This window comes from Streptomyces sp. NPDC111656 (assembly GCF_055656965.1).
This window is the reverse complement of record NZ_JBVKCA010000009.1, coordinates 228,013-285,683: the sequence shown is the minus strand read 5'-3', so window position 1 is coordinate 285,683 and position 57,671 is coordinate 228,013. Positions and strand designations below refer to the sequence as shown.

The window sequence follows — 57,671 nt, the reverse complement described above, 5'->3', positions numbered from 1 at the left end:
GAGTTCTACGGCGAGCGCGTCAACTTCGCCGCGTTCATAGCCGACCGCGGGCTTGAGGAGATCATCGCGCTCACCGTCGGCGATCTCGTCGGCTACGTCGTGGACTCACTGGCCGTCGCGGAGGTGGGCTGACATGGCGACGATGCGGGTGAACGGCATCGACGTACACGTCCAGCGGCTGGGCCACGAGAGCGGCTCCCCGCGCCCCGTCGTGGTCCTCATCCACGGTCTGCTCATCGACAGCCTCGCCAGCTACTACTTCAGCCTCGCGCCGCGGCTCGCCGAGGAGGGCCTGGACGTCGTCATGTACGACCTGCGCGGGCACGGCAAGACCTCCCGGCCGCCGACCGGCTACCGGATGGAGGACTTCGTCGACGACCTCGACGGACTGCTGGACGCGCTGGCGATCGACCGTCCGGTGCACCTCGTCGGCAACTCCTTCGGCGGCGCCGTCGCGTACGCCATGGCCGCCGCCCGCCCCGAGCGGGTCGCCACCGTGATCGCCATCGAGGCGGAACCGCCGGCCCGGGCGTGGGCGCGGAACATGTACGAGGGCCTGGTCGGCGAACAGGGCGGACTGGTGGTCCAGCAGGTCACCCAGTGGCTGCGGGAGAACCCGGGCGAGCGCAACGCCCGGCCGTTCCGGGCGGCGGGCCGGGTGCTCGACGAGACCGCGCTCGCCCGGGAGATCCCGCTCAGCGCTCTCCTCGACGAGGACCTGTCCGCGATCCGCTGCCCGGTCTTCGCCATCTTCGGCGGCGCGTCCAAGCTGTCGGCGCAGACCGGGATGCTGGAGGCCTCGCTCCCCCACTGCCGTACGGTCGTCCTGCCCGACCTCGGCCACTCGGTGCTGGTGGAGGCCACCCAACAGACGTACGCCCTCGTACGCGACTGGCTGCTGCTCGGCCAGGAGGCGCACGCGCTGCGGGAGGCCCGCTAGATGGGCCGGTACCTGTTCGTGGTGCCGCCGCTGGTCGGGCACGTCAACCCGGCCGTGGGCACCGCGGCGGCACTCGCCGGACGCGGGCACGAGGTCGCGTGGGCGGGCCACCCGGAACTCGTCCGCGCTCTCGTCGGATCCGACGCCGTCGTCTTCCCCTGCGCCCTCCCCGAGGACGGACTCTCCCGGCCCGCCGACCTGAAGGGGCCGGCCGCGTTCCAGTTCCTCTGGGAGAGCTTCCTCGTCCCGCTGGCGGACGCGATGTCGCCCGGGGTACGCGCGGCGATCGAGGCGTACGACCCCGATGTCGTCGTCTGCGACCAGCAGGCGGTGGCGGGTGCGCTGGTCGCCGAGTCCCTCGGGCGCGTCTGGGTGACCTCGGCCACCACCTCCGCCGAACTCGTCGACCCGCTGGCCGGTATGCCGAAGGTCGCGGCGTGGCTGGACGGGCTGCTGGCCGACTTGCGGAACCGGATCTGTGAGGGGGTTGGCTCGGCGGACCCCCGCTTCTCCCCGCACGGCGTCCTGGCGTACACCACCCGCGCGCTGCTCGGCCCGGCCGAACTGCCCGATCAAGTCTGGCTGGTGGGCCCGTCCGTCGCCGCCCGCCCCGCGAGCGGCGACGACTTCCCCTGGGACTGGCTGGACGCGTCGCCTCTGCCCACCGTCCTGGTCAGCCTCGGCACTGCCAACAACGACGCCGGGGCCCGTTTCCTGAACGCGGCCGCGCAGGCGCTCGGCGGACTGGCGGGCCGAGTGCGGGCGGTGCTCGTCGACCCCGGCGGGCTCGTCGAGGGCCCGGTCGCCGACAACGTCCTCCTGCGCGCCCACGTTCCCCAACTCGCCCTCCTCCCACGGCTCGACGCGGTCGTCTGCCACGCCGGGCACAACACCGTGTGCGAGGCGCTGTGGCACGGCGTCCCGCTCGTCGTGGCGCCGATCCGCGACGACCAGCCGATCGTCGCCGGGCAGGTCGTGGACGCGGGCGCCGGGGTACGGCTGCGGTTCGGTCGCGCCGACGCGGCCAGGATCCGCGCGGCGGTCGAGACGGTCCTCGACCCGGCCGGGGGCCACCGGAAGGCGGCCGAGGCCGTCGGGGAGTCCTTCCGCGCCGCGGGCGGCAGCGCCTCCGCCGCCGCCCGCCTCGCAGCACTGCCGACCGGGTCGGCCGTGACGCGCGCACGAGGCGGCGCATGAACGACAGCGGCATGAACGACAACGGCACGACCGAGCACCGGCCGCCGAGCACGGACACGCCCTCCGTCGAGCGGGCGGACACGCCCACCCCAAAACGGCGACCCGGCACCCCGACCGACGCCGCACCAGAACCCGAACCAGCCGCGTCGCCCCCGCCCACCGGCTCGCTCGGCGCCCTCCTCGGCTACGCCCGGCCCCACTGGCGTGTGCTGCTGCTCTCCCTCGTGCTCACTCTGCTGGCCAGCGTGGCGGGGCTGGTGCAGCCGAAGTTCGCGCAGGCGATCCTGGACCGGCTGGACGGCGGCGGCAGCGTGGTCGCTCCGGTCACGCTGCTCGCCGTGTTCCTGGTCGCGGGCGCCCTGCTCACCGGTCTCAACGCCTGGCTCCAGCAACGGACTTCGGAGCGGGTGGTGCGGGAGGTGCGGCGCGGTCTGGTGCACCGCCTGATCCGGCTGCGGGTCGCCGAGCTGGACCGGCGGGCCCCCGGCGACCTGATCGCCCGCGTCACCTCCGACAGCACCCTGCTCAAGAGCGCCGCCACCGAGGGCCTGATCATGACGGTCAACGGCGTCCTGACCTTCGCCGGAGCACTGTTCATGATGGCGACGCTCGACGCGCGTCTACTCGGCGTCACGCTGCTCGTGCTGACGATGGTCGGTGTCGTGATCACCGTCATCCTGCCCCGGATCAAGGCGGCCGTGGCCCGCTCCCAGGCGTCCGTCGGAGCGGTCGGCGCCCTCCTCGACCGCACCCTGGGCGCGGCCCGCACGGTCAAGGCCAACGGTGCCGAGGGCCGCGAGACGCGCACCGCCGAGGACGCGGTCGACGAGGCGTACGCCGCCGGACTGGTCGGCGCCCGCTACGGCGCCCTCGTCACCATGGTCGGCGGCGCCGCCATCCAGACCGCGTTCCTGGTGGTGCTCGGCGTGGGCGGCACCTTCGTCGCCCACCACTCGATGTCGGTCTCCGAACTGATCGCCTTCCTCCTGTACGTCTTCTTCCTGGCGAGCCCGGTGTCCCAGCTGGTCGGCGGCGCGGCCCAACTCCAGCAGGGGCTGGGCGCGGTGGGCAGGATCCAGGAGGCGGGCGCGCTGCCGGTCGAGGACGACATCGACGCGACCGAACCCGCGCACACCCCCGCCCACGCCGCGCCACCGGCCGTCGAACTGACCGGGGTCGAGTTCACCTACCCCGGCCGCACCCCGGCCCTGCGCGGCGTGAGTTTCACCGTCCCCGGCGGCACCCGCACCGCGCTGGTCGGTCTGTCGGGCGCGGGCAAGACCACCCTCTTCTCGCTCCTCCAACGCTTCTACGAGCCGACCGCGGGCACGATCAGGATCGGCGACCAGGACATCGCGGCCCTGCCGCGCGCCGAGGTCCGGCGCCGGATCGCGTACGTCGAGCAGGACTCCCCCGTGATGGCGGGCACCCTCCGCGAGAACCTCCTGTACGCGGCGCCCTCGGCCACCCGGGAGCAGCTGGCCGAGGCCCTGGCCGTCACCCGCCTCGACGGTCTCCTCGCCCGCCTTCCTCAGGGCCTGGACACGCCCGTGGGCCCGCGCGGCGTCACCCTGTCCGGCGGCGAACGCCAGCGCCTCGCGATCGCCCGCGCCCTGCTGCGCCGCCCCCAGGTGCTTCTGCTCGACGAGGCGACGGCCCAGCTCGACGCCCGCAACGAACAGGCCCTCGGTGAACTCGTCGCCCGCACCGCGGGCCGCTGCACGGTCCTGCTGATCGCCCACCGGCTGTCCACGGTCACCGACGCCGACCAGATCGTGGTCCTCGAACACGGCGACGTCCGCGCCGTGGGCACCCACCACTCCCTGGTCGACGACGACGACCTCTACCGCGAACTGGCCGCCACCCAACTCCTGGCCGCCGAACCGGCGGAGCACCGGGTCAGCGCAGCGTCAACCGGTACGTCAGTGGCGAACGCCCCGTGATCAGTACCCGCACCCCGTCCGGGGTCAGGGAGCCGCTCAGCCAGGCGTAGCGTTCGCCCGGGTCCACCACCGCCGGCTGCCGGCCGCCCTTGCCGTTGCCGGGGCCGAAGGTGATCTGGTCGGTGCCGACGGTGTAGGTGGCCTCGCCGGAGACGAGTTGGAAGGTGTCCTGGGAGCCGGGGACGGGTTCGAGGCCGTCCCCGGTCAGGGTGCCGCCGGGGCGGAAGCAGAGTTCGAGGGCGAGCGGGCTCGCGCAGCCCTCGCCGGAGAGGTCGAAGGAGATGTCCCAGGCTCCGCCGCCGACCTCGCGGACCAGGACTTCGGTGCGGAGTGTGCGGTACTCCTTCGGGCGGTGCGGGAAGTCCATCGCGGACCAGAAGCGGCTGTCGTCGGTGAGGGGGTAGGCGCCGTCGGGGCGGCGGTGCTCGGGGGGCAGTGGGTGGTGGAAGGCGCCGCGGACCTCGGCGTGCAGCCGCCAGCCGTCGTCCGTGCGCTCCAGCCCCTCCGCCCGGAAGTGGCCGAGCGCAAAGAACCGCGGGGCCAGCCGGAGCGAGTCGAGGATCGCCGCGCCCTTGCGCATCTTGAAGAAGGTCGGGTTGGTGGACAGGCCGGACGAGATGGCGTGCAGTTCCGGGAAGTCTGTTCCGCCGAAGACGCTCGCCGTGTGCGTGCCGCGGCGGACCCGGACGAGGCGGCAGCTGTCGTCGTGGTGCTCGAAGTCGTCGGGCAGGGAGGTCACTTCGGGCAGGGGGGCGGCCAGCTCCGGCCGGTCCAGGACCTGGGCGAGGCGCTCGCCGATCGGGGTCTCGCCGAAGGTCTGGTCGGTGCCGCGTTCCTGGAGCAGCGCGGCCACCGCCGCGAACCGTCCGTCTCCGTCGCGCAGCGCCATCTCCCGGTACTGGAGCCAGAACTCGGGCAGGTGGTGGACCCTTGTCTGGTCCTGACGGCGCGAATGGACCGTCTCCACCTCGCCGTTGGGCTCGATGACGTACAGGTTGGCGGCCAGGTTGTCGCGTACGTTCGCGTAGAGGTCCGTACGTCCGTAGTGGCGGGCCAGCACGAGCAGCGCCGGATTGGTCACCGCGGCCGAGTAGTTGGGGCTGCGTTCGCTGTACTCGCCGCCGGGCAGCTGGTCGATGCCCTCGGCGAGCCAGGTCTCGATGCGCTCGGGGTAGGCGGGGTCGGGCCAGCGGGCGTGGAGGCGGGCGAGGGCCGCGCAGACCAGCCAGCGATGGTTGGCGGTGTGGACGCCACCGGCGGCGAGGGAGGGGCCCGCCAGGCGCAGGATCCGCTCGACCGTCGCCCGCAGTCCGGTGGTCGCCTCGTGGGCGTCCTCCTCCAGCAGGTGGTGGATCAGGTTGAGGTCGACGATCGAGAAGGCGGTGTCCGCCGGGTTGCCGTCCGCCCCGTGCTCCCACAGCCCGTTGTCGTACTGCTCCTCGGCGAGCGCGTCGGCGAGTTCGGCGGCGGGGCCCAGGAGCGTGGCGGAGTGGTGGTACGCCGAGCCCTCGTGCACGTACACGGAGACGAGGGTGCGCAGCGCCCGGGTGGCCGCGCGGGCCTCGCCGCCGTCACGGAGTTCGACGAGATCGGCGGCGTACCCGTCGAGGACGGCCTTGGCGCTGGTCTCGGCGGTCGCGGTGAGCAACTCGACGAACGCGGTGTCGAGGGGGACACCGGTGTCGGCGAGCGCGGCGAGGAAGGTCTTGCGGGCTGTCACTGGGGCTCCTGGTCTCGTACTTCGATCGCGGTGAGCGCCATTGCCGGTGGCCCTCCCCTCCGGAAAGCGCTTGCACCAGAAGCGACCCTAGGTAATGCGCGGACGTCACTACAAGACCCACACACGGATGAAGGTGCCGACGGGCGAGGGGGGCCACGGCGGCGGGGATGTCCGCATGCTGGCCGATCCGTTCGGGGAGCGGACGGAGGGCGCGGGCGCTGCTGGTGTCCGAGCAGGGGTTTCTCTGGGATCCGAGTGTCACAGGAACCCCTATGAATTCGGTGTATACACCAGGTGTACAGTCTCCGCATGCCTTCGCTGACCATGAAGATGAAAAGACCGGGGACCTGGTTGCGTTCGACGGCCGCCTTTCTGGCGGCCGTTTCGCTTGCTCTGCCGCTGACGGGGTGCACGACCCTCCACACCACCGCGCCGGCCGCCGCCCGCACGCAGGCCGCCGGCGCCCCGGCGAAGTTCGGGACCGTGGACTGCCGCCAGGCCAAGTGCATCGCGCTCACCTTCGACGCCGGGCCGAGCGAGCACTCGGCCAAGCTCCTCGACATCCTCAAGGAGAAGCAGGTCCCGGCGACCTTCTTCCTGCTCGGCAAGCGGCACATCGAGAAGTACCCCGAGCTCGTCAAGCGGATGGCCGCCGAGGGACACGAGGTCGCCAGCCACACCTGGGACCACAAGATCCTGACGGAGATCAAGCCCGCGGAGATACGCGAGGAGCTGGAGAAGCCCGACGACGCGATAGAGAAGCTCACCGGGAAGCGACCGACGCTCATGCGCCCGCCGCAAGGGCGGACCGACGACACCGTGCACAAGATCAGCCGCGAACTCGGCCTCTCGGAGGTCCTGTGGAGCGTGACCGCCAAGGACTACGAGACGTTCGACCCCAAGGTCATACAGCAGCGCGTCCTGAAGCAGTCGAGCCGGGACGGGATCATCCTGCTGCACGACCTCTACCCGGGCACCGTGCCCGCGGTGCCCGGGATCATCGACGCGCTCAAGGAGCGGGGGTACGTGTTCGTGACCGTGCCGCAGCTGCTGGCGCCGGGGAAGGCGAAGCCCGGTACCGTCTACCGCCCCTGACGGCCGCGCGTCAGCCCAGCCGCACCGGCAGCACCCGGTAGCCGTGGCCGATGAAGGACTCGGCGAGGCGGGCCGGGCCGTGGGTGTCGTCGAGGCTCAGGTCGGGGAAGCGGGCGAAGAGCGCGGGGAGCGCGAGGGACGCCTCCAGGCGGGCCAGCGGGGCGCCGATGCAGTAGTGGACGCCGTGGCCGAAGGCGAGGTGCTCCTTGTCCGCGCGGCCGAGGTCGAAGCGGCCCGCGCTCTCGCCGTGCCGCAGGGGATCACGGCCGGCCGCCGCGTACGTCGCCAGGATCGCGTCGCCCCGCGCGATCAGCGTGCCGTCGGGGAGCTTGATGTCCTCGACGGCGTACCGCAGCGGGAGGTTGGCGATGGAGGGGGCCCAGCGGAGGGTCTCCTCGATCACCTCGCTCCAGGGGATCTCGCCGCTGCGCACCCGGAGCAGCTGCTCGGGGTGGGTCAGCAGGGCGTGGACCGCGTTGCCGATCAGGTTGACCGTGGTCTCGTGGCCCGCGCCGATGACGAGGAGGAGGGTGTCGATCAGTTCGCTCTCGGCGAGCTGCGAACCCTCCTCGTCCCGGGCCGCGATCAGGGCGGTCGTCAGGTCGTCGCCCGGCCGCTCACGCTTGGCGGCGACCAGTCCGGCGAGCAGTTCGTGGATCTCCCGGTAGGTGGCCATGGCCTGTTCGGGGGTGATGGTGGTGTCCATGTTGGCCTCGATGAGGCGCGCGGTGTCGGCGCGCCGGTCCTCAGGCAGGCCGAACAACTCGCAGATCACCTGCATCGGGAGCGGGTGCGCGTAGGCGGACCGGAGGTCGACCCGCCCGTCGGGGGCCTCGGCCATCCGGTCGAGCAGCGTGGCGGCGAGTTCCTCGATGCGGGGCCTGAGCGCGTCGGTACGGCGTTTGGTGAACGCGGGCGAGACGAGTTTGCGCAGCCTGCGGTGGTCGGCGCCGTACGCGGTGAACATGTTGGTCACGCCGACCCAGAGGGTGATCCAGCTCTCGCGGTACTCGCCGCCGATCCAGGCGGGCCAGTGCTGGTTGGGGTCCTTGGAGACCCGGTCGTCGGCCAGGAGCCGCTTGAGGATCTCGTACTGGGTGGGCGCCCAGGCCCGTATCCCACCCGGCAGTTCGATGAGGGCCGCGGCGCCGCGCTCGCGCAGCAGATCCGCCTCGCCGTGGAGGTCGGCGCCCGCGGGGTCGATGACGTGGGGCTGGTCCGGCACGTGGACTCCTGTTCTCTGGACCTTCTCCGGACCTTCTCTGGACCGGTTGGTCACGGGGGTGGAGTGCAAACGGGGAGTGCTCCCCGGATAGCCTGATGGGTGGCGGACGATGTGTCAACAGCGCGAGGGCTGGCGGGAGTTGCGTGCGGCCGGGGCGAAATCGACGGGCGGGTGGTCGGGCGGCGCGGTTAGCATCGCGTGCCGTCGGCCTCGTGCCGTGGGGCGGGGCTTTGGTGAGGGAAGCGGGGGCGTATGGGCGGGGAGTCGCTGACGGCGGCGGTGCGGAATGGGGACGTGAAGGCGGTGACGGCGCTGTTGGATGCCGGCGGCGATCCCGACGCTGTCGACGACCGGGGCACGCCCGCGCTCTGCCTGGCGGTGGACGGCTTCGACCTGGCCACTGTCGAGGTCCTGATGCGCTCCGCCCGGCTGGACCGGGTCGTGGACGGCCGGACCCCGCTGCTGCGGGCGGTCGACCGTGGCGCCTCCGACATCGTGACCGCGCTCATCAACCACGGGGCGCAGCTGTGGCACACGGACCGTGAAGGACGTGACGCCCTCGCGCTGGCCCGGTCCTGGCACGAGACGGGTGCCGTGGCCGAGCTGCGCCGCAGGAGCGGTTCGGCGGGAACGGTGCGGCGCGAGACGGTTCGTCACGAGCACGGGGCGAGCGTCGAGGAGCTGACGCTGGCCGGCCTGACGGTCCGTACCGCGCACAGCGCGATCCTGACGGCGCTGGAGCCCCGGTACGGGATCAGGACCTCGTTCACCGAGCTGCTGTCGAGGGCGCTGGCCGAACCGGACGTCGACCACGAGATCTGGTGGGTGACGACGGGCGTCCTCCAGGAGCGCCGAGATCGCGCCACGTGGGACATGGCCGCCGCCCTGCGGGACCGGCCGGACCCGCGGGAGCGGTACTTCGGTGCGGAAGTGCTCCGGCTGTTCAACCTCTTCGACTACAGCGACGAGGCACCGTTCGACGCCCCGCTGGTCGATCTCTTCCTGCCGTGGGCCGCGCGCGAACCGGATCCGCGCGTGCTGCGGCCCCTGACCGCGGGACTGTCCGGCGCCCTGGATCCCCGTGCCGAGCGACCCCTGCACGACCTCGCCCGGCATGCCGACAGCGGGGTTCGGGAGTGGGCGGTCTTCGGTCTGCAGTACGGAGTCGACGCCGGGCGTCGTGACGCCCTGGCCACGGTCCTCGCGTGCACCCGGGACGAGGTGGCCGAGGTCCGCCGGGGGGCCTGCGCCGCACTGGTCTCCGCGCCCGCGGGTTCCGAGGCCTCGGACGCCCTCGCGGCGTGTCTCACCGACGAGACGGAGGACGTACAGGTCACCGCGGCCGTGCAGTTGGCCCTGCGCAACGATCCGCGCGGGGACGAGATCCTGGCCTCTCTCGATGCCAGTGACGATGAGGGGCCGTACTTCTGGCAGCTCTACGACGTGGGGCGGCACCGCCGGAAGACAGACGCGGCCGGGCCGCGCTGACCCGCGAGGTCGTGGGTGGGTCGGGGCCGTGGCGGTACGTCGAGCCCGTCGCCGCCGGATCAGACGTGGGCCGGGCAAGGGAGCCGCTGCTCGATCCGAACGTAAGCGACAGGCTTGCGACGCACCGGGACGGCCCCTCGCGTTGCATCGCGGCTGCGGGCCGTTCGGGCCGCCTACGATCCGTTCGTGGTTCTCTTCCAGCTGGAACGCGTGTCCCCTTCTTCCGTCGAGGAGAGTTGGCTTCGCCTCACCGACTGGCCCCGGCATGCCGCCGTCGTCCCGCTGACCCGGGTCACCGTGCGCACCCCGCCGCCGACCGGCGAGGGCACGGTGTTCGTCGCGCGGTCGGGGGTGAGCCCGTTGGTCTTCGACGATCCCATGGAGGTCGTCACCTGGCGGCCACCCCGGGACGGGGGCGCGGGAAGGTGCCGGCTGGTCAAGCGCGGCACGTTCGTCACGGGGTGGGCCGAGATCGAGGTCCGCCCGGTGGCGGGCGGGGGCTCGCGGGTGCTCTGGCGGGAGGACCTGAACGTACGGTGGCTGCCGCGGTTCCTCGACCGACCCCTGGGGTGGGCGGGGCGGTGGATGTTCGGGCGAGCGGTGAGAGGGCTGCTGCGGCCCGAATCGTGACGCTCCGTGCTCGCGGCGGGTCGCGCGCCCTTGCATGAAACGGGAAAATTGTAGGCTTTGCATCATGAATACACGGCTGGCTCTGCTCAGCGCGGTGGACCCTGGTGTCACGGAAAGTGAGATCTTCCGGCTGGCGCTCCAGCACGCGGTGGGGGAGCTGGGTGCCCTGGGGGGGATGATCCATCTGCGGGGCCCCATGTCCGCGCTGCGTCTGGTGTCGGCCACCGGCCTTCCCGCGGTCCTCACCCGGCCCTGGGAGATCATCGACCAGGATGGCCCGCTGGCCCCGGCCCGGGCCCTGCACCAGGGGCGGGGTGTGTGGATTGCGCCGGGATCCGGCGAACAGCCCGGATCCGGTGCGGTCTCATGGCCCGGGACCGGACTGGCGGCCGTGCCGGTGTTCAGCGGCGACCGGGGGATCGGCGCGCTCACCGTGGTGATGGGCGGCCAGGGGGAGCCGACCGTCGAGCAGTGGGGTTTCCTGCAGGCCGTGATCGCCTGGACCGAGGAGCGCATGCAGCAGGCACCCCCGCCCGCTCGGCCGCCCCGGGAGGAACTGAGCGGTGACCGGCTGCGGCAGGCGCTGGAGGAGGTCCGGGTCGGCTCGTGGGACTGGAACGTCGAGACCGGCGAGCTGGTCTGGGACGAGGCCGCCCTCGAGCTCTACGGCACCAGGCCGGCCGAGTTCACCGGCAGGATCGAGAACTGGATGAGGATCGTCCACCCCGACGACCTGGCGCCGACCCTGGGGGCGGCGCAGAAGGCGCTCCGGGACCGTACGGTGTTCGAGGCCGAGTACCGGGTGCGCCGCCTGGACGGCACGTACGGCTGGACCCAGGCCCGCGCCCGGGCGACCTACAACGCTCAGGGCGAACCCCTACGGATGATCGGCGTGGGATGGGAGAGCAACGAGTCCCGCTCCGCCCGCGACGCGCTCAGCCGGGCCCTTCGCCACATGAGTGACGGCTTCCTCGCCGTGGACGACCGCTGGCGGATCACCTTCCTGAACCTGGCGGCCGAGCGCATGCTGGGCTCCTCCGAGGAGGAGCTGTTCGGCCGCGTCCTGTGGGAGCTTCCCTCCGTCCGGCAGGTCCCCGATCTGGAGAAGCGCTGCCGGGAGGCCGCCGCCGCGCAACAGCCCGCCGGCTTCGACGTGGATACTCCGAACACCGGGCGCCGCCTCCACCTGCGGCTGGTCCCGGGAGCCGACGGCCTCACCCTCTACTTCACCGACGTGACCGAGGTCCGGCGGCACGAGGACGAACGGTCCGCCGCCGAACGGGCCGCCGCCGAGCGCGCCGCCCGGATCGCCGAGCTGACCGAGTCCCTCGCCAAGGCGACGACCTCCCGGGACGTGGTGGACGCGGTCGCGCAGCGTGTGCTGCCGCCGTTCGGCGCCACTGGCCTCCTGGTTCAGGCCATCGAGGGCGACCGGACGTACAACGTCGGCGCCGTCGGCTATCCGCCCGCCTTCCTCGACACGATCAACGGCCGTATGCGGGTGGCCCGCGACCCGGTCTGGGACCCGATCTTGACCGGCACGCCGCTGTTCATCTCCTCAGCTGCCGAGTACACGGCCCGCTACCCCGAACTCGCCGCCCGACCGCGCCAGGCGGGCAAGCAGGCCTGGGCGTTCATGCCGCTGACCGTGTCCGGGCACACGTTCGGGTCGTGCGTGGTCTCCTTCGACCGGCCGCGCCGTCTCAGCGACGAGGAGCGCACCCTGCTGACCACGATCAGCGCCCTCGTCGCACAGGCCCTGGAGCGGGCCCGGCTCTACGACGCCGAGCACACCCGTTCCCAGGAACTCCAGCGCAGTCTGCTCCCCAGCGGCCTGCCCGAACTGCCCGCGTGCACCGCTGCCGCCCGCTATCTCCCCGCCGGACAGGGCATGGACGTCGGCGGCGACTGGTACGACATCATCCCGCTCTCCGGCGGTCGGGTCGCCCTGGTCGTCGGTGACGTGATGGGCCACGGGCTGCCCGAGGCGGCCACCATGGGGCGGCTGCGCACGGCGGTCCACACCCTGGCCGACCTCGAGCTTCCCCCCGACGAGGTCATGAGCCACCTCAACGACATCGTCGGCGGCATGGCGGAGGAGTCCTACGCCACCTGCCTGTACGCGCTCTACGACTCCACCACCCAGATCTGCTCCGTCGCCCGCGCCGGGCACCCCCCGCCCGCCGTGGTCCACCCCGACGGCAGTGTGCATTTCCCCGAGGTCGCCCCCGATCCGCCGCTCGGCGCGGCGGAGCCACCCTTCGAGACCTTCGAGATGACGGTGCCGGACGGGAGCCTGCTCGTCCTCTACACCGACGGCCTGGTCGAGTCGGCCACCCGTGAGATCGACGACGGCATGGCCGAACTCGCCCGGCTGCTGCGGGCCGCGCACGAGGATCCCGGTGAGATGGCCGCCGACCTGGAGCACCTCTGCGACACCGTCACCGCGGGGCTGCTCCCCGCCGAGCACTCCACCGCCGACGACGCGGCCCTCCTCATCGCCCGCCTCCACGCGCTGGCCGACGACGACATGGCTTCCTGGCTGCTCCCCGAGGACCCGCGAGCGGCCGGGCAGGCCCGCTGCCACATCCGCGAGCAGCTCCACACCTGGGGCCTGGACGACCTGACGCCGACGACGGAACTCCTCGCCAGCGAGCTGGTCGGCAACGTCGTGCGCCATGCGAAGGGACCCGTGCGGCTACGCCTCCTGCACGGCCCCGAGCTGGTCTGCGAGGTCTTCGACGGGAGTCTGACCATGCCGCGCATCCGCCGGGCGTCGGAGACCGACGAAGGCGGACGCGGACTGCAACTCGTCACCGCGCTCTCCCGGCGCTGGGGCACCCGCTATACGGCGACCGGAAAGTGCATCTGGACCGAGCAGCCACTGTTCGGCCCGGAGAGCCCGACCGGCCTGCCCACCGACGTCCTGGACCTTCCGTTCCTGGACGCCGAGGAGTTCGCCCGCGACCTCGACGCGCTCACCTCCGGGGACCGGGAACTGCCGGGCCCGGCCCCCCAGTAGCCGACCGGCGGCCGCATCGCCCCCGCACTCCCCCGACACCGACCCGGCTCAGGCCACCGACCCGATCCGCCGCGCCGCGGCCGACGTCACGTCGTGGTGGATCGGCGTGTGTGCCCCGGTGAGCGACACCCCGCTCCCCCCGCGTCGGTTGGCCACGATCTCCGAGGCGATGGACAGGGCCGTCTCCTCCGGGGTGCGGGCGCCCAGGTCGAGGCCGATGGGGGACCTGAGGCGCGCCAACTCCAGCTCGGTGACGCCGACTTCGCGCAGGCGGTCGTTGCGGTCCAGGTGCGTGCGCCGGGAGCCCATCGCGCCGACGTACGCGACCGGCAGTCGCAGCGCGAGCCTCAGCAGCGGTACGTCGAACTTGGCGTCGTGGGTGAGGACGCACAGGACGGTCCGGGCGTCCACCTCCGTGCGCTCCAGGTACGTGTGGGGCCACTCGACGACGATCTCGTCGGCGTCGGGAAAGCGGGTGGCGGTCGCGAAGACCGGGCGGGCGTCGCACACCGTGACGCGGTATCCGAGGAACTTGCCGATGCGGACCAGCGCCGACGCGAAGTCGATCGCGCCGAACACGATCATGCGCGGGGGCGGCACGGACGACTCGACGAGAACCGTGAGCGGCGCTCCGCAACGAGAGCCCTGCTCTCCGATCTCCAGGATGCCGGTGCGACCCGCGTCCAGGAAGGCGCCCGCCTCGCCGACCACCGTGCGGTCCAGCTCGGGATGGGCGCCGAAGCCGCCCTCGTACGAGCCGTCGGGGCGGACGAGCAGCGCCCGGCCCCGCAGTTCGGCGGGACCGCCGACGATCCGCGCGACCGCCGCCGCCTCCCCCCGCGCGGCGGCGGCCAGCGCGGAGCCCAGCACCGGCCGGGCGGGGTCGCACGCCCGGACCGGCGTGACGAGGATGTCGATGACGCCACCGCAGGTCAGACCGACGGCGAAGGCGTCCTCGTCGCTGTATCCGAAGCGCTCCAGGACACTCTCGCCGTCCTCGAGCGCCTGCCGGCACAGTTCGTAGACCGCGCCCTCCACGCACCCGCCGGAGACCGAGCCGATCGCCGTGCCGTCGGCGTCGACGGCGAGTGCGGCGCCGGGCCGGCGGGGCGCGCTGCCGCTGACGGCCACCACGGTGGCCACGGCGAAGTCGCGTCCCCGCTCGACCCACCGGTGCAGCTCTTCGGCGATGTCCAGCATGTCTCGGTCTCCTTGACAGGGGGTGCGTGGAGGGTCGTCGACCGGAAGAGGCGTGTCAGTGCACGCCCATCCAGCTCTCGATCGGATTCAGGGCGAAGAAGACGAGGAAGATCGCCGCCAGGCCCCACATGAACGCCCCGATCTCCCGGGCCTTGCCCTGGGCGATCTTGATGGCGACGTACGACAGCACTCCGGCCGCGACGCCCGCGGTGATGGAGTACGTGAACGGCATGACGACGACGGTCAGGAAGACCGGGATCGCGGTGGCGCGGTCGGCCCAGTCCACATGGCGGGCGTTCATCATCATCATGGCGCCGATGACGACCAGTGCCGCCGCCGCGACCTCGCCGGGGACGATCGCCGTCAGCGGCGTGAAGAAGAGGCAGGCCGCGAAGAACAGGCCCGTGACGACGGAGGACAGGCCCGTACGGGCGCCTTCGCCGACCCCGGTCGCGGACTCGACGAAGACCGTCTGGCCCGACGCGCCCGCGACCCCGCCGACCGCTCCGCCCGCGCCGTCGATGAACAGCGCCTTGGACAGACCCGGCATCCGGCCCTGCGCGTCGGCGAGCCCCGCCTCCGTGCCGACGCCGATGATGGTGGCCATCGCGTCGAAGAACCCGGCGAGGACCAGCGTGAAGACGATCATGCCGACCGTCATCACTCCGACGTCGCCCCAGCCGCCGAACTCGACCTTGCCGAAGAGTGAGAAGTCCGGCATCGAGACCGCGCCGCCGTGCAGTTCGGGGGCGCCGCTCGCCCACTGCTTCGGGGCGATGACGCCAAGAGCGTTGAGGACCACGGCGAGTACGGTGCCGCCGACGATGCCGATCAGGATCGCGCCGGGGATGCCGCGCGCCTGGAGCATGAAGATGGCGAGCAGCGTGGCGGCGAAGAGCAGGACCGGCCAGCCGGCGAGTTCACCGGCCGGGCCCAGGGTGACCGGGGTGGACTTCCCCTGGTGCACGAAACCGGCCTTGTAGAAGCCGATCAGCGCGACGAACAGGCCGATGCCCATGGTGATGGCGTGCTTCAGCGCCAGCGGAATCGCGTTCATGATCATCTCTCGCAGGCCGGTGACGACCAGGAGCATGATGACCACTCCGTAGATCACACACATGCCCATGGCCTGCGGCCAGGTCATCTGCGGGGCGACCTGCGAGGAGAGCACTCCGGAGACGGAGAGTCCGGCGGCGAGGGCCAGGGGCACCTTGCCGAAGAAGCCCATCAGAAGCGTGCTGAGGGCCGCCGCGAACGCGGTCGCGGTGATCAGCGCGTTCTGGCCGAGTGTGTGACCCGCCGCGTCCTTGCCGGACAGGATCAGGGGGTTGAGCAGGAGGATGTACGCCATCGCCATGAAGGTGGTGACGCCGCCGCGCACCTCACGCGCGACCGTGGATCCCCGCTGGGATATGTGGAAGTAACGGTCGAGCCAGGACCGCCCGGCCGGGACGCGGGTTCCCGCACCCGCGTCGTCGGCGACGGTCCTGGGCTCCACTGACTGCTGGGTCATGGTGCCATCTCCCAAGGTTCACAGGGGCACCCGCGTCAGCAACCACGGTGGTTGCTGCGGGATTTGGGATGGTGCACGACCCGGGGGACGGCCCGAGACGAACAGAGGGTTACTTGCCGGTCAGGTGCTCGGGGCGAACCGGCGTCCTGTTGAGCTCCAGACCCGTCGCGTTCCGGATCGCCGCGAGGACGGCCGGCGTGGACGACAGGGTCGGGGCCTCGCCGATGCCACGGAGCCCGTACGGGGCGTGGTCGTCGGCGAGTTCGAGCACGTCGACCGGGATGGTCGGCGTGTCGAGAATCGTGGGGATCAGATAGTCCGTGAAGGAGGGGTTCTTCACCTTCGCGGTCTTGGGGTCGACGATGATCTCCTCCATGACCGCGATGCCCAGGCCCTGGGTGGTGCCACCCTGGATCTGGCCGACGACGGACAGCGGGTTGAGCGCCTTGCCGACGTCCTGGGCGCAGGCCAGCTCGATGACCTTGACCAGCCCGAGTTCGGTGTCGACCTCGACGACCGCGCGGTGCGCGGCGAACGTGTACTGGACGTGGCCGAAGCCCTGTCCGGTGCGCAGGTCGAAGGCCTCGGTCGGGCGGTGCCGCCACTCGGCCTCGATCTCGACGGACTCGTCGCCGAGCACGTCCACCAGGTCGGCGAGGACCTCGCCGCCGTCGGTGACGACCTTGCCGCCCTCCAGGAGCAGCTCCGCGGTCGCCCAAGCGGGGTGGTACGTACCGAACTTGCGGCGGCCCAGCTCCAGGACCTTCTCGCGGACGAGCTCGCAGGAGTTCTTGACGGCGCCACCGGTGACGTACGTCTGCCGCGACGCGGACGTCGAACCGGCGCTGCCCACCTGGGTGTCGGCCGGCTGGATGGTCACCTGGGTGACGCCCAGCTCGGTGCGGGCGATCTGCGCGTGGACGGTGACACCGCCCTGGCCGACCTCCGCCATCGCGGTGTGCACGGTCGCGACCGGCTCGCCGCCGACCACCTCCATGCGCACCTTGGCCGTCGAGTAGTCGTCGAAGCCTTCGGAGAAGCCGACGTTCTTGATGCCGACCGCGTAGCCGACACCGCGTACGACGCCCTCGCCGTGCGTGGTGTTGGAGAGGCCGCCCGGCAGCTGCCGTACGTCGGCCGCCTCGCCTGCGGTGAGCCACTGCTGCTCCGGCGGCATGGGCATCGCCTTGACCCGGCGCAGGAGTTCGGCGACCGGGGCCGGCGAGTCGACGACCTGCCCGGTCGGCATGACGGTCCCCTGCTCCATCGCGTTGAGCTGACGGAAGGCCACCCGGTCCATGCCCACCTTGTCGGCGAGCTTGTCCATCTGGGCCTCGTAGGCGAAGCAGGCCTGGACCGCGCCGAAGCCGCGCATGGCGCCGCAGGGCGGGTTGTTGGTGTAGAGGGCGATGGCCTCGATGTCGACGTCGTCGACGACGTACGGGCCCGCGCCCAGCGAGGAGGCGTTGCCGACGACCGCGGGGGAGGCGGAGGCGTAGGCGCCGCCGTCCAGGACGATCCGGGCCTTCAGGTGGGTGAGCTTGCCGTCCTTGGTCGCCCCGTGCTCGTAGTAAAGCTTCGCGGGGTGGCGGTGGACGTGCCCGAAGAAGGACTCGAAACGGTTGTAGACGATCTTGACGGGCTTGCCGGTGCGCAGCGCGAGCAGGCAGGCGTGGATCTGCATCGACAGGTCCTCGCGTCCGCCGAACGCGCCGCCGACGCCCGAGAGCGTCATCCGGACCTTGTCCTCGGGCAGGCCGAGGACGGGCGCGATCTGGCGCAGGTCGGAGTGCAGCCACTGGGTGGCGATGTAGAGGTCGACGCCACCGTCCTCGGCGGGCACGGCGAGACCGGACTCGGGGCCCAGGAACGCCTGGTCCTGCATGCCGAAGGTGTACTCGCCCTTGACGACGAAGTCGGCCTTCTTGGCGGCCTCTTCGACGTTGCCGCGGACGATCGGCTGGCGGTGCACGATGTTCGGGTGCGGGACATGGCCGATGTGGTGGTCGTCGCGGCCCTCGTGGATCAGGATCGCGTCCGGCGCGGTCGCGGACGCCTCGTCCGTGATGACCGGCAGCTCGCGGTACTCGACCTTGATCTTGGCGGCGGCGCGGCGCGCGGTCTCCGGGTGGTCGGCGGCGACGATCGCGACCGGCTCACCGTGGTGGCGGACCTTGCCGTGCGCGAGGACCGGGGTGTCCTGGATCTCCAGGCCGTAGTTCTTCACCGCGGTCGGCAGGTCGTCGTACGTCATGACGGCGTAGACGCCGGGCGTCGCGAGGGCCTCGCCGGTGTCGATGGAGACGATCTCGGCGTGGGCGACCGTGGAGCGCAGGATCTGGCCCCAGAGCATGTCCTCGTGCCACATGTCGGAGGAGTACGCGAACTCTCCGGTGACCTTGAGGATGCCGTCCGGGCGGAGCGTCGACTCACCGATGCCGCCCCTGGTCTTGGAGCCCTGCGTGAGGTTGGTGGGTGTACCCGTGGTTCCCATGGTCAGACCGCCTCGGACTGCCGGGCGGCCGCGAGGCGGACCGCGTCCATGATCTTCTCGTAGCCGGTGCACCGGCACAGGTTGCCGGAGAGCGCCTCGCGGATGTCCGCGTCGGTCGGCGTGGGGTTGCGCTCCAGCATCTCGTCGGCGGCGACCAGCAGACCCGGGGTGCAGAAGCCGCACTGGACGGCGCCCGCGTCGATGAACGCCTGCTGGATCGGGGAGAGTTGTCCGCCCTCGCCGGTGTGGGAGTCCTGGGGCTTCGACTCCCAGCGCCTGGCCTCGTCCAGCGAGGTGCCGCAGGAGCCGGTCGCGCAACCGCCGTGCTCCGCACGCTGCTTGGCGAACTCCGCGAGGCCCTCGACCGTGACGACCTCGCGGCCCTCGACCTGGCCGGCCGCGACCAGACACGAACACACCGGCACACCGTCCAGGCGGACCGTGCAGGAACCGCACTCGCCCTGCTCGCAGGCGTTCTTGGAGCCGGGCAGGCCCAGGCGCTCGCGCAGCACGTACAGCAGGGACTCGCCCTCCCACACGTCGTCGGCTTCCTGGGGACGGCCGTTGACCGTGAAATTGACACGCATTACGCGACTCCCTCCGTGTGAGCGGCGGTGCCGCGGTACGACTCCCAGGTCCAGGTCAGGGTGCGGCGGGCCATGATGCCGACCGCGTGGCGGCGGTAGCTCGCGGTGCCCCGGACGTCGTCGATCGGGTTGCAGGCGGCGGAGCAGAGGTCCGCGAACTGCTTGGCGACCGACGGGGTGATGATCTTGCCGTTGTCCCAGAAGCCGCCCTCGTCGAGCGCGGCGTTCAGGAACTCCTCGGCGGCCTTGGCGCGGACCGGCGTGGGCGCGGCGGAGCCGATGCCGGTGCGGACCGTACGCGTCTCGGGGTGCAGGGCCAGGCCGAAGGCGCAGACCGCGATCACCATGGCGTTGCGGGTGCCGACCTTTGAGTACTGCTGGGGGCCGTCGGCCTTCTTGATGTGGACGGCGCGGATCAGCTCGTCGGGCGCGAGCGCGTTGCGCTTCACGCCGGTGTAGAACGCGTCGATCGGGATCAGCCGCGTTCCCCGTACGGACTCGGCCTCGACCTCGGCGCCGGCCGCGAGGAGGGCGGGGTGGGCGTCGCCGGCCGGGGAGGCGGTGCCGAGGTTGCCGCCGACGCCGCCGCGGTTGCGGATCTGCGGAGAGGCCACGGTGTGGGAGGCCAGGGCCAGGCCGGGAAGCTCGCCGCGGAGGTTCTCCATGATCCGGGTGTACGGGACGGAGGCGCCCAGGCGCACGCTCTCCTCGCCGACCTCCCACTCGCTCAGCTCGCCGACGCGGTTCAGGTCGAGGAGGTACTCGGGCCGACGGTGATCGAAGTTGATCTCGACCATCACATCGGTGCCACCCGCAATCGGCACAGCGGTGGGGTGCTCGGCCTTCGCGGCGAGCGCCTCCTCCCAGCTGGCGGGGCGAAGGAAGTCCATGAGTGGCTCTCTTCTTCGTATCGTGGGTCGTTCTGATCAAGCCAGATCGTGTGCGGCGGCCCGGGCTCGTTCATGAGTTGTTCACGTGGAGTGAGGTCAGTACACCGCGCTGTCCTCCACCGGGGTCAGTCACCGAAACCATGAAGGAGTTGGCTGGCCAGGGCGGTCATCTTGTAGATTCGTATGAACGGAGGTCATCAGTAACCTCCTCGTTTTCCTATGGAAACGACAGGAAACATCCAGCACACGCTGGGACCAGGGAGTACGGCTCGCGGACCCGCTCGCCCATTGCTCACCTTCAGATCCATCGTAGATTTCGAGACAAGAACGGCGGCGACGAGAATGCGGCTGCGCGCACTGCTGGACACCGACGCGCTGGGCCTGCGGCTGCTCGGCGGCGAGGACGAGCTGGACCGCACCGTACGCGGTGTGATGACCACGGACCTCAAGGACCCCAGCCGCTATCTCTCCGGCGGCGAGCTGGTCCTCACCGGGCTCGCCTGGCGGCACGGCGCCGCGGACTCCGAGCCCTTCGTACGGATCCTGGCGGCCGCCGGGGTCGCGGCCCTCGCCGCCGGTGAGGCGGAGCTCGGCGACATCCCGGAGGACCTCGTCCTGGCCTGCGTGCGGCACCGGCTGCCGCTGTTCGCCGTGCACGAGTCGGTGGCGTTCGCGACGATCACCGAGCATGTCGTACGCCAGGTCTCGGGCGAGCGCGCCGGGGACCTCGCGGCCGTGGTGGACCGGCACCGGCGGATGATGACGTCCGGCCCGGCGGGCGGCGGTCCCGACGTGGTCCTCGACCTGCTCGGCACCGACCTGGACCTGCGGGCCTGGGTGCTCTCCCCCACCGGACGCCCCATCGCCGGTTCGAAGCTCGCCGGGGCCGCGCTGCCCGCCGACGTGTCCGCGAAGCTGGCCGCGGAGCACCTCGCGGCGGCGCGCACCGGGCGGCGCGGACCGCACCGGGTGCTCCTGGGCACGACGACCTACTCCCTCTTCCCGATCCGCTCCTCCGGGCGCTCCGCGGCCGCCTCCCGCGACGTACGCGAGACGGTGCTCTCCGACTGGCTGCTCGCGGTCGAGGCGGACGCCGGGGACTGGCCCGCGGAGCGGCTCGACCTGCTCCAGGGCGTCACCCAGCTGATCGCGGTCGAGCGGGACCGGCGGGACGCGGCGCGCACGGTACGGCGCCGGCTCGCGCAGGAGGTCCTCGAACTGGTGCAGACGGGGGCGGCCCCCGCGGAGATCGCGGCCCGGCTGCGCGTCGCCGCGCCGGTACTGCTGCCCGGGCTCGGCGCCGCACCGCACTGGCAGGTGGTGGTGGCCCGCGTCGAGTGGGACGGCGGCGAGGTCGAGGGCGGGCCGGTCGCCCAGTCGCTCCTGGAGGAGATCCTCGTCGACCCGCTGACCAGCGGCCCCGAGCACTCCGACCGGATCGCCGTCGCCCATACGGGTGAGGAGGCGATCGCGCTCGTCCCCCTTCCGGCGGTCTCCGCGGAGCACGACGGCTCCGAGTCGGGCATCCTCGCGGACTCCCTCCTGGAGGCCGTACGCGACCCGCTGTCGGCCGGCCTGAACGACGACGGGCGGCTCACGCTCGGCGTCAGCGCCGCCGTGCACTCGGCCGAGGGGCTGCGCGGCGCCCTGGAGGAGGCCCGGCACGCGCGCCGGGTCGCCGCCGCCCGCCCCGGCCGGGTCTGCGCGGCCGGACACCAGGAGCTGGCCTCGCACGTCCTCCTGCTGCCCTTCGTGCCGGACGACGTACGCCGCGCCTTCACCGCGCGCCTGCTCGACCCGCTCCGCGACTACGACCGCCGCCACCGCGCCGAACTCATCTCCACCCTGGAGGCGTTCCTCGACTGCGACGGCTCCTGGACGCGCTGCGCCACGCGGCTCCACCTGCACGTCAACACGCTGCGCTACCGGGTGGGCCGCATCGAGCAGTTGACGGGCCGGGACCTCTCCCGCCTCGAGGACAAGCTCGACTTCTTCCTCGCGTTGCGCATGAGCTGAGGTCACGGGTCCGTGCGGCGCGTGTCAGCAAGTGCCGCACCAGTCCCACGACTTTGTGAAATCCTTCACCCACCCCCTTGGCCGGGTACCGCGATCCGTGCTGAGATGCCACCACTCAACAGCTCAATGGCGTGCTCGGGGAGGGCAACGTGGCGCATACCGCCATGTCTGGTTCCGGAACGAACGCAGGGGACGATCCACTCCAGACCGCGGTATGGCGGCTGCGCTCGCGCGCCTGCTGGGTCGACGCGGCCGCACTGCTCGAGCCCGGGACGGCGGGCCCCGCACTGCAGAGAGCCTCGCTCCTCGTCGAGCGGTGCCTGTACACCGAGCAGGGCTGGGCCGAGGCGGAGGACGCGCTGCGGACGGCGGAGGCGGTGGCCCACAGCGACGACGAGCGCGGGGCGGCGGCCTGTGAGCGTGGGCAGCTCGCGTACGCGGCCACGCTGCTCGGGGTGCGCGACCGGGCGGACGAGGCGCGGGCCGCGCTCGGGCGGGCCGCCGCGCTGATCGCCCCGGGGGCGCCGGGGCGGGCGCTGCTGGACTTCCGACGCGGGCTGCTCGCCGAGAACCTCGCGCAGTCGCCGCAGGCCGCGCGGGCCGCGTACCGGCGTGCCCACGCGGGCGCTGTCGCCCAGGGCGACCCGCTCCTGCTCTCCTTCACCTGGCGGCACCTTGCCGGACTCGCCCTGCGGGACGGGGAGTTGGCCGAGGCGCGGCACGGGTTCGGCGAATCCCTGCGGATCCGGGAGGAGTTGGGCTACTTGGTGGGCACGGCCCCGGCATTGGCCTCGCTCGCGGACGCCGAGGTCGAGCCGGAAGCGACGCGGTTGCGGGCGGAGGCGGGGCGGTTGTTCCGGTTGCTCGGGGGTGTACCGACGTGGCTGGCGCGGCAATTGACTCCGCCCGCCGCAACCGCTTGAGGTCGTGCGGCGAGTGCGGGTGAATCGTGGCTGGTCGCGCCCGCGCGGCGGAGCCGCATGTGTCACGGCCCCGCGCCCCTGAAGGGGCGCTGCAGTCACCCGCGTTCGCCGGACCGGGTCAGTTGCTCTGAACGTGCGCCAAGAGGTTGCGGGCGAAGTTCCCCACCGCGGTGCGGAGTTCGGGGTCGTGGGCGAAGTAGACCACGACCCCGACGGTGATGATCAGGACCAGGAGGCCGCGCAGGCCGCCGCCCCGGGCGCCGGTGTGCGGCACGGGGCGGTGCGTGTGGGGCGCCCCGGTGTGACGGGCGTGGGCCCGGGCCATGTCGTGCGCCGCGCGGTGGTGGCGTACGTGGTTCTGGTGGATCTGCTGGGCCTGCTGAGCTTGCTGCATCGCCTGCCAGGACGGGTCGGGCATCGTCTTCTCCCCCGGTGTGCTGCTGGTACCGGGGGACACGCGTGCGGGACCGTCCGGGTTCCCGGCGACGCGTCCTGTTACCCGGCGCCCACGGAGCCGTGACGTCCACCAGGGGAAGGCCACGTACCGGACCGGCCCTAGGCCCTGTCGTCAAACTCCCGTCTGCCCCGCGACGCCATGCACGCGCCCCCAAGTTCTCGGCTTCGCTCGAACAACCCATGACGCCGCGAGGCCCGCCCTTCGGGCGGACGACGGGAGTTCGACGACAGGACCTAGCTGTCGGCGAAGTGCTCTCGTACGAGGGATTGGACGGCCGGGAGGTCCTGGGCGGTCAGGGCGTCCAGGAGGGCGAGGTGCTCGGCGGCGTCGGCCATGAGGTCCGCGCGGCCGCGCGGGACGGGGCCGCCGACGAGGGGCCACTGGGCGCGGCGGTGCAGGTCGTCGGCGATCTGCACGAGCTGGTCGTTGCCGGCGAGGGCGAGGATCGCGTGGTGGAAGGCGCGGTCGCACTCCGCGTAGGTGGCACGGCACCCCGCGGACGCGGCACGCGCCGCCGCCTCGGCGAGCGGGCGCAGTTCGGCCCAGCGCGCGGCGGGCACCGTGCGGGCGAGGCGCAGCACCACCGGGACTTCGAGGAGGGCGCGGATCTCGGCGAGTTCGGCCAGCTCGCGCGTCCCGCGCCGGACGACCCGGAAGCCCCGGTTCGGTACGACCTCGACCGCGCCTTCGAGGGCGAGCTGCTGCATCGCCTCGCGCACGGGTGTGGCGGACACCCCGAAGCGTTCGCCGAGCACAGGCGCCGAGTACACCTGACCGGGGGCGAGTTCGCCCGCGACGAGGGCGGTGCGCAGGGCGTCGAGGATCTGCCCGCGGACCGAGGCCCGCTGGACCACGGGGCGCGCGGCCTCCACGGGGCGCGCGGCCGCCACGCGGGGGTGCGGGACGGGCGGCTCGCTGTGGGTGTGCTCGCCACGGGCCCCGGACGCGGACCGGGACTCGTCGGAGGCGACACCCCGCTCCCGCTCGACGTCCGCCGCCCGCGCCTGTGCGGGCACCCGGACGGACGCCGTACGGATGTCCGGGGCCGCCGACCCGGTGGAAACGCGCGCGCCCAGCGAACCGGCCTGCTCCACGGGGTCCTCCTCCGGGCTTGGTGGTACTTGGGGGTCATTGCGGCGGTTGTTACCCGTCCGTCAAGCACCATAGGCGCACATGGCCCCAGTTCAAACATCCGATATTGGGGGTAAGGTAAGCCTAACCTGTCAACGATCGTGAAGCGGGGTACCCGTATGTCCGCTCCCGCCCTGGCCACAGGCACCCCGGGCCTCGCCGACCCCCACGCCGCCCGCTCCGCCGTCACGGACGCGTACACCCGGCTGACCGAGGTCTTTCCGGAGCTGAGCGTGCGGGAACTGGGACACGGGGAAGCGGCCCCGGAGGGCGACGGCTGGGTCGCCGCCGCCGGGCTCGCGGCGGGCGGGGCGGACCTCGACACCTTCCTCGCCTGGGACGAGGCGCAGGTCATCAGGGACTACGGACAGCGGGCACGCCCGGACGTGGTGGCGAGCTTCGGGCTGCACCGGTACGCCTGGCCGGCCTGCCTGCTGATCACCGTCCCGTGGTTCCTGCTGCGCCGGGTGCCCCGCCTCCCTGTGGAGCGCGTCACATTCCAGCGCACGCTCGGCCGGATGGCGGTCCGGGTCGAGGAATTCGCCTGCCTGCCGGGCGACCCGGCAGCCCGGCTGCCCGGCGCCCGGGTCGTCCCGGACGAGGAGGCACTGCGGGCCGAGGTGCGGGCGGCGGCGGCCGAACACCTGGAGCCGGTCCTCGGCGGCTTCGGCCCGCGCATGCGGCGCCGCGGCCGGGCCCTGTGGGGCATGGCGACCGACGAGGTCGTCGAGGGCCTCTGGTACGTCGCCGAACTGCTCGGCGAGGAGCCGCGCGCGCGGCGCGAGCTGGAGCTGCTGCTGCCGGGGGCGACCCGGCCGTACGTCGGCTCCGCCGCGTTCAGGGAGCTGAGCGGCCCGAACGGGGAGTCCCTGCCCACCCGCGACCGGGCGAGCTGCTGCTTCTTCTACACCCTGAATCCCGAGGACACCTGCGTCAACTGCCCGCGCACCTGCGACACGGACCGCATCGCCAAGTTGACGGCCACCGCGACGGATTGATCGCCGGCCCCGCCGTACGGACGGGCCTCCCGGGTGCTCTAAGATCAACTCCGATGGAGACCCCCGACGGGTGCCCGACAGATGACAGGCACTTCACAACTTCCTCACTTGTCGCAGGAACTTTCCGTAGAACCATCCGTACGGGTAATCTTATTCGCACTCAGCTCCCGTCCCTCGCGCGGCAGTTCGAGCAGAATGTCGCCCTGCGCATCCCCTTGCACTCTCTTGGCGGCCTCTTGCCCCGAAACCCCCTGAGGGCCGACGGGCGTGGGCCAATATGGCGGGCGTTACGCCCTATCCCAATGCAAGGGACCCCAGATGAGATTGACCGACATATCGCTGAACTGGCTGCTTCCGGGCGCCGTTTTGCTCCTGGGACTGCTGGCGGCGGTGGCGGTGCTCGCGCGCAGCAAGCGGTCCGGGGAGAACACGAGCAGCAACAACGACGACTCGTGGGAGCGCAGCGAGGAGCGTCGCAGGCGTAAGGAAGCCGTCTACGGCACGGCTTCCTATGTGCTGCTCTTCTGCTGTGCCGCGGTCGCCGCGGCGCTCTCCTTCCACGGCCTCGTCGGCTTCGGCCAGCAGAACCTCGGACTCACCGACGGCTGGGAGTACCTCGTCCCGTTCGGTCTGGACGGCGCGGCCATGTTCTGCTCCGTCCTCGCCGTGCGCGAGGCCAGCCACGGTGACGCGGCGCTCGGCTCCCGGATCCTCGTGTGGACCTTCGCCGGTGCCGCCGCCTGGTTCAACTGGGTGCACGCTCCGCGGGGTGTGGACCACTCGGGCGCTCCCCAGTTCTTCGCGGGCATGTCCCTGTCGGCCGCCGTGCTGTTCGACCGGGCGCTGAAGCAGACCCGCCGTGCCGCGCTGCGTGAGCAGGGCCTGGTCCCGCGTCCGCTGCCGCAGATCCGTATCGTCCGCTGGCTGCGCGCGCCCCGTGAGACGTACAGCGCCTGGTCGCTGATGCTCCTGGAGAACGTCCGCACGCTGGACGAGGCGGTGGAAGAGGTCCGCGAGGACAAGCGCCAGAAGGAGCAGAACCGTCTGCGTCGGCGCAACGAGGAGCGGGTCGAGCGGGCACACCTCAAGGCGCTCAGCCGCGGTCACCGGGGCCTGCCCGGCCGTGGTGGTGGCGGCGGTGGCCGGCAGCAGCTGGAGACGACCGTGGAGCGTGCTCCCGCGCAGGCCACCGCGGAGCCTGCCATAGCGGCGCCGGAGCTGCCCGTACGCTCACGGCCCTCCCTTCAGCCCGTCCGCAAGAGTGGTGACCCGATCACCGTCGATCTCACCGCGGAGGACGACACGATGGCCCTGCCGCGACTCGACTCCCTGGAGCGCAAGCTCAAGGACCTGGAGCAGCAGTTCGGCTGAGACACCGGGGTGGTCCGGCCGCTGAACGGCCGGACCCCGGACAGGAATTACGGCGGCGCGGTGACTACACCGCGCCGCCGTCCAGTTCGAACCAGACCGACTTGCCCACGCCGTGGGGGCGTACCCCCCAGGCGTCCGCGAGGGACTGGACCAGGACGAGGCCTCTGCCGTGCGTACCGTCGTCGGCGATCGGTACCCGCAGTCTGGGCCTGCGTCCCACGAAGTCCCTTACCTCCACGCGGAGTCCACGGGGTCCGACGGTGGCCGTCAGGACCGCGTCGTGGTCGGTGTGGATGAGGGCGTTGGTGACGAGTTCGCTGGTCAGCAACTCGGCTATCTCGGACTTCTCCGGCTTCCCCCAGTGCCGTAAGAGTTCCCTCAGCGCTCTGCGGGCCTCTGGCACCGCCCGTAGATCGGCCCTGGCCAGCCGCCGCCTGAGCTGCGCGGCGGCCGGGTCCCTCGTGCCCTCGGTCGCTTCTTCCTCCACTGCCTGTGCCGAGGAGGCCCCGATGGCCACGGGACCGCCCCCTCGTACCTGCCTCTTCATGACCCCCGCCTGCATGCCGATGTCGGGTTCCCCTCCTGATCGAACATGTTCACGGGAATCCATGCCCCATCGGGGACGCAGCAGTCATGTCGAATGGTCAACCACCAGCCAATCCCGAGCGGAAGCACGGCGTCGCGCCGCAGCGGTGGCCCGTGGGGCGGCTCAGCCCGTACGTCAGGGATCTCCGGAGCAGGCCGACGCGACGGCGATCCGCCCCGTGGAAAGCCCTGCTCGCCCTGCTCAACGCCTGCTCAACGCCTTTTGAGGCGCACGGTTCGGCCCCGGCGCACGGCGGCGGCGCGCCCGGCGGACCCGCACCACCCGGCGCCTCCCCTCCCGGGCGACGTGTTGACCGCGGGCGCTCGGCCCATCTACCGAGTCTCGGCTGCGGGTATGGCCGTACTGGACGGGGAGGCGGCGCGGCAGGCCCCTACCCGCAGCGATGGCCGGGCAAGGAAACGGTCAGCGGTCAGGGACGCGGCACGTTGCGCAGGTTGGAGCGGGCCATCTGCACCATCCGGCCGACGCCCCCGTCCAGGACCATCTTCGACGCCGACAGGGCGAATCCGGTCACCATCTCCGCGCTGATCTTCGGCGGGATGGACAGGGCGTTGGGGTCGGTGACGACGTCGACGAGGGCGGGGCCCTTGTGCTTGAAGGCGGCCTTCAAGGCGCCGGTGAGGTCCTTGGGCTTCTCGACGCGCACGCCGTACGCCCCGCACGCACGCGCGACGGCCCCGAAGTCGGGGTTCTTGTTCGTTGTCCCGTACGAGGGCAGCCCGGCGACCAGCATCTCCAACTCGACCATGCTCAGGGCGGAGTTGTTGAAGAGGACGACCTTCACCGGCAGGTCGTACTGGACGAGGGTGAGGAAGTCACCCATCAGCATGGCGAACCCGCCGTCTCCGGACATCGAGACGACCTGCCGCTCCCGGTCGGTGAACTGGGCACCGATCGCCATCGGCAGCGCGTTCGCCATCGAACCGTGCGAGAACGAACCGATGACCCGGCGGCGGCCGTTGGGCGAGATGTAACGGGCCGCCCATACGTTGCACATTCCGGTGTCGACCGTGAACACCGCGTCCTCGTCGGCGAGTTCGTCGAGGACGGAGGCCACGTACTCCGGGTGGATCGGCACGTGCTTCTCGACCTTGCGCGTGTACGCCTTGACGACACCCTCGAGCGCGTCCGCGTGCTTCTTCAGCATCTTGTCGAGGAAACGGCGGTTCCCCTTGGGCTTCACCCGGGGCGTCAGACAGCGCAGGGTCTCCTTCACATCGCCCCACACCGCCAGATCCAGCTTGGAGCGGCGGCCCAGGCGCTCGGGCCGGACGTCGACCTGGGCGATCTTGACGTCGTCCGGGAGGAAGGCGTTGTACGGGAAGTCGGTGCCGAGCAGGATCAGCAGGTCGCACTCGTGGGTGGCCTCGTAGGCGGCGCCGTAGCCGAGCAGACCGCTCATACCGACGTCGTACGGGTTGTCGTACTGGATCCACTCCTTGCCGCGCAGCGCGTGTCCGACCGGGGACTTGATCTTCTCCGCGAACTCCATGACCTCGGCGTGCGCGCCCGCCGTGCCGCTGCCGCAGAAGAGCGTGATCCGGTCGGCCTCGTCGATCATCGCGACGAGCTTGTCGATCTCGGTGTCGCCCGGGCGGACCGTGGGCCGGGAGGTGACGAGGGCGGTCTCCAGGGCCTTGTCCGGGGCGGGCTCGGAGGCGATGTCGCCGGGGAGGGAGACGACGCTGACACCCGACTGGCCCACCGCGTGCTGGATGGCGGTCTGCAGCAGCCTCGGCATCTGCTTCGGGTTGGAGATCATCTCGTTGTAGTGACTGCACTCGCGGAAGAGCTGGTCCGGATGGGTCTCCTGGAAGTAGCCGAGGCCGATCTCGCTGGAGGGGATGTGCGAGGCGAGGGCGAGGACCGGGGCCATGGAGCGGTGGGCGTCGTACAGACCGTTGATGAGGTGGAGGTTGCCGGGGCCGCAGGAGCCGGCGCAGGCGGCGAGCTTGCCGGTGATCTGGGCCTCGGCGCCCGCGGCGAAGGCAGCCGTCTCCTCGTGCCGGACGTGGATCCAGTCGATCGCGGCGTTGCGCCGGATCGCGTCCACCACCGGGTTGAGGCTGTCGCCGACGACGCCGTACAGGCGCTTGACGCCCGCACGGACGAGGATGTCGACGAACTGCTCGGCGACGTTCTGCTTGGCCATGCTGCACGCACCTCTTTGTGATCCATGGATCCCGCGGGTCCCTTGGTTCATCCGTCGGGTCCATGAATTCACACGGCGCGCCGTTACGCCTCCCAAACGGCCGCGACGGTCCGGTCGTCGGCGTATCCCTTGACCCGCACCTGGGTGTCGGCGAGAAACGCGGCGAGGCCGGGCGGCTCGCCCGCCGACCACCGCGCCGTCAGGTGCTCACAGAACTGCGGTTCGCCGCGCAGGGGCTCCGCGAGGCCGTCGGTGCACAGCAGCAGCGTGTCACCCGGTCGGGCGACGGAGGCGCGGAAACGGAAGGGTTCGCGGGGCGGCTCGGGGGCCGGTTCGTACGGGCTCGGGGGCGTGGTGATGCCCAGGTCCATGGTGAGCCGGTCGCCCTCGGGGGTCTCGTGCGGCAGCGATCCGAAGCCGACCACGGCCTCGCCGGTGGTCTCGGCGACCCGCGGCTCGATGTCCTGCCACTCGCCGTCCCGCAGCCGGAACAGGCCGCCGGCGCCGACTCCGAAGAAGACGCGTGTACGGCACTCGGGGTCCCCGGTGAGCAGCAGGCAGCGCAGCCCGGCGGTGTACTCCTCGGGTTCGATGCCCTGTTCGGCGGCGCTCGCGCGCAGCTTGCCGAGACTGCGGTCGGTGAGCCGGTGCAGGCCCGACTTCAGGTCGCCGCGACGGGCCGCCCTGATGTCCTGGGCCAACCGCGCGTGACTGCCGCCCACGGCGCGCCCGATCCACCGGCACGCCTCGGCCGCCGCCCGGTGTGCGCCGGGGGTCGCCCGGGCGCCGGTCGCCATCGCCACCAGCACCAGCGCGTGCTCGCCCGCTCCGAAGCGGGCCGTGAGCAGGGAGTCCCGGCGGGGCTCGCCCCTGAAGCGCGCGGAGTCGCCGCGCACGGAGGCCGCGCGCAGGGTGCTCGCCCCGTAGCGCGCCCCGTCCAGGACGGTGTCGGCGACCAGGTCGTCGAGGTCGTCCGGATCGGCGGACGGGAGGGCGGTGGGCTCGGCGTCGTAGGTGGGCGGGCCCGAGCCGACGTAGTCGACGGGAGGTGGCTGGTGGGAGACGGTGAGGACAGGCTCGGGGAGGGCGTCCACGGGGGCGGCCGCGCCGGGCGGGGCGGGATCGGGCGGCGCGGTGGGGCGCGGCGGCACGGCCGCGCCGGGCGATTCCTTGGACGTACGGCCACGGAGCGACTCGGCGTGGAACCCGGGCGGCGTCGGTCCCGGCGGGAAGATCGCTGGGGTCGGCGGTTCGGCGGGCGGCGGTTCCCAGGAAGCCAAGGGCTCTTCGCCACCCCCCGGGGAGCGCGGATCCACATCACTCCGAGAGAGGCCGGTGGCCTCGCCGCTCCACCATGGGCGGGGCTCCGCGTCGGCCGACGAGGGGCCGGGATCCTCCCCGCTCCCCGAGGGACCCGGGTCCCCGCTGCTCCACGAAAGGCCCGGGTCCGCGCCACCCCACGCAGGGCCCGGCTCCCCGTCACCCCGGGAGAAGCCGGAGCCCTCCCCGCTCTCTGGGAGGCCGAGGTCCCCGTCGCCCCGAGACGAACCCGAGTCCCCGCCACTCCGCGAGGAGCCGTGGCCCCCGCCGCTCCACAAGGGACCGGAATCCTCCCCACCCCTCGAGCGGCCGGAGTTCTCCCCGCTTCCCCAAGGGAGGGCGTCCCCGGCCTCCGAGGGACCTGGGGCGGCGTCCGCGCTCGTCGAGGGGGTCAGGTTCTCGGCGGGCCGTGTCGGGTCGAGGAAGTGGTCTGGTGGGTCGGACGGGGGCTCGCGGTCCCAGCGGGCGAGGCGCCTGTCGAGTGCCTCGCCGCGCGCGGTGGCGCCGCCGCCCCGTTGCTCAGGGACGACGGGAGCCCCGTCCGGTTCGGGTGGCGCGAACCCCGATCCCACCGTCCCCGCGGCCGACGCGAAGCGGTCGTCGAGGGAATCCGCCGCGGGCGTGGGCCCCGTGTCCCCGGTGGCGTCGTACAGCTGCCTCCACCAGTCGTCCTCGTGACCGGTAGGCCTGTCCCCCTGCTGACTCATGCCCCTAATTGTCCACCGCGAGAGCCGGATGAAAACGGGGCATCCGGAAAAACCGGCCACGGGACTGGTAGTCGAACGGCATGTCGGGTGACGTATCGAACGGCCGTATGGGCGAGGAGGGTTGACGAAAGGTCGGATGCCGCGTCGAAGTGGACGCCGCGTCGAAGCCGCCGGACGATCCCACCCCCCACGGGAGAACCGTCCGGCGGCGCCCTGAGTGTGACCTGCTTCCTGAGGTTCCCCTGTGACGCGCGCTGCCGCGCTCCCCAAGGCGCCACTCCCAAGATCACTCCGCCCGCGTCCGCGCAGGCCGGTCCGGCCCAAGCCGGGCATTACGGGCGGCTGTTGCTGCCGCGGTGACGTGAGCTTGGCAGAGTTACGGGTGCTGCGGCGATGATGTGCCGAGGCGGGTTTGCGCCGTGGCCGATTTCCGCCAGGTCACGGCCGGAACGGGATTTGGGGAGGGCATCGCCGCATGCTGGGAGCGATAGGTCTGGACGAGACGCACGAGTCGGCGTACCGGGCGCTGGTGTCCGTGGGCGCCGCCGACGTGCCCGACCTCGCGCGGCGGCTCACGCTCGGCGAGCACGACACCGAGCGCGCCCTGCGCCGACTGGAGCGGCACGGTCTCGCGGCCCAGTCCTCGGGCCGCCCGGGACGCTGGGTCGCGGCGCCGCCCGGGGTCGCTCTGGGCGCACTGCTCACCCAGCAGCGGCACGAGCTGGAGAAGGCGGAACTGGCGGCCGCCCTGCTCGCCGAGGAGTACCGCGCCCAGGCCACCGAACCCGCCGTGCACGACCTGGTGGAGGTGGTGATCGGAGCGGCGGCGGTCACCCAGCGGTTCCTCCAGCTCCAGCTCGGCGCGGCCACGGAGGTGTGCGCGCTGGTCACCGGGAACCCGATGGTGGTCTCCGGGATGGACAACGACGCGGAGGAACAGGCCGCGGGACGGGGCGTCGGCTACCGCGTGGTGCTCGAACGCGCCGTACTCGACCAGCCCACCGGCCTCACCGAGCTGTCCGCCGCGCTCAGCCGCGACGAGCAGGTACGCGTCGTGGACAAGGTGCCGACCAAACTGGTGATCGCCGACCGGACGCTCGCGATGGTGCCGCTCACCTCGCACACCGCGGAGCCCGCCGCCCTCGTCGTGCACGCCAGCGGGCTCCTGGAGCTGCTGTCGGGCCTGTTCGAGTCGGTGTGGCGGGACGCGCTGCCGCTGCGGCTCGGCAGCCGGGGTGTCATGGAGCAGGAGCCGGACGGCCCCGACGTCACCGATCTGGAGATCCTCTCCCTGCTGCTGGCCGGGCTGACCGACGCGAGCGTCGCCAAACAGCTCGACCTGGGCCTCAGGACCGTACAGCGCCGGGTGAAGCGGCTGATGGAGCTGGCGGGCGTCACGACCCGGCTCCAGCTGGGCTGGCACGCCTACGAGAAGGGCTGGGTGGCCCGCGACTGACCTGCGCTTTCGCGCTCGCTCAGTCAACCTGGGGAGATGGGAGCGTGGGAACTCCTGCTGGTCGGCGTGGTGATCGTGCTCGGCCTGTGCGGAGTACTGGTGCCCGGCGTGCCGGGGTCGTGGCTGGTCTGGGCCGCGGTCCTGTGGTGGGCCCTGACCGACCCACGGGCGCTCACCTGGGGCGTACTGGTGGGCGCGACCGTGGTCCTGGTGCTGGCCCAGGCGATCCGCTGGGGGCTGCCACCCCGACAGCTCCGGGAGGCCGGGGCCACTCCCCGCATGGGCGTGTACGCCGGGGTCGGGGCACTGCTGGGTTTCATGGTGCTGCCGGTGGTCGGCGCGGTCGCGGGCTTCCTCGGCGGGATCTATCTCTACGAGCGGCCGCGGCTGGGTGGGCACGGCCCGGCGAAGGCGGCGGTGGGGACGGTCATGCGGTCGGGCGGCTGGAACGTCCTGACGGAGCTGTTCGCCTGCCTGCTGGTCACGGCCGCGTGGCTGGCCACGGTGATCTGGGGCTGACCAGCGCTGCCGGTGGAGCCGGCGGAGCCAGTGGAGCCGGCGGAGCCAGCGGAGCCAGTGGAGCCAACACATCGGATCTCTCCCTTCGTATTGACGGGCTGCAGCCACTTCTCTACGTTGCATCGCGGGATAGCTCCGATGAATCGATGAATCGCCCGAAGCGCAGTCCTAGAGCCGCCTGGAGGCACCCGCATGCCCAGCCCGTCCAGACGTACCGTCCTCGCCACCGGATCCGCCGTCGGCGGCACCCTGCTCGCCGGAGGCCTGCCCGCCCAGGCCCGGGCGGCCGAGCACACGGACGTCTCCGACCCCTGGCGTACCGTCCTCGACGACGCCGATCTGGTCTGGCAGCGAATGCCGAAGACCTGGTACGAGGGCCCGTACCTCGGCAACGGCTTTCTCGGCTCCGGGATCTACGCCGAACCGGGCACGGAGACCGGTTCCTTCTCGGCCGTGCGCTTCAACGTCCAGCACTCGCAGGTGCAGGACCACCGGCCCGAGTTCGGCTCCCTCTTCGGCCTCGCCCGCCTGCCCATCGGCTGGTTCACGCTGGAGCCGGTCGGGGCGATCACGGGCCTGGACTGGCGGCTCGGCCTGCGCGACGCCGAACTGACCGGCACGCTCACCACGGACAAGGGCACCCTCACGCTCCGCGCCCTGGTGCACAACTCCCGCTCGGTCCTCGCCGTCGAGGTGACCCCCAGCGAGGGCGAGCGCGACTTCGGCTGGGTCTTCCACCCGGCGGACGCGATCAGCCCGCGCGCCGACTTCAAACCCCTCCCGGACGGCTACCAGGGCAACCCGCCCGCCGAGGTCGCCACGCACGACGGCGTCTCCACCGCCGTACAGCCCCTGCTGTCGGGTGGACAGCATGTGACGGCGTGGCGGGAGCGGACGCGCGGCAGAACACGATGCCTGTACGTGCACGTCGCGCACTCGTATCCCAGTTCCACGGCGCTGGGCCGGGCGCTCGCCACCGTGCGCGGGGCCTCGGCGCAGCCGTACGACCTGCTGGCCAAAACCCATCGCGCCTGGTGGCACGCCTACTACCGCAAGAGCTTCCTCTCCCTCCCCGACGCGCGCATCCAGCGCTTCTACTGGATCCAGCTCTACAAGACGGCGTCGGCGGCCCGGCGGGACGCGCCCGTGATGGCGACCAGCGGCCCCTGGCTGGAGTCCACGCCCTGGCCCAACACCTGGTGGAACCTCAACGTCCAGCTGGAGTACTGGCTGATCCACGGCTCGAACCATCTCGAACTCGACGCCGTGACCCGGGCGTTGAGCGAGTTCCGGGGCAATCTGTCGAAGGAGGTGTCGGACCGGTACCGCGCCGACTCGCTCGGTATCCCCCGCACCACGGACCCACAGCTCGTCAACGGCGCGGCCGGCACCCTCACCGGCTACGGCGTCGGCATCCCCGGCCAGGACCCACCCACTCCCGAGGTCGGCAACCTCACCTGGGCCCTGCACAACGTCTGGCTCAGCTACCGCCACACCATGGACGAGTCGATCCTGCGGGACGTCCTCTTCCCCCTGCTGCGCAAGGCGGTCAACTACTACCTGCACTTCCTGGAGCCGGGCACGGACGGGAAGTTGCACCTTCCCGCCACCTTCTCCCCCGAGTACGGCGGCAACTCGCGCGACTGTAACTACGACCTGATGCTGCTGACCTGGGGCTGCCGTACCCTGCTGGAGTCGGCCGAACTCCTCGGCATCGACGACGAGTTGGCGCCGCGCTGGCGTGAGGTGCTGGCCAAGCGGGTGGCGTACCCGACCGACGCCAACGGCTTCATGATCGGCGCGGACATCCCCTTCGCGAAGTCGCACCGGCACTACTCGCATCTGCTCGCGGTGTACCCGCTGTACGAGCTGACCGGCCGCACCCCCGACGAACTGGCCCTGATCGAGAAGTCGTTGGCGCACTGGGTGGGCTTCGAGGGCGCTCTCCAGGGCTACACCTTCACGGGCGCCGCCTCGATGTCCGCGCTGCTCGGCAAGGGCGAGGACGCTCTCGAGTACCTCGGCCAGCTCATGACCCGCTTCATCCAGCCCAACACCATGTACAAGGAGTCGGGCCCGGTCATCGAGACCCCGCTGTCGGCCGCCCAGTCCCTGCACGACATGGTCTGCCAGTCCTGGGGCGGCGTCGTCCGGGTCTTCCCCGCCCTCCCCGCCGACTGGGCGGACCTGACGGTCCACGACTTCCGCACCCAGGGCGCCTTTCTGCTCAGCGCGGTACGCAAGGGCGGCACGACCCGGTGGGTCCGGCTGGTCAGCGAGGCGGGCGCGCCCTGCGTCGTACGGCACGGCATCGCGGGCGCGATCGACGTGCGGGACGGGCGGGGACGGCCGCTGCGGTACGCGACGGTGGGCGAGGGGACCATCCAAGTCACCCTGCGCCGCGGCGAGTCGGCGCTCATCACCGCGAAGGGCGACCGCCCGGACCTGACCGTCACGCCGGTACGACCGAACGCGGATGCTCCCCGGTGGGGGCTGCCTGCCTAGGGAAGGAGCGTGTCCAGGTCGATGCCGTCGGCCAGCGCCTGCATCCCCGTGTCGTTGAAGTGGAGGTGGTCGCCGGGGTCGTAGGCGGGGAGGATACGGTGCGGGTCGGCCGGGTCGCGGACGACGGCGTCGAAGTCCACGACCGCGTCGAAGAGTTCGGCGTTGCGGATGAAGGCGTTGACCGTCAGCCGGACCGCCTCGCGGGACTCCGTATAGGCGCTGTACCCGCCGTACGGGGTGATCGTGGCGCCGACGACCCGGATCCCGCGGGCGTGGGCGCGCTCCACGATCCGGCGGTACGCGTCCTCGATGGCGAGGGGATCCTTCTGCTCGGGCGTGCCCTTGATGTCGTTGATGCCCTCCAGCACGATCACCGTGCGCACCCCGGCGCGGGAGAGCGCGTCGGCGTCGAGGCGGGTCAGGGCGCTCGGGCCGCCGCTCTCCTGCAGGAGGCGGTTTCCGGAGATCCCCGCGTTGAGGACACCGAGCCTGCGGTCCGCGGGGAGTGTGCGGAGACGGGCGGCGAGCAGGTCGGGCCAGCGGCGGTTGGCGCTGGACGTCGAGCCGGTGCCGTCGGTGAGGGAGTCCCCGAGCGCGACCACGCTGCCCGCGGCGGGAGCGCCGAGTACGTCGACACCGGTCACGTAGTACCAGTTGCCGAGGGTGACGGTGTACGCGGTGCCGGGCTCGTCGGCGGTCCGGTCCCCTTCGCGGGCCAGGAAGTTGGCCTGGAATGCGGAGCGGTGGTAGGTCGCAGGGCCGGAGTCGGCGGGGGTGTGGACCGAGATCAGGAGGTTGGCGTCGGCGGGGATCGCGAGGTCGACGGGGTCGCTGACCATGTCCTGCCCCACGGGGACCGTCACGGATCGGCGGCCGGCGAACGTGGCGAGGCGCAGCGACCCCGGGGCGGCGTTCGGGCTCATGGGCCTGCCCCATTCCTGCAACGCGACCGTGACGGCGTCGAGTTGGAGGGGCGCGGTGCCGAGCCGGTTGGAGACGCGGACGCGGGCGGCGCTGCCGCCGACGCTGGTGTGCACGACGTTGCGGATCGAGGCGCCCGGCCGGGCGGGGGCGGTTCCGGAGGGGGCGGTCTCCCAGGTGCCGGTCCAGCGGGCCTGGTCGTGGCCGTGGCCGGTGAGGCGGGTGGGCCCCGCATCGGCGCTCGCGGCCGACGGGACGAGCGCCAGAACGGTCACCAGGGCGGTGAAGAGATGGCGAGCCTTGATCACGCGGGTCATACGGCATCGCTTCCCTGCCCCTCGGGCCGGTCAACGAAAGGTCACACCGTTGGCCGTGCCCACTCACCCGCACCACTGATTCGTAGGACCTATCGTTCGATCGTCCCGAACAGAGCGACGTCCGAACCGCTTTGGGGCGGGAGACCTAGGGCCAGGACCCGATGCGGTCCGGGCACGGGCGTGTTTGGCTGCGTCCATGACCGAATTCAGCGAGGCGGAACGCGCCTACCTCACCACACAGCGGCTGGGTCGGCTGGCCACCGTCGACGCCCACGGGCAGCCGCAGGCGAACCCCGTCGGCTTCTTCCCGCAGGACGACGGGACGATCCTGATCGGCGGTTACGCGATGGGCACCACGAAGAAGTGGCGCAACCTGCGCAGGAACCCGAAGGTGGCGCTCGTCGTCGACGACATCGTCAGCCACCAGCCGTGGAAGGTGCGCGGCATCGACATCCGGGGCGAGGCCGAACTCCTCACCGGACCCCACGACTTGGGGCCGCACTTCAGCGAGGAGCTGATCCGTGTCCATCCCCGGCGCATCCACAGCTGGGGCCTGGAGGACTGAGCGGAGCCCCGAGGGCGCTTGGTAGGGTCGGCGACCATGACCGCCACGGAACCCACCGTCCTGGCCACGTCGGGTGGTCACCGCGTCGGCGGCCGCACCTGGCTGACCTTCGACGCGCTCGTCCACCACGCCGTCGAACTGTCGGGCGTGCACGGGCGCCGGCCCCGGGTCATGTACGTCGGTACCGCGATCGGCGACGCCGAGCACTTCGCCGCCCGGATGAGCGAGGCGGCTCGCGTGGCGAGCTTCGACCTGACGCCGCTGCGCCTCTTCCCCATGCCCAACTTCGATGACATCGAGGCGGCGGTGCTGGAGCAGGACGTGGTGTGGGTGATGGGCGGTTCGGTGGCGAACCTGCTCGCCGTCTGGCGCGTGCACAGGCTGGACGCGATCCTCCGTCGCGCGTGGCAGGCCGGGGTCGTCCTCAGCGGGGTGAGCGCCGGGTCGATCTGCTGGTTCCAGGGCGGCACCACCGACTCCTTCGGCCCCGAACTGCGCCCGCTCACCGACGGTCTCGGCTTCCTGCCGTACGGCAACGGCGTCCACTACGACACCGACCCCGGCCGTCGCCCCCTGGTCCACCGGCTCGTCGCCGAGGGCACGCTGCCGCTCAGCCACTGCACCGACGACGGCGTGGGCCTGGTCTACCGCGGTACCGAACTCGTCGAGACCGTCAGCGAGACACCGGGCAAAGGGGCGTACGTCGTCCGGCGCGAGGGGGACCGGGCGGTCGAGGAGCGCGTGGAACCGCGCCTGCTCCCGGCACGGCGACACTGACGTTCCCGACGGCAGCCCGGGGGCTTCACTCCAACTCCCCGGCCGCCCTGAGGTGTTGAACGGCGTACGAGCGCCACGGACGCCACGCGCCCGGCACATCCACCCCCGGCGGCACCACGTCGGGGTCGCCGAGCGCGCGCGTACGGATTTCGGCGGCGGTACGGCCGTCCAGCCCCGGCAACGCCAGCATCGCCTCCTGCGCCTCGTCGCGCTCCGCGCCCGCGTCCAGCCGCAGGGTGCCGTCGGCGAGGGCGGTGGTGAGCGCGCCGAGGGGGCCGTCCGGCTCGGCCTCCGCGAGGACGGCCGGCTCCGGGAACACATGGGTGAGCGTGCCGCTCGGGGCGTCCAGCGCCTTCCCGTACCGCCGCACCAGCCGCTCGGCCTCCGCCCGCCCCACCAGTGCGCGCACGGCCAGCTCGTCCGGGTCGGCGGCACCCGGCGAGCGCAGGCCGGGGCGCGCGGCGACCAGCGGGGCCAGCCGGGGATCGGTGCCCAGCCGCTCGTCGACGGCGTACGGATCGGCGTCGAGGTCGAACAGCCTGCGCAGGCGTTGGACGGCGGTGGTGAGGTCGCGCAGGTCGGTGAGGTGGAGCCGGGCGTCGAGCCAGCCGCGCGAGCGTTCGTCCACCGCGACGATTCCGGTGCCGTACGGGAGGCGGAGGGTGCGGCGGTACGTACGGCGGCCGGGGGTGCCGTCGAGGTCCTCCACCCCGGGGACCGCCTCGTGGGCGAGCAGGTCGAAGACGGCGGTGGACTGGTACGGGCCCCGGTGGGCGAGGCGCAGGGGGATCCCGGCAGTGGGGGTGAGCGTGCGCCGGGCTCCGGTCCCGCCCCGTGGTGCGGCGGCCGCGCGCAGTTCGCTCGGCGTCGAGGCGTACACCGCGCGGATCGTGTCGTTGAACTGCCGGACGCTGGCGAAACCGGCCGCGAACGCGATCTCCGTGATCGGCAGGCCGGTGGTCTGGAGCAGGACGCGGGCGGTGTGGGCGCGCTGGGCGCGGGCGAGGGCGACAGGGCCCGCGCCCACCTCCGCGGTGAGCTGCCGCTGCACCTGGCGAGCGCTGTATCCGAGCCGGACGGCAAGCCCTCCGACCCCCTCCCGGTCGACCACGCCGTCCCCGATGAGTCGCATGGCGCGCCCTACGACGTCGGCCCGCACGTTCCACTCCGCGGAGCCGGGTACGGCGTCCGGGCGGCATCTGCGGCAGGCACGGAAGCCCGAGCTCTGCGCCGCGGCGGCCGTCGTGTAGTACCGCACGTTCTGCCGCTTCGGTGTCACCGCCGGGCAGCTGGGCCGGCAGTAGATCCCGGTCGTCTCCACCGCGAAGAAGAACTCCCCGTCAAACCGGGCGTCCCTGCTCCGCACCGCCTCGTAGCTGGTCTCCACGTCCATCACACCTACCAGTCTGCGCCGCCCCCACCCCATCGACCGGCGGCTTTCAGACACAGCACTCAAACCAAAACCTGATTCCCCCGGACAGGCTGAAGATGCGCGCCAGCGCCCTTGAGGGGCGCGGGGAACTGCGCGACCAACCCCCACCGGGCCCGCAGCCAAAGAACTGAAGCCGGGCGGGGGATGCGGGGCGAAGCCCCCGCCTCGGGGGCGCGGGGAACTGCGCGACCAGCCCCCGCCGGGCCCGCAGCCGCAGAACACACCCACGGGGGCCTGGGGCGCAGCCCCGGACCCCCGTTCTGCGCAGGCTCAGTGCCAACGACCCCGCTTGGCGTCCATCGCCGCCCTCCCCTCCGCCCCCTTCCGCTTCCAGTCCCGTCGAATCTCCGCCCGCACCCGCGCATCCGTCTTCGCGACGATCCGCTGGTTCTCCCGCAGCAGCTTGCGATAGCTGGCGAGGCGGCGTTCGGCAAGGACCCCGGAGTCGACGGCGGCAAGCACCGCGCAGCCGGGCTCCGCTTCGTGCGCGCAGTCGTGGAAGCGACAGTCGGCAGCCAGCTCCTCGATCTCGGAGAAGACCTGCCCGACGCCGGTCTCGGCGTCCCAGAGGCCGACCCCGCGCAGTCCGGGCGTGTCGATGAGGACACCCCCGCCGGGGAGGGCGAGAAGGTTGCGGGTCGTCGTGGTGTGGCGGCCCTTGCCGTCCACGTCACGCGCGGCCCGTACGTCCATCACGTCCTCGCCGATCAGTGCGTTGGCGAGGGTCGACTTGCCCGCACCGGACTGTCCGAGGAGGACGGACGTGCCCCCCGACAGCACCGCCGCGAGTACGTCCAGCCCCTCCCCGGCGTTGGAGCTGACCGACAGCACCGGGACCCCGGGCGCCGCCTTCTCGACGTCCTGGACGAGGTGTCCGAGCGTCGCCGCGTCGGGCACGAGGTCGGCCTTGGTGAGGACGACCAGGGGTTGCACGCCGGACTCCCAGGAGAGTGCCGACGTATGCAGCGGTGCCTCACCACCCGAACCGGACATGGCAAGCGCCAGAAACCGTTCGATCCGCCCTAGGTCCAGTTCGACCGCGAGCGACACACAGATGACGACGTAATCGATGTTGGTGGCCAGCACCTGGCCCTCGGAACGCTTCGACGAGGTCGACCGCACGAAGGCGGTGCGCCGAGGCAACAGCGTCCGCACATACCGCGGATCGTCACCTTCGGGATCGACGGCGACCCAGTCACCCGTGCACACGACCTTCATCGGATCACGGGGCACAACGAACTCGGTATCGGCACGGATGACGCCTTCCGGAGTGACGACATCGCACTGACCACGGTCGACCCGTACGACACGACCGGGCAGCAGACCCTGCTCCACGTACGGGGCGAACTCGGCCTCCCATTCCCCATCCCAGCCGTACAGGGCGAGAGGATGCGAAGAAGGCAGCTGAAAGGAAGAGAAAGACAAGGGGTGACCCTTCACAAGGGTGGCCCCGGCGCCGCGCTCACTGGCGCGGGAAGAGAGAGGTCAGCCGGAGGCCACGGAGGTGGACTTGACGAACTTCCGGATGCGGGCAGCGCCCATCTCAACGACAGCCATCGGTCACACCTCCCGAACAAACCACATCACCCGCGGCAACCCGAGGTCGCCGCTCGAACGGCTCCGACTCTAGAGGCAGGCAGGCCACGACGCCATCGAATTACGGCGCACCTGACAGCCGTCCGCGCGGAGTCCCACAACTGCGATGGGGTGCGCGGCGGCCGCCCATCGGACACCATGTCAGGTTCCTGCCTCTCCGCTGCCGGTGGACTTGTCCGGGTACCGTCCCGCTCGCTCTCCCTTGCTATGCGGGCATGACGCCGTGGACGCGGGAGAGGGTGAAGACGCGTTCATCGTCCCGCAAGTGGCACCAGGCACGCAGATAGGGCGGACCGAGATCCAGCCGGCTGAGGGCGCGTACGGTTCGGCTGCCCGAGGCGGCGACGTATTCGACGGTGACTGCCTGGGCGTCGTTGATCGCGTGGGCGAGCTGGCGAACATCGGTAAGGGACAGCTGGCTCGCGTGGCCGGCGATGATTTCCTCGGTGTCGCTGTCGAAGGGAACCCCGTTGTACGGATCGGGCTCCGGGACCACGGGCGGAGCGGCCCGCAATCGGGCAGCCAGGGCCTTCAGGTCGACGGCCGCCGGCGCCCGCACCGCGCGAGGGTCCGAGTTCCGAGAACGGGGCTCGCCGCGGGGCAGACGCGGAGGCGAGACCTGGGCGGCGCGACGACGCTCGGTCTGTTCGATGCGTACGGTCCCGTTGGTGGTCTCGGCGACGGGGGCATAACCCTCGGCCCGGAGCCCGGCGCGAGTCTTGTCGAGCGGGGTGCGGCTGACCAGCACCGTCGGTGCCAGTTGCCGCAGGCCGAGCTTGTCGAACGTGCGGTGGGCGGCGAGTTCGGCCAGAAGGGCGGGCTCCTTGCTGTGGATCACGCAGGCGGCAGGTGCGGCGGATGCCGCCCGCGCTGAACCGCCTCACCGATGCCGTGCCGCCGGTTTCCCGGTCGGCGACGGAGTCCAGCAGCGCGGTGAGCCGCGCGGACGGTGTGCCGGCGACGACTGCTGTGAGGTCGGCGCCGATGCGGGCGGTCGACGCGGCGCGGCTTCGCGGCGCAACGCCGACACGACGGTCGACGCGCCTCCTCTCATCGGTGCCGACGAGCAGCCGCCAGGCTGTCGGTTTCGAGGCGACCGAACCGAACACGCCTGCCTGGTCCCGCAGTACGGCATCACCGCCAGTCCGGTGGCGCCAGCGAGAGCGATCAGAAACCGTGCCCCGGCATACCCGACCACCCCCGAGCCCTCGGCACTGACCTGGTTCTTGGGACGCGACCCGATGCCCCGCACGTAGAAAGTGCCTCTCCGTGGGGGTCACCGCTCCGGCTGGTCCTGACCTGTGGGCGAGACCCGTGACCTTAACGAGCGACTTGTCGTCCTGCCCGGCCGAGCCGACCGGGCAGGACGAACGCGATATCCCGGCGCGATATCGACCGGCTACTGCCGTGAACGATCCAGGCAGAGCAGGGGCCGAATTGCGCCTTTGCTTCCTTACAGCGGCGTCTACCGCTTGACGGAGAGGCTCACCGCCGCGCCAAGTCGTCAGCCCACGTGTTTCCACCAGTCGGGGGAAACACTCAAGCGCCAGACGTCGCCACTGCGCGACGTGTCCGAAGCACCAGCTTCAGCGACGACGAAGATCCTTGCGCCGGACTGCGCCACTCGATATCGGTGAATGTCAGTTGTCGAGGAGTCGTTGTCCGGTTCGACCGAGAAGCCCTGGGCTGTCAGTGCCGCGCACAGGGCCGCGAACTTTGTCCGGGCCGGGAACGCACCATACGCGCTGCGAAGGGGCACCGGCACCGCAGAGGGGCCATCCAGACGCAGCCGGTGAACCTGCACGTTGATACCGAAGCACGACCATGCGTTCCCGTCCTGTTGGAAGGAAACCTCGACAAGTCCGTAGTCCCGACGAATGAAACCCGGTGAACTGACATCCAGGTAATCAGTGCCGACTTTGGCTTCCCACTCGGCAGGGTCCGAGCCGATGCCCGCCCCCAGCAGATCGCCACGTGTGACCACATGAACGTAGAAGTCCAGAACCGACACCTACATCTTCTCCATTGCCTCGATCAGAGCCTGCAGTTCCGCCGACCGGTCATAGCTGAAGCGCCACTGCGGATTGCGGCCCTCTTTCATGGCCTTGGCGCTGGACTCGAAGACCTCCTTGGCGGCCTTGGTCACTCGAATCATATCTTCGCGAACCTTTGGGTCCGACTTGATCGCATCGACGGTTGCCTGCACCTGCTTGGTCGTGGCCGTGCCCTTCCTCAGCCGGATCGCCTCGCCTGTGATGCCGCCCTTACCGTCAGGCCGGAGCGCCACCTCCATGCCGTCCTTCAGGTTGACGTGGGCGCCCTTGGTCACCCAGTCCTGGTCGACCTGACCCACGTGGTCGATCACGAGGCTGCACTTGACCTTGGCATTGTGAACCAGAACAGGGGTGGCCCCGGCGAGCACGTAGTACGTGTGGAACTTGGCCACCGTGAGGTTGTGCACGCGTTGGTCCGGCACTGTCCAGGACTTGACTGCGGTGACCCGGGCCGGCGTGCCCGCTGCGGTCCGTAGCTCCATGCCGGGCCTGAGGTCCCCGGCGTCGCGCCAGGCGTGGGCGTCCGCCACCCAGAACGGGTGTCCATCCGTGGCGGTCACCGTTGCGGTCGCTCCGGGCCCGTACGCCGAGACCGTGACCTTCACGAGTGACTTCTCGCCCTGACCGATGATGGTCGCCTGAACCGGCTCGGCCTGGGTGCGCCCGGACACCGGGTCGGTGGCGAGAACCTTCTCGCCGACACGGATGTCCTCGATGGCCTTGGTCCGGCCATCGCCCAGCAGCACCGGTGTGCCCGGGGCGAAGCTGTTCTTCTGGCACGGCAGCTTCCTGAGCACCTTGAGCTTGAGGGCTGCCAGGGCAAGCCCCGAGAAGCACGAGGGCTTCGTGTTCTGGAGGCAGTCCTCGATCTCGTCGGCGCCCACGTACCAGGCGATCAGGCGGTCGAGATAGGTACTGGTGATGCACCCCATGCCGCCGGCGCCGTCTCCGCCACAGACCAGGAGCGTCTCGCCCGGCTTCAGTTCCCCGTTCCTCAGTAGATCCCCGCGGTACATGACCAGACGCTTCTCCAGCGCCTTGCGCAGCTCCTCATCCGTGACCGGCTTGCTGGCCTGCTGGAGCTCCTGCTTCACCTGCTCCTTGAGTTCCGCGACCAGTTTGTCCGCGGCGGCCTTCATCGCCACGGAGGACGCCTTGGCGGCCGAGGCGGCGTCCTTGCCAGCCGCCTCGGCGGATTGGCCGGCCTCGTAGGCGGCCGTGTTGGCCTCGTAGGCGTAGTCTCCCGCGACACCGGCGGAGTGCTGCGCGCTTTCCGCGGAACGGGTGGCCGACTGCGCGTCCTGCCGGGCGGAGGCGGCCGCGGCACGGGCCGTCTTGGCGGACTGGGCGGCGCTTTCGGCGGACTTCGCCGCCTGGTCCGCCGACTTGTCCGCCTGCACGGCGTAAGTGTTCGCCTGCTCCGAAGAGTGTTGAGCCTTGTTCGACCATTCGACGGCCTTGGCGGCGTCCTTGCGGGCCTGTGCGGCCACCTTCTGAGCTTCGGCGGCGTCCTTCTGCGCGAGCCACGCCGACTTGTAAGCGGCCTGGAGCAGGGTGCTGACCTCGGCGATGTGGGCGGCGGCGTTGGCGTCCCGCTGCCGCGCCTTGTACAGACCGACCTCCAGGAAGGGGCGCAGTCCGGACGGCGGGCCCGACAGCACGGCCTGCGCTGCGGCCTGGACCTCGGGTCCTCCACCCGCGAGAGCCTCGGTGACCGCCACGCGGTCGTCGTCCTCCTGAGCCTCGAACTGCCCGGTCTGAAGGAACCGAGCCACGTCGGCCGCGGTACCGTCCAACGCCTCGCTCGCGGCTGCCTTCACTCCCGGACCGCCCTTGGCCGCGATCTGAGCCAGGGCGACACGGTCGTCGTCGTCCTTGCCCGGGTAGGCGCGGGTCCGCAGGAACTCACGGACCTGGTCGACCGGGTGGTCCACCACGTCCAGCGCGGCCTGCCGCTGCGCGGGGATCTCGGTGGTCGTCGCGATGTGCGCCACGCTGGCGCGGTCGTCCTGTTCCATGGCCACCGACAGCCTGGTGCGCACGAACTCGGCCACGTCCTCGTCCGTGCCGGACAGCGCCTCCTCGGCGGCGTCCCGCACCCAGGTCCCACCACTGCCCAGCAGAGTCACCGCGGCCTGACGTCCCTTCGCGGCCGTGACCGCCGGGTCGGAGGCAGCCTCGGCGTCCTTCAGCAGCTGCCGCGTATCGGAGTTGAGCTGCTGGAGACGACCGACCTCCCATTCGGCGGCGGTCACCTGCGCGTCGTGGGTCCTGCTCGCCTCATCTGCCGCGAGCACCGCTTCGTCCTGCTGCTCCGCCAGCCGCTCGGCATCCGCCTTGCGGGCCAGCTCCGTCACGGTGGACGCCTGCTCGGCCGCCGTCACCGCGTTGTCGGCGGCCTTGGTGGCCTCGTTCGCGGCGGCGGTGGAGTCCCCGGCGGCATCGACCGCCTTGCCGGCCTGGTCGGCGGCCTTGTCCGCCGCGATCGCCGCTGCCTCGGCATGCGTGGCCGCATCGTTGGCCGCGTCACGCGACTGCCGGGCGGCTGTCGCGGCCTGCTTGGCGTTGGCCTGCGCGACGCCAGCCGCGCGCGTGGCCTGGCCGGCGAGCCGTTTGGCCCGGGCCGCCGCCGTGGCTGCCTCGTCACCCTTGGCACCCGCCTCGCCGGCCCAGCGGCCCGCGTCGGCCGCAGCCGAGGCCGCGGCTGCGGCGTTGACGCCCGCGCTGGCCGCGGCCGAGGCCGCCTTCGCCGCGTTGTCGGCGGCGATACCGGCCTGGTCGGCGGCGTCAGCCGCCTTGCGGGCTCCCTTGGCCGCGTCACGAGCCTTCTGCGCGGCCTGCCGGGCCTGCTGGGCCCGGGAGGCATCGCCCGCCGCCGAGGCGGCCGCGGACCTGGCCACGGACGCCGCGCCCCCGGCCCGGCTGGCGGCGTAGGCCGCCTGCGCCGCGGCGGAGGCGGCTACCCGTGCGGTCGCGTTCGCCGCCGCGGCCGCGGACACCGCGGTACGGGCCGCCTGGGCCGCCCGATCTGCGGCGGCTGCCGCACGGGACGCGGCTGCCGCCGCCTTGCCTGCCGATTCCTTGGACTTCAGAGCCTCGGCGGCCGCGGTCTGCGCCGCCGCCTTGGCCGCCTGTGTGGCTGTCTCCGCCTTGGCGGCCGCCTCCTTGGCGGTCTCGGTCAGCTCTTTGGCCCGCTTCTGCGCCGTGTCGGCGAGGTCGGCCAGCTGAGTGACGCTGAGCGTCTCCTGATCACGCGCGGCCGCGACCGCCCACCCGTCGTCCAGGAACTCCTGGACATCCTCGGCCGTGCCGTCCATAGCCTGACCGGCGAGCTTCTTCACGTTCGGTCCGCCGGAGAAAATCAGTTGGGCGAGGCGGACCCGGTTGTCGTCCTCCCGGGCCCGGTACTGGCCCTCGTCAAGGAACGCGCTCCAGTCGTCCGCCGTGCCGTCCAGCGCCGCACTGGCCGCCTTCTTCACTCCGGGACCACCGAAGGCCATGACCGACGCCACCTGGACGCGCAGATCCTCCTCATAGGCTGGGACGAACGAGTCGTCCAGGAAGGCCTGCAGTTCTTCCTCGCCACCACCCAGGGCGACATCGGCCGCCTTGCGCACGGCCGGACCGCCGATCGCCATGACCTGGGCGACCTGCACCCGCAGGTCCTCCACCTCCAAGTCGGGCAGTTCCTTGGCCATGAACGTCTGGACATCCGCGTCCGACCCCACCAGAGCCACGGCGGCCGCGCCACGCACACCCGGACCGCCGTACTCCCATGCATCCACCACGTCGTACCTGGAGTAGACCAAGGCTTCGCCTTCGGCCGCGGCAGGACGCAGATCGACGCCTAGCACCATCACCAGGGCTATCAGCGTCGCCGCGAGACCGCGCCATCCGGGCACAGCTCGCCATCTGGCATTCAACGGTTTGCTCCCTTGCTTGTTGACATCTGATCGGGGCTTTGTGACCCGAAGTCGGAACTCTGCCGGCGCGGAGAGCCGGACCGGTCCATCGGTACTCAGCCCCCGACGGCCAATGCCCCGAAGGAGCGGATCCTTCAGGGCCCTTGGCCGTATCTGACGTGTGTCTTTTCGGTATGCGGCCGCTTGGGTCAGCGGGCGGCGCAGCCGAAGCGGGCGCCGGCGGCGGGGAGTCCGCCCTGGCCGGGCTGGTACGTCGTGATCGCGGCGTCGGTGGCGCCGGCCTTGGCCGCGGTGCCGACCGCCTTGCCCGGTATACCGACGGCGAGTTTCATCGTCGCCGCGGTGCTCACCGCGCGAGGGGCGGTGTTGACGGCGGTAAGAGACTGCCCGAAGCGGTCACCGGCCTCGGAGGTGCCGGTCACGTCGTCGGAGCCGGTGCCCGGGTCGTAGTTGGTCATCTGGGTGAACGTGCCCGCGGCGGTGACACGGAAGGTGAGTACGTTGCCGGCGTCTGCCTTGCCGACACCGTCGATGTCGCCGGCTTCGGAGCCACCGGAGACGGTGTCCAGGTCCTGGTCGAGACCCAACAGTGGAGTGGGGCGGCCCTCGGAGTTCGACTTGTGGCTGAAGACCGCCACGTTGCCGGCGTTGACGTCGGTGCCGATGGCTTCTCCGGCGGCACCGATGGCGATGTGATGGGCGTCCGCGGCGATGCTGCCGGCGAATCCGTCGTTGGCCTCCACGGCACCGGGCACGCACGTACTGTCCTGGGTGATGCCGACGTTGGCCGTCGTGATGCCGTTGCTGGTGCTGTCACGCACATAGAACGCGATGCCCGCCTTGGGCACGGACCCGATGGCCTCGCCCGGCGCACCGATCACCAGGAACGGCTCTCCGGACGTCGTGGCGCCGGGAGCCACGTTGGTGACCGGGCGGTTCAGACGGGCCAGCACCACATCGCGGTCGCTGCGGGGCACGAGTTGCACGACCTCGCGCACCGCGCCGTCGGACCCGCTGAGGTCGGAGCGGCCGATGGTCGCGGGAGTTTTCAGCCTGGGCTTGCCCGCGGACACCGAAAGGCTCGCGGCCGGGTTGTCCGCGAAGCAACTGGCGGCGGTGAGCAGCCACTCGGGCTCTACCAGGACGCCGGAGCAGCCGCGGTCGTGGACACCGACGACGATCTGCGCGGTGTAGGCGAACGTGGTGTCGGTGACCGTGGTGCCGGTGACAGCGGCCGCGGGCGTGGCGCACAGCGCCGTCGGACCTGCTGCCAGTACGGCAAGACGCATCTGTCTGGGGGCTCGCAAGAGGATTTCCTTGAACTGGAGACTGTCGGTTGGAGGTCTGATGGAGCCGGCGGTCGGCTCCGGCGCCGGACGTGGGCGCGGATCCGTACCTGACGTTGCTCGGAGAGCAACGAGCCGATTTCCGGACCTACTTGGCAGACCGGATCTCCAACTGCCCGGTACCGCCCAAGTCCTCCACGGCGTACCCCGGAGCCTCGCCTGCCACAGACATGACAGCCCCCGGCCCGGCATCCTGCGCGGGGGACGGGCCGCCCACGACCCCGCACCACGCCAGGGCACTCGCGGCCACCGCCGTGCCCAAGAGTCTCTTCCGATGGAACCTTGCCCGCACTGCGGCCCACTTCCTCATTGCCATCCCCCGTGTCGACGCCGCAAAGACGAGCAGGTGCGCAGGTCACGCACAGACATGGAGGGGGCCGGGATCGACGCGCAGTCCCCCTCTTCCGGAGATGGCAACAGACGGCTCACGTACCGGAAGACTGCTCGAATTCACCTTCATGTAACCATGCACACCCAACTCCTACGTTTCCCGAAAGGGACAAAGAGAGCATCAGATTGCGCCCCTCCTGTGAAGCCGGGCACAGTCATCAAAGGTTGTACGGAGCTCGATAAAGAAGAGCTAACGAACCGTCACCGCTGGCAATGACGTTCATCTGTGGCTCCTTGAGGGGGCTGCCATCGCGGCCGTCTTCGCGAGCGGATCGGCTCCGTCCGCGTCGACGGTGACCGGGATACGGCCACGGGGACAGGACGCGGCACTGACAACCGACAGAGAGCACAGCAGCCGGACCGCGTCACTGATCGTCAGTTGTCGGGTGGGCGGAGTACTTTCGCGGCTTGGGCATGGCGGAGTCCCGACGCGGTGGCCGGGTTCTTCAGGGTCTTTCGTGCCCCAGGGCCAGGTCGCCGATGTCCTCAGGTGGAGGCGGCGTCCGCCGCGCGTGAGGCGTGCGGCGACGCGCAGCAGCGGGTAGGAGTTTCCTCGGCTCAGCAGAGGCGAGTTCGCCGTCCAGCAGCAGGACGCGCATCCCGGCCGGCAGGTCGATCGGTGTGAGGCTGAGTTCGAGCCAGGCGGCGTTGACATTCAAGGCGCGTGAGAGGAAGCGGCCGAGGCCGGTGGTCTTGCCGCACCGGATGTGGTCCTCGACGCATGCGTGACCGCGGCGACGGACCTCCAACAACTGGGCGGAGCCGCCACCTGAGCAAGGAGTGTCGGTGAGGAACCTCTGATGCCACAGGCCCTTTCGCGTCTCCGCCTCAACACCCGTCTTACCCAAACGAAACGGCGTGGCTGGCACTGCCGTTCATCGTGGCGGTTGGCCACGCGGCCCTTTTCCCCGAAGACCACGCCCGCGACCGGGTCAGCGGCGTGCTCATCGTCGATAGCCCAGCACCCTGGACCTGGACGAAGAACACCCCCATCCTCCGGCAAAGCCCCGACCCCAGCTCGCTCCCGGCGGCGCCACCAACCTGACCATCTTTACCTTGCAGCGATTGAACGTGCCGCGTCCCTAGCTGCCCTGTCGCGTGAGGATCGCGTCCTGAGTTCCCGCGTCGGACCCGGCGCGCTCTCGGTGAGGAGGGGAAAGCGAGAAAAGCGGAAGTCGAGGGAGACCTTTCACCAGGGTGGCCCTGGCACGCGCGCTCGGGCACGGAGAGAAGAAGCACGATTCGCACCCGCCATAGAGACGTACGCACTCGAGCGCCACGGAATATGGATCTCCTCGCCCGCATCGCTGAGCCAACAGGACAGATCAGCCCCTCGCATCACGGCACCCGGCACCGCGCCTTACGCGATGCACCAACTCCCGTTGGTCGACCAAGCGATGGGACTGCGTCTGCAGGACCTCCCGAACCCCGGCTGACCAACAGCGACACCCCACCCCACCCAACAAGCCGAAACAGCCCGCCAGATGAGCCGGCAAGCGGTCACGAAAGATCGAGGTCAGGGCGATCCACCGCAGCCAGGAACGTGTCAACGACACCCACACGGTAGGAGTGAACTGGTGACAACAACAGGAAGTCACCCCGCAGTCCGCCTGAAACAAGATCATCGGACTCTATGAAACGCGGGGCCGCTCACCCGCCAAATGGATTAGTCGCAATTGGGGCGCGACCCCTGCAATGGTGCACTGCGATATCTGTTCGTGCATCCACTGGATGCGACAAAAGGAAACCGATGCGCGCGAGAGTGCTATCCCTATCCGTTGCCGTAAGCGTGGTGGCTGCAATGGCCGCAGCGCCCGCTGCCTGGGCCGCACCCACAGATGACACCATCGTGACCTTCACGGTCAATGCCACGGACGGCCTGAACATCACGGCTCCCGCTTCGGCCCCCCCTCTCCGCCGCCACCCCCGGAAATGACTCAACGGGCCAATTGGGGGCGGCCACGGTCACCGATGAGCGGTCCACCCTCAACACCACCTGGGAAGCCACAGTGACCAGCACCCCGTTCACCACGGGAGGCGGCACACCGGCGGAAACCATCGGCGCGGCGCTCGTGGACTATGCTCCCGGCGCGGCGATCAACCCCGTCAATGGACCATTCACCGCGGGAACGCCCGGCAACCTGGGCGCCCCGCTCGTCGCATTCAGCAGGGCCAGCGGGGACGGCAACAACTCCGTGAGCTGGAATCCGACGCTGACGGTCAACGTGCCGGCCGCCGCAGTCGCGGGGACCTACACCGGGACAGTGACACATTCCGTTGCATGACCGGCGGCCGCTTCTCGTGGCGACGGCGCTCACGGCTCTGCTCGGCGGGCCGGCGGCCGCCTCGGCTGCCGCCCCACCGCCGGCCCCTTCCCCGGACCTCATCGGAAACCGCCTGGTGGACGCTCCCGTTGTCAGACGCGCAGATCCGAGGGCACTGAGCTACATCGTCGACCACCTCAAACCCGGAACGACCATCGAGCGCCGGATCAAGGTCTCCAACAAGTCGTCACAGCGTCGGTTCTTTGAGCTGTATGCCGCCGAGGCGAAGATCAAGAACAACAGATTCGAATTCAGCCCTGGCCGGACGCCGAACGAACTGAGCGGCTGGGTAAGCGTCAACCCGGCGACACTGTCACGGCAGCTGTAGTTCTGGTCATGGCTGGTCCTGAAGAGCGTGTCGGCGCTGGTGGCAGGCTCGTGCAATGGCTTGATGGCGGCGGCGCCAGGCCATCCAGTGCAGGATGTGTTCCGCGTCCCGGACTGGTGGTGTGAGGACGAACGCCCGAAGGAGTCGGACGAGTTCGGGGCAGGTCAACGGGACGAGATGGGCTGGTCCGGCAGGGCCGGTCGTGGTCGTGGCAGCGACGGTCAGGGCGAGGACGGCGGATGCGACAAGGGAGAACAGCGACCAGCGCATCCAGGAGTTCCAGCAGGTCACCTGTCCTTCGTCCAGGCCGGTGAAGGTCTTGCCGAGTTGGAAAGTCTCCTCGATCCGCCACCGTCGGCAGATCACTTCCACCAGCTGGGCGAGGGTGACATCTTCGGCCGACCAGCAGCGGAAGAAGGAGATCTCGCCGGTGTATCGGTGCCGGCGGGCGACCAGGACGCTGGTGCCGTCATCGCCGTGTCCGTTGGGGGTGTCGTCCGCACGGACATCGAGCCAGGCCCAGTCGTACTCGCGGGTGCCCTTCGTTCCGTGCCCGGTCTGCATGCGCATCCACTGGTGCGGCAGCACCTTGTTGATCAGCTGGTGGGCCTTCCACCTGCGGCCCGCTCCATCCGTGACCGTGTATGTGTGGGACACGCCGACCGCGTAACCGAGCCCGAACTCCCGTATGCTCCTGCGGAGTTCACGGCCTGAATACACATCGTCACCAGCGAACCAGCGTGCCCGGACACCCAGCTTGAGCGCGTTTTTGACCATCGCGGCGGTCTGCTGCAGCTTCGTCGCGAACATGATCCCTTCCGGGACGCCGGCTGCTTCACGGCGCTCCTCGTCCGCAGCCCAGTCCCTCGGGAGATACAGGGCCCGGTCGATCACCACCCGCACCGACTCGGTGACCGCGGCCAGGTGCACGGCGACCTGGCACAGCCCGACGCCTTTGATCGCGCCGGAGTACTGGCGGCCGGCGCCGACGCAGTCGGTCGAGGACTTCGCGTCCCCGGTCTCGTCCGCGACCAGCACCACATCCTGACCTGCGAGTTCACGCACGACCAGGCGGGCAATCTCCTCCCGGGCCCGGTCATGGTCGAACCTCGCCCGTGACAGCAGGTGCTGCAGCCGGTGCGGGCCTGGATGCCCCCGCACCTCAGCCAGCGTCCAGCAGTTCCGCGTGTCCACCTCCGTCAGCAGCCCGGTGATCATCTCCGCTGCCGTCGCACGTGTCTCACGCCGCGCGAAGCAGCCCGCGACCGCATCCATCGCCGCCCGGAACACCCGGTCCCAGGTAGCCTGGGCTATCGTGGCCTCCACGGCCACCTGGTTCTGAAACGTCGTCACAAACGTTCATGATCAAGGTGGCCGTACCTGTGCCCGCACCCGACTCCGCAAGCCGCCGACCAGTGCAGACGCCGCAACCACAGCTGCCGTGTCTGTCCCCTGGCGTCTGGTTGGGTTTGCCCGCAGTCCAACAGGGTGGCGGGCTGTGGGGTGGGGTCCAAGCCGTCGGCGGTGGGCTTGCACACCGTGGGCAGTAACTTGTCTGGCGTGGCGGCGTTCCGATGGTCGAGAGCATGTGGGTCCTGCTGGCGCGGGCGGGGCTCAGTTCCTGTTCACGGCAGCCCCGAACGCGTGAGCGCTGCCTGTCGTGCAATGGCGTGTATCCCGTCTAGCGGGATCTTGCCGCGCTGGAATTTCCTCTGCATGAGCGCAGGTCCACTCGGGCGAGATGAAGATCATGTCGGCTGTCTCTGAACTGCTCAGCCGGACGCCACGTACCAGTCCCTGCGGGTGGGCACCGTGCCGCCCGGCGTACTACCAGGGAAACGGGTCGGCGGGCATGCGCCTGTCGCAGGTTGCATCGTGCAGCGACCGCCGAGGCATCGGCGGCGTGTGGCAAACACGGTACTCAGAGAAAGGGTCGAAAGATTTCAGTGGATCCGAGCCGTCCGGTCAGCAGCGCTCTCGACTTAGAACTCCTAACAAAGTGTGAGGTTCCTCAGTCGGCGCCAGCAGATGATGCTGCAGGCCAGGCTGAGGAAGGCTTCATGGATGTCGTCGCGGATCTCCCACCGGATGCGCAGGCGGCGGAACCAGTGCAGCAGCGCGAAGCTCTGCTCGACCACCCAGCGGTGTACGCCGAGTCCTGAGCCGTGTTCGGTGCCGCGGCGGGCGATGACCGGGGTGATGCCCACGGCCCGGACCTGCTTGCGGTACTTGTCGTGGTCGTAGCCGCGGTCGGCGTAGAGCTTGTCCGGCCGTCGACGGGGCCGTCCGCGTCGGCCACGTACCGGCGGGACGGCCTGGATGAGCGGCATGAGCTGAGTGACGTCGTTGCGGTTCCCGCCGGTGAGCGAGACCGCCAGGGGGATGCCGTGCGCTTCGGTGATCAGGTGGTGTTTCGAGCCCGGCCGGGCACGGTCGACCGGACTCGGGCCGGTTTTGGGCCGCCCTTCATGGCCCGCACGTGGGAGCCGTCGATCACCGCCCTGGACCAGTCCAGCGCGCCGGCAGCATGCAACTCGGCCAGCAGATGTTCATGCAGGCGCTGCCACACACCCGCGGCGTTCCAGTCCCTCAGACGCCGCCAGCACGTCATGCCCGAGCCGAAGCCCAGCTCCTGGGGCAGGAACTCCCACGGAATGCCGGTGTACAGCACGAACAGGATCCCTGACAGGACCTTCCGGTCGTCCAGACGCCTGCGTCCGGGGTGATCAGCACGACGCGGCACGACGGGAAGCAGCGGCTCGATCCGTGCCCACAACTCATCGGACACGATCCACGGCGGCCGTTCCCTCCTGCGCATGCACCAGTCAACAACCTGACGGGCCAACACATTCCAAGGCCATCAAGGCCATTCTGTTAGGAGTTCTTAGTACTGCAACGGCGTTTGGCGTGACTGTTGGCCAGGTTGGTCGTTGGTGTGGGCATGGGTGGGGACCTTGCTGGTGCCAGGCAGTGGGCGGGCGAACTGGATCGGTTGCACGAACGGTTTGAGCACCAGTTCGCCCGCAGTGAGCCGAGGGAGTCGGCTCTGGCGTATATGCAGGGACTGATCGCTCCGCTCGAGCGGAAGAATGGCTGGACACTGGCTGAACAGGCAGGTCACTCTGCCCCGGACCGCATCCACCGGCTGCTGAACCGGACCGACTGGGACGCAGACGAAGTCCTCGGCGACGTGCGCGACTACGTCGTCGAACACCTCGGAGACCGCAAGGCCGTCCTGATCGTCGATGACACCGGTTTCCTCAAGAAGGGCATCCGCTCGGCCGGCGTGCAACGGCAGTACTCCGGCACCGCGGGACGCACCGAGAACAGCCAGATCGGTGTGTTCCTCGCCTACGCCACCTGCCGCGGACGCGCCCTGATCGACCGCCGCTTGTATCTGCCCACCTCGTGGACGGACGACCGGGAACGCTGCCGGCGGGCCGGCATCGACGACACCGTGGGTTTCGAGACAAAGGTGGCCATGGCCAAGGCGATGGTCCGCAAAGCCATCGCCGACCAGATCCCGTTTCGGTGGGTGACCGCGGATGCCGCCTACGGCTTCAGCAAGGGCTGGCGCTTCGAGCTGGGACAAGCAGATGTCTTCCACGTCATGGCCACCACCCGGCACGACACCGTCGTCACCCGCTGGTCCATCGATCATCCTGTCCACGACCTGTTCCCCGGCCTGCCACGGCAGAAGTGGAAACGCCGCTCCTGCGGCGCCGGGGCCCACGGCCCACGCGTGTTCGACTGGGCCCGCGTCGAAGTGCGGCCCTGGCACCGGGAAGACCGCCGGCACTGGGTCATCGCCCGCCGCAGCGTCCGCCGTCCCGAAAAGATCTCCTACTGCATCGCCTACTGCCCCGCCGACACCACCCTGGACGAACTGATCCAGATCGCGGGCAGCCGGTGGGCCGTCGAGGAATGCTTCCAGACCGCGAAACAGGAGTGCGGCCTGGACGACTACCAGGTCCGCCGCTACCCCGGCTGGCACCGCCACATGACCCTCGCCATGGCCGCCCACGCCTGCCTCACCGTCCTGCGAGCCCGCGAACTCGACACCGACAAAGCAGAAACGGATCCTCCCAGCTCATCCACTACAGCGTCGCTGAGATCAGACGCCTGATGCACAGGCTCACCCAGCGCTGGCCCACCCCCATCGACCACATCCTGCACTGGTCAACATGGCGCCGCAGACGGCAGCATCAAGCACGCGTCAGTCACTACAAACGACGCGGGCACAGCCCCTGAAACTGCCCATCAATCAGCACAAACGCCGTTGCAGTACTAAGACCCGCAGTGATCAGCAGGCCGACGGATCAGCGGTTCATTCAGCGAGCGGGTCTGGAATCCAGAAGCTCGGCCAGCCGGTCGCTCCGAGCACCGCAGATGCCCCGTACGATCCTGCGCCTCCACGTCCCGATCGCGCCTTCAACGCGCCCTGCCACAGGCCCCTGATGGAGTGTCACGCACGGCTGTCCACCGGTTGTCCACCAGGATCTCTTGCATGAGAAGCCGTATCTCAACCGAACATGATCGCTTGATTTCCACGATCCGCACGTTCCATGACCGGTTGAGATACGGCTTCTCATGCCAACTCGACAGTCACCCCGCGACGGTCGAAACATTCGAGGATGGAATCCATCACAGTTTTGTTCTTGATATGAGTGGGCAGCGCGCTGAGCGAGTTCATTGCAACCACAGAGTTTTGCCATACGAGTCGGAACGGTGCTGCCGGGCCGTGTCCACCGAAGAGGCAGTCATCGAGAGAAGCCAGGTTACTGCCATAATACCCGCCGGGGCCGTTCATAGCCTCACCGATGGCACAGTAGAAACTTGCGAGATCGCTGATATCGGTGCCGGTGAGCACATAACAACCGTCCTTCTTTGCCGGGGATGACGTTTTCCGACACTTCTGCGCAACCTCGATCCAGCCCTCCCGCTGCCCCAGAGGGAGATTCACCCAATCATTCATGGATGCGGGCGCACGGCGGCTCCAGGTTTTCCATAGGGCGCCGGCGCTTCGCTCAGGAACTACGTTGAGCCAGCAGGAAAGGACGGCCGTTACAGTCAGATCCGGGCCTTCTGTCCAGTCTTCCAGCGTCACGGATCCTGCAAAGTACGAGCCGATTATCTCGCCATGCGCATCGTGGATGTTGATCCACACATTCCCGAGCTGCTTTTCACCGCACGATCCGGCGGTCCAAAATTCCTTCAAGGCGTCCGAGGGGGTCAGCCCAACCAACCGCGGGTGGAGCCAGGCTCCATCGCCATGCGACTCGCTCGCCGCTTCATCACCGAATTCGGACAGTGCACTGGATGAGCCGATGAAGAAATCGTCCAGGTCAGCGAAGTTCCCGAGAGAAGTTTCTCTGCCATCGTCTGCGTGCAACGAGAATACGAAGGATGGGACCGATGCGTCCATCAACGAGAGTCCATTCAATGAGGGAACCCAAAGGGCTCGCGACACACGCGAGCCCCCGGGTTATTCTATGCGTATTCACAAATACGGGCGATCTAGTTTCCGTAGCCCTCAGGGAATTCTTGGATCGTTCTGTAGTGGTTGTCAGTCCACCCCATACGGCCTGTCTC

43 protein-coding genes (1 of these 43 running past the window's edge) are annotated in these 57,671 nt (G+C 70.7%); 20 read left to right on the top strand and 23 right to left on the bottom strand.

Annotation, left to right across the window (positions count from 1 at the left end; all coding sequences use genetic code 11):
• The 4 genes in view from ACZ7M3_RS27065 to ACZ7M3_RS27050 are tightly spaced (at most 1 nt apart) and all read left to right on the top strand, a layout consistent with a single transcriptional unit that may run on beyond the window.
• On the top strand, positions 1-132 hold the 3' portion of the coding sequence (locus ACZ7M3_RS27065) for an acyl carrier protein (protein ID WP_067375602.1). The gene continues 216 nt to the left of window position 1, outside the view; 132 of the gene's 348 nt are visible here — the last part of the coding sequence; its start codon lies beyond the left edge, outside the window; it ends in the stop codon at positions 130-132.
• Position 133: 1 nt separating this feature from the next.
• Entirely contained in the window at positions 134-940 is an 807-nt protein-coding gene (locus ACZ7M3_RS27060) for an alpha/beta fold hydrolase (protein WP_472066297.1), read from the top strand.
• A complete protein-coding gene (locus ACZ7M3_RS27055) occupies positions 941-2,137 on the top strand; it encodes a glycosyltransferase (RefSeq protein ID WP_472066295.1) in 1,197 nt (398 codons plus the stop codon). It begins immediately after the preceding gene.
• The gene (locus ACZ7M3_RS27050; RefSeq protein WP_472066293.1) at positions 2,134-4,080 is read left to right on the top strand and encodes an ABC transporter ATP-binding protein; all 1,947 of its coding nucleotides are present in this window, start codon (positions 2,134-2,136) and stop codon (positions 4,078-4,080) included. The genes ACZ7M3_RS27055 and ACZ7M3_RS27050 overlap by 4 nt, the downstream gene beginning before the upstream one ends.
• Here ACZ7M3_RS27050 and ACZ7M3_RS27045 read toward each other — a convergent pair.
• Positions 4,037-5,800 (bottom strand): hypothetical protein, encoded by a 1,764-nt coding sequence (locus ACZ7M3_RS27045; RefSeq protein WP_472066291.1) that lies wholly within the window; start codon positions 5,798-5,800, stop codon positions 4,037-4,039. The genes ACZ7M3_RS27050 and ACZ7M3_RS27045 overlap by 44 nt on opposite strands.
• Before the next feature lie 330 nt (positions 5,801-6,130).
• Between ACZ7M3_RS27045 and ACZ7M3_RS27040 the strand changes: the two genes are divergently transcribed.
• Positions 6,131-6,895, top strand: coding sequence for a polysaccharide deacetylase family protein (locus tag ACZ7M3_RS27040; RefSeq protein WP_472066469.1), 765 nt, complete (start codon positions 6,131-6,133; stop codon positions 6,893-6,895).
• A 10-nt stretch (positions 6,896-6,905) separates the two neighbouring features.
• Here the strand turns inward: ACZ7M3_RS27040 and ACZ7M3_RS27035 are convergent, their stop codons facing one another.
• Positions 6,906-8,120 carry a cytochrome P450 family protein gene (locus tag ACZ7M3_RS27035; RefSeq protein WP_472066289.1) on the bottom strand — a complete coding sequence of 405 codons (1,215 nt, stop codon included), beginning with the start codon at positions 8,118-8,120 and terminating at the stop codon, positions 6,906-6,908.
• A 252-nt stretch (positions 8,121-8,372) separates the two neighbouring features.
• Here ACZ7M3_RS27035 and ACZ7M3_RS27030 point away from each other — a divergent pair, with 252 nt between their 5' ends.
• The 3 genes from ACZ7M3_RS27030 (at position 8,373) to ACZ7M3_RS27020 (ending at position 13,260) form a co-directional block, all read left to right on the top strand.
• Positions 8,373-9,608: an ankyrin repeat domain-containing protein gene (locus ACZ7M3_RS27030; RefSeq protein WP_472066287.1), complete on the top strand. Its 1,236-nt coding sequence runs from the start codon at positions 8,373-8,375 to the stop codon at positions 9,606-9,608.
• A gap of 186 nt (positions 9,609-9,794) precedes the next feature.
• Positions 9,795-10,238, top strand: a complete 444-nt coding sequence (locus ACZ7M3_RS27025) for an SRPBCC family protein (RefSeq protein WP_472066285.1) — start codon at positions 9,795-9,797, stop codon at positions 10,236-10,238.
• Positions 10,239-10,302: 64 nt separating this feature from the next.
• On the top strand, positions 10,303-13,260 hold the full coding sequence (locus ACZ7M3_RS27020) for a SpoIIE family protein phosphatase (protein WP_472066283.1): 2,958 nt from the start codon (positions 10,303-10,305) through the stop codon (positions 13,258-13,260).
• Positions 13,261-13,308: 48 nt separating this feature from the next.
• Here the strand turns inward: ACZ7M3_RS27020 and ACZ7M3_RS27015 are convergent, their stop codons facing one another.
• From ACZ7M3_RS27015 to ACZ7M3_RS26995, 5 genes are all read right to left on the bottom strand, one after another.
• Positions 13,309-14,460 (bottom strand): XdhC family protein, encoded by a 1,152-nt coding sequence (locus tag ACZ7M3_RS27015; RefSeq protein WP_472066281.1) that lies wholly within the window; start codon positions 14,458-14,460, stop codon positions 13,309-13,311.
• Positions 14,461-14,515: 55 nt separating this feature from the next.
• The gene (locus ACZ7M3_RS27010; protein ID WP_472066279.1) at positions 14,516-15,973 is read right to left on the bottom strand and encodes an NCS2 family permease; all 1,458 of its coding nucleotides are present in this window, start codon (positions 15,971-15,973) and stop codon (positions 14,516-14,518) included.
• A gap of 109 nt (positions 15,974-16,082) precedes the next feature.
• A complete protein-coding gene (locus tag ACZ7M3_RS27005; RefSeq protein WP_472066277.1) occupies positions 16,083-18,467 on the bottom strand; it encodes a xanthine dehydrogenase family protein molybdopterin-binding subunit in 2,385 nt (794 codons plus the stop codon).
• Positions 18,468-18,469: 2 nt separating this feature from the next.
• Positions 18,470-19,054 carry a (2Fe-2S)-binding protein gene (locus ACZ7M3_RS27000; RefSeq protein WP_060901054.1) on the bottom strand — a complete coding sequence of 195 codons (585 nt, stop codon included), beginning with the start codon at positions 19,052-19,054 and terminating at the stop codon, positions 18,470-18,472.
• Positions 19,054-19,944, bottom strand: coding sequence for an FAD binding domain-containing protein (locus ACZ7M3_RS26995; protein WP_067375649.1), 891 nt, complete (start codon positions 19,942-19,944; stop codon positions 19,054-19,056). Before ACZ7M3_RS26995 ends, ACZ7M3_RS27000 begins: the two co-directional genes overlap by 1 nt.
• A gap of 342 nt (positions 19,945-20,286) precedes the next feature.
• Here ACZ7M3_RS26995 and ACZ7M3_RS26990 point away from each other — a divergent pair, with 342 nt between their 5' ends.
• Both ACZ7M3_RS26990 and ACZ7M3_RS26985 read left to right on the top strand, forming a co-directional pair.
• On the top strand, positions 20,287-21,960 hold the full coding sequence (locus ACZ7M3_RS26990; RefSeq protein ID WP_472066275.1) for a PucR family transcriptional regulator: 1,674 nt from the start codon (positions 20,287-20,289) through the stop codon (positions 21,958-21,960).
• A 149-nt stretch (positions 21,961-22,109) separates the two neighbouring features.
• On the top strand, positions 22,110-22,883 hold the full coding sequence (locus tag ACZ7M3_RS26985) for a hypothetical protein (protein WP_472066273.1): 774 nt from the start codon (positions 22,110-22,112) through the stop codon (positions 22,881-22,883).
• 118 nt (positions 22,884-23,001) lie between these two features.
• On the opposite strand, the gene ACZ7M3_RS26980 is transcribed toward ACZ7M3_RS26985, so the two are convergent.
• Both ACZ7M3_RS26980 and ACZ7M3_RS26975 read right to left on the bottom strand, forming a co-directional pair.
• On the bottom strand, positions 23,002-23,301 hold the full coding sequence (locus ACZ7M3_RS26980) for a hypothetical protein (protein WP_472066271.1): 300 nt from the start codon (positions 23,299-23,301) through the stop codon (positions 23,002-23,004).
• Between the two features lie 272 nt (positions 23,302-23,573).
• Positions 23,574-24,434 carry a GntR family transcriptional regulator gene (locus ACZ7M3_RS26975; protein ID WP_472066269.1) on the bottom strand — a complete coding sequence of 287 codons (861 nt, stop codon included), beginning with the start codon at positions 24,432-24,434 and terminating at the stop codon, positions 23,574-23,576.
• 156 nt (positions 24,435-24,590) lie between these two features.
• On the opposite strand from ACZ7M3_RS26975, the gene ACZ7M3_RS26970 reads away from it, so the two are divergent.
• Both ACZ7M3_RS26970 and ACZ7M3_RS26965 read left to right on the top strand, forming a co-directional pair.
• Positions 24,591-25,469, top strand: coding sequence for a (2Fe-2S)-binding protein (locus ACZ7M3_RS26970; RefSeq protein WP_472066267.1), 879 nt, complete (start codon positions 24,591-24,593; stop codon positions 25,467-25,469).
• 318 nt (positions 25,470-25,787) lie between these two features.
• Positions 25,788-26,840, top strand: coding sequence for a DUF2637 domain-containing protein (locus tag ACZ7M3_RS26965; RefSeq protein ID WP_351705749.1), 1,053 nt, complete (start codon positions 25,788-25,790; stop codon positions 26,838-26,840).
• 64 nt (positions 26,841-26,904) lie between these two features.
• Here the strand turns inward: ACZ7M3_RS26965 and ACZ7M3_RS26960 are convergent, their stop codons facing one another.
• The 3 genes from ACZ7M3_RS26960 to ACZ7M3_RS26950 all read right to left on the bottom strand — a co-directional run bounded on the left by ACZ7M3_RS26960 (position 26,905) and on the right by ACZ7M3_RS26950 (position 31,626).
• Positions 26,905-27,357 (bottom strand): ATP-binding protein, encoded by a 453-nt coding sequence (locus ACZ7M3_RS26960; RefSeq protein ID WP_472066265.1) that lies wholly within the window; start codon positions 27,355-27,357, stop codon positions 26,905-26,907.
• Between the two features lie 499 nt (positions 27,358-27,856).
• Complete coding sequence (locus ACZ7M3_RS26955; RefSeq protein ID WP_351311264.1) at positions 27,857-29,599, bottom strand: pyruvate dehydrogenase; 1,743 nt, start codon at positions 29,597-29,599, stop codon at positions 27,857-27,859.
• Positions 29,600-29,682: 83 nt separating this feature from the next.
• A complete protein-coding gene (locus ACZ7M3_RS26950; RefSeq protein ID WP_472066263.1) occupies positions 29,683-31,626 on the bottom strand; it encodes a PP2C family serine/threonine-protein phosphatase in 1,944 nt (647 codons plus the stop codon).
• 475 nt (positions 31,627-32,101) lie between these two features.
• Here ACZ7M3_RS26950 and ACZ7M3_RS26945 point away from each other — a divergent pair, with 475 nt between their 5' ends.
• The 3 genes from ACZ7M3_RS26945 (at position 32,102) to ACZ7M3_RS26935 (ending at position 36,106) form a co-directional block, all read left to right on the top strand.
• Positions 32,102-33,082, top strand: coding sequence for a TrmB family transcriptional regulator (locus tag ACZ7M3_RS26945; protein WP_075031092.1), 981 nt, complete (start codon positions 32,102-32,104; stop codon positions 33,080-33,082).
• Positions 33,083-33,118: 36 nt separating this feature from the next.
• Positions 33,119-33,601 carry a DUF456 domain-containing protein gene (locus tag ACZ7M3_RS26940; RefSeq protein ID WP_450432511.1) on the top strand — a complete coding sequence of 161 codons (483 nt, stop codon included), beginning with the start codon at positions 33,119-33,121 and terminating at the stop codon, positions 33,599-33,601.
• Positions 33,602-33,793: 192 nt separating this feature from the next.
• Positions 33,794-36,106: a glycosyl hydrolase family 95 catalytic domain-containing protein gene (locus tag ACZ7M3_RS26935; RefSeq protein ID WP_472066261.1), complete on the top strand. Its 2,313-nt coding sequence runs from the start codon at positions 33,794-33,796 to the stop codon at positions 36,104-36,106.
• Here ACZ7M3_RS26935 and ACZ7M3_RS26930 read toward each other — a convergent pair.
• Positions 36,103-37,344 (bottom strand): SGNH/GDSL hydrolase family protein, encoded by a 1,242-nt coding sequence (locus tag ACZ7M3_RS26930; protein WP_472066259.1) that lies wholly within the window; start codon positions 37,342-37,344, stop codon positions 36,103-36,105. The two genes, ACZ7M3_RS26935 and ACZ7M3_RS26930, sit on opposite strands and share 4 nt — an antisense overlap.
• A 196-nt stretch (positions 37,345-37,540) precedes the next feature.
• Between ACZ7M3_RS26930 and ACZ7M3_RS26925 the strand changes: the two genes are divergently transcribed.
• Together ACZ7M3_RS26925 and ACZ7M3_RS26920 are read left to right on the top strand one after the other, a co-directional pair.
• Positions 37,541-37,909: a PPOX class F420-dependent oxidoreductase gene (locus tag ACZ7M3_RS26925; RefSeq protein WP_450432517.1), complete on the top strand. Its 369-nt coding sequence runs from the start codon at positions 37,541-37,543 to the stop codon at positions 37,907-37,909.
• Between the two features lie 36 nt (positions 37,910-37,945).
• Positions 37,946-38,686, top strand: a complete 741-nt coding sequence (locus ACZ7M3_RS26920) for a Type 1 glutamine amidotransferase-like domain-containing protein (RefSeq protein ID WP_472066257.1) — start codon at positions 37,946-37,948, stop codon at positions 38,684-38,686.
• Positions 38,687-38,711: 25 nt separating this feature from the next.
• Here the strand turns inward: ACZ7M3_RS26920 and ACZ7M3_RS26915 are convergent, their stop codons facing one another.
• From ACZ7M3_RS26915 to ACZ7M3_RS26885, 7 genes are all read right to left on the bottom strand, one after another.
• Positions 38,712-40,079, bottom strand: a complete 1,368-nt coding sequence (locus tag ACZ7M3_RS26915) for a bifunctional transcriptional activator/DNA repair enzyme AdaA (RefSeq protein ID WP_472066467.1) — start codon at positions 40,077-40,079, stop codon at positions 38,712-38,714.
• A gap of 309 nt (positions 40,080-40,388) precedes the next feature.
• Complete coding sequence (rsgA, locus tag ACZ7M3_RS26910; RefSeq protein ID WP_472066255.1) at positions 40,389-41,543, bottom strand: ribosome small subunit-dependent GTPase A; 1,155 nt, start codon at positions 41,541-41,543, stop codon at positions 40,389-40,391.
• Positions 41,544-41,919: 376 nt separating this feature from the next.
• Positions 41,920-42,552: a WYL domain-containing protein gene (locus tag ACZ7M3_RS26905; RefSeq protein ID WP_472066253.1), complete on the bottom strand. Its 633-nt coding sequence runs from the start codon at positions 42,550-42,552 to the stop codon at positions 41,920-41,922.
• 666 nt (positions 42,553-43,218) lie between these two features.
• Positions 43,219-43,725, bottom strand: a complete 507-nt coding sequence (locus tag ACZ7M3_RS26900; RefSeq protein WP_472066251.1) for a hypothetical protein — start codon at positions 43,723-43,725, stop codon at positions 43,219-43,221.
• Positions 43,726-47,670 carry a polymorphic toxin-type HINT domain-containing protein gene (locus tag ACZ7M3_RS26895; protein ID WP_472066249.1) on the bottom strand — a complete coding sequence of 1,315 codons (3,945 nt, stop codon included), beginning with the start codon at positions 47,668-47,670 and terminating at the stop codon, positions 43,726-43,728. It lies immediately after the preceding gene.
• A gap of 209 nt (positions 47,671-47,879) precedes the next feature.
• Positions 47,880-48,998 carry a trypsin-like serine protease gene (locus ACZ7M3_RS26890; RefSeq protein ID WP_472066247.1) on the bottom strand — a complete coding sequence of 373 codons (1,119 nt, stop codon included), beginning with the start codon at positions 48,996-48,998 and terminating at the stop codon, positions 47,880-47,882.
• An 875-nt stretch (positions 48,999-49,873) separates the two neighbouring features.
• Positions 49,874-50,296: a hypothetical protein gene (locus tag ACZ7M3_RS26885; RefSeq protein ID WP_472066245.1), complete on the bottom strand. Its 423-nt coding sequence runs from the start codon at positions 50,294-50,296 to the stop codon at positions 49,874-49,876.
• A 1,140-nt stretch (positions 50,297-51,436) separates the two neighbouring features.
• Between ACZ7M3_RS26885 and ACZ7M3_RS26880 the strand changes: the two genes are divergently transcribed.
• The gene (locus tag ACZ7M3_RS26880; protein ID WP_472066243.1) at positions 51,437-51,712 is read left to right on the top strand and encodes a hypothetical protein; all 276 of its coding nucleotides are present in this window, start codon (positions 51,437-51,439) and stop codon (positions 51,710-51,712) included.
• 16 nt (positions 51,713-51,728) lie between these two features.
• A complete protein-coding gene (locus ACZ7M3_RS26875) occupies positions 51,729-52,079 on the top strand; it encodes a hypothetical protein (RefSeq protein ID WP_472066241.1) in 351 nt (116 codons plus the stop codon).
• 6 nt (positions 52,080-52,085) lie between these two features.
• On the opposite strand, the gene ACZ7M3_RS26870 is transcribed toward ACZ7M3_RS26875, so the two are convergent.
• Positions 52,086-53,432 carry an IS701 family transposase gene (locus ACZ7M3_RS26870; protein WP_472066239.1) on the bottom strand — a complete coding sequence of 449 codons (1,347 nt, stop codon included), beginning with the start codon at positions 53,430-53,432 and terminating at the stop codon, positions 52,086-52,088.
• A 638-nt stretch (positions 53,433-54,070) separates the two neighbouring features.
• Positions 54,071-54,897 (bottom strand): IS5 family transposase gene (locus tag ACZ7M3_RS26865; RefSeq protein ID WP_472066237.1). Its coding sequence is split into 2 segments (ribosomal slippage): positions 54,071-54,537 and positions 54,537-54,897, totalling 828 coding nucleotides; the frame shifts between segments, so codons are not numbered across the junction.
• Between the two features lie 123 nt (positions 54,898-55,020).
• Here ACZ7M3_RS26865 and ACZ7M3_RS26860 point away from each other — a divergent pair.
• Positions 55,021-56,205 (top strand): IS701 family transposase, encoded by a 1,185-nt coding sequence (locus ACZ7M3_RS26860; RefSeq protein ID WP_472066235.1) that lies wholly within the window; start codon positions 55,021-55,023, stop codon positions 56,203-56,205.
• A 462-nt stretch (positions 56,206-56,667) separates the two neighbouring features.
• Here the strand turns inward: ACZ7M3_RS26860 and ACZ7M3_RS26855 are convergent, their stop codons facing one another.
• Positions 56,668-57,504 (bottom strand): barstar family protein, encoded by an 837-nt coding sequence (locus tag ACZ7M3_RS26855; RefSeq protein ID WP_472066233.1) that lies wholly within the window; start codon positions 57,502-57,504, stop codon positions 56,668-56,670.
• Positions 57,505-57,671: the final 167 nt, after the last annotated feature.

Coding starts and splice junctions, on each gene's coding strand:
- ACZ7M3_RS27060 (WP_472066297.1), top strand. CDS start 134: ATGGCGACGATGCGGGTGAACGGCATCGACGTACACGTCCAGCGGCTG.
- ACZ7M3_RS27055 (WP_472066295.1), top strand. CDS start 941: ATGGGCCGGTACCTGTTCGTGGTGCCGCCGCTGGTCGGGCACGTCAAC.
- ACZ7M3_RS27050 (WP_472066293.1), top strand. CDS start 2,134: ATGAACGACAGCGGCATGAACGACAACGGCACGACCGAGCACCGGCCG.
- ACZ7M3_RS27040 (WP_472066469.1), top strand. CDS start 6,131: ATGAAAAGACCGGGGACCTGGTTGCGTTCGACGGCCGCCTTTCTGGCG.
- ACZ7M3_RS27030 (WP_472066287.1), top strand. CDS start 8,373: ATGGGCGGGGAGTCGCTGACGGCGGCGGTGCGGAATGGGGACGTGAAG.
- ACZ7M3_RS27020 (WP_472066283.1), top strand. CDS start 10,303: ATGAATACACGGCTGGCTCTGCTCAGCGCGGTGGACCCTGGTGTCACG.
- ACZ7M3_RS27015 (WP_472066281.1), bottom strand. CDS start 14,460: ATGCTGGACATCGCCGAAGAGCTGCACCGGTGGGTCGAGCGGGGACGC.
- ACZ7M3_RS27010 (WP_472066279.1), bottom strand. CDS start 15,973: ATGACCCAGCAGTCAGTGGAGCCCAGGACCGTCGCCGACGACGCGGGT.
- ACZ7M3_RS27005 (WP_472066277.1), bottom strand. CDS start 18,467: ATGGGAACCACGGGTACACCCACCAACCTCACGCAGGGCTCCAAGACC.
- ACZ7M3_RS27000 (WP_060901054.1), bottom strand. CDS start 19,054: ATGCGTGTCAATTTCACGGTCAACGGCCGTCCCCAGGAAGCCGACGAC.
- ACZ7M3_RS26995 (WP_067375649.1), bottom strand. CDS start 19,944: ATGGACTTCCTTCGCCCCGCCAGCTGGGAGGAGGCGCTCGCCGCGAAG.
- ACZ7M3_RS26990 (WP_472066275.1), top strand. CDS start 20,287: ATGCGGCTGCGCGCACTGCTGGACACCGACGCGCTGGGCCTGCGGCTG.
- ACZ7M3_RS26980 (WP_472066271.1), bottom strand. CDS start 23,301: ATGCCCGACCCGTCCTGGCAGGCGATGCAGCAAGCTCAGCAGGCCCAG.
- ACZ7M3_RS26970 (WP_472066267.1), top strand. CDS start 24,591: ATGTCCGCTCCCGCCCTGGCCACAGGCACCCCGGGCCTCGCCGACCCC.
- ACZ7M3_RS26965 (WP_351705749.1), top strand. CDS start 25,788: ATGAGATTGACCGACATATCGCTGAACTGGCTGCTTCCGGGCGCCGTT.
- ACZ7M3_RS26955 (WP_351311264.1), bottom strand. CDS start 29,599: ATGGCCAAGCAGAACGTCGCCGAGCAGTTCGTCGACATCCTCGTCCGT.
- ACZ7M3_RS26950 (WP_472066263.1), bottom strand. CDS start 31,626: ATGAGTCAGCAGGGGGACAGGCCTACCGGTCACGAGGACGACTGGTGG.
- ACZ7M3_RS26945 (WP_075031092.1), top strand. CDS start 32,102: ATGCTGGGAGCGATAGGTCTGGACGAGACGCACGAGTCGGCGTACCGG.
- ACZ7M3_RS26940 (WP_450432511.1), top strand. CDS start 33,119: ATGGGAGCGTGGGAACTCCTGCTGGTCGGCGTGGTGATCGTGCTCGGC.
- ACZ7M3_RS26935 (WP_472066261.1), top strand. CDS start 33,794: ATGCCCAGCCCGTCCAGACGTACCGTCCTCGCCACCGGATCCGCCGTC.
- ACZ7M3_RS26930 (WP_472066259.1), bottom strand. CDS start 37,344: ATGACCCGCGTGATCAAGGCTCGCCATCTCTTCACCGCCCTGGTGACC.
- ACZ7M3_RS26925 (WP_450432517.1), top strand. CDS start 37,541: ATGACCGAATTCAGCGAGGCGGAACGCGCCTACCTCACCACACAGCGG.
- ACZ7M3_RS26920 (WP_472066257.1), top strand. CDS start 37,946: ATGACCGCCACGGAACCCACCGTCCTGGCCACGTCGGGTGGTCACCGC.
- ACZ7M3_RS26915 (WP_472066467.1), bottom strand. CDS start 40,079: ATGGACGTGGAGACCAGCTACGAGGCGGTGCGGAGCAGGGACGCCCGG.
- ACZ7M3_RS26860 (WP_472066235.1), top strand. CDS start 55,021: ATGGGTGGGGACCTTGCTGGTGCCAGGCAGTGGGCGGGCGAACTGGAT.
- ACZ7M3_RS26855 (WP_472066233.1), bottom strand. CDS start 57,504: ATGGACGCATCGGTCCCATCCTTCGTATTCTCGTTGCACGCAGACGAT.